Source organism: Hominenteromicrobium sp., assembly GCF_046974225.1.
Classification (GTDB): Bacteria; Bacillota; Clostridia; order Oscillospirales; family Acutalibacteraceae; genus Hominenteromicrobium; species Hominenteromicrobium mulieris.
In genome coordinates, this window is record NZ_JBKWAE010000013.1 from 1 (window position 1) to 56854 (window position 56854).

Here is a 56854-nt window from a genome sequence, read left to right on the forward strand (position 1 = left end):
CCTGCAAAAAACAGGCTGCTGGCTTTATTTTGTTTCAAGGCTGTATCCGACATCACGGATACAGCGCAGACGGATACTGGAATCTTTTCCTAAATTCAACTTGCGCCGAATTGACTGCACATGATGGCTGACAAGCTTCCGAGCCTCGCCATAGTCTGGCTCCTTCCAGATTTTTTCGTAAATCTGGTCATGTGTCAGCACTTGGTTTATGTTCTGAAAAAGGTACAGGAGAATCTCATACTCGGTTTTCGTGAGAGGGATCTCCCGCCCTTTGCAGAATACCCGGCGCTGGTTTTCCCTGATTTCCAAAGCAGAGGTACTCTGTTGTGACCTAAACTCCATCAGCTCTATACGAGAAGCGGATTGGGCCAGCCCCTGAACTTTGAGAAACGCATCCTCATCTCCATCCTCAAAGATCAAAAGCATGATTTTCACTTGACCTCTTCGCCCTGCCTTTCAATAGAACGCCTTAGTTTTTCAAAGGCTTCTGGACTGATTCCATGCTCCATCCGGCAGGCGTCCGCTTCCGCAGTTTTAGGATCTACGCCTGCCGCGATGAGCCGTTCCATGAAAAAGCAGTGGCGTTCATATACTGCTGCGGCAACCTGTTCTCCTGAAGATGTCAGGGAAAGTATGCCGCTTGAATCTTTACGCAGATATTTTGCCTTGGTTAATTCTTTTACAGCGCGGCTTACAGAGGGTTTTGTTACTTCCAAATACTCCGCAACATCTACACAACGGACATCCCCTTGTTTTTGAAAAAGGATATATACAGCTTCCAGATAGTCCTCCATGGATGATGTTAGACGCAGTCGGCACACCTCCCTTATCTATTAAAAGTAAAAGAGATAATCTATGAAAAATTACTTTAATTTAATTGCTGCAACGTCAACATGATTTGGAATACTGTTGAATGTGTAGGACTCTATCACCTCATTATTGAACACCGCATATTCGTTTCTGTAGTTCAACGGAATCACAACGCTGCTTTCATTTGCGGAATTAAGGGCAGTGGTAAAGATATTCTGAACAGTATCCGGATCATCTGTCTTGTAAAGGCCGGCAATCAGTTCTTTCGCTTCCTCTTCGCTCATTGTGGCAAGTGCTTTGGCGATCTGAGGATCAGTCGAATAAATTCCACTGGCATCTGTATAATCAGTAGAAGGATACATATTGGCGACAAATGTGTACGGATCATAGGGGAACCAATAGCTCATATACGCGGTGATTTCGTAGTTCCCTTCTGTAAACACCTGTTGCATAAATGCCATCAGGTCAATAGGATTCGTCGTGATTTCAATGCCAAGCTTTTTCATCGAATCCTGGAAGAAAAGCACTACCTTGTCATACACACCCGTGGAGGGATAAGTAATCGTAAAGGAAAGCTTTTTACCATCCTTTTCTCGGATGCCATCGCCATCCGTATCAGTCCAGCCGGACTTGTCCATCAGTTCAATGGCCGCATCCATATCATAGCTCGGAGTTGTCACATCTACCTCGCAATAGGGCATATCCGCAGGCATAACTGAATCTGCTTCCGTTCTCAAGCCCGAATAAATATTTTGAGCGATAGACTCTTTATCAATAGCCATCTGGATCGCTTTTCTGATATTGATATCATCCAATGGAGCCACTTCGTCGTTAAGCGCAATAAACTCTGTGACAAAATCAAAATCGGAAATTACGCCCGTAATGCCTTCCGTGCTGGACAGTTCCTGATAGGAAGCAGCATCCAATGTGTCAGAACCGATAATGAAGTCCACTTCTCCAGCCCTCATTGCAGCGACCTTGGATTCCGGAATAACTTTTACTGTGAAGGAATCTACATCCGGTTCTTCGCCCCAATAATTGGGATTGCGTACAAAAGTGTATTCCGTTGCAGTATCATTCACGCTCTCAAACATATAGGGACCTGTACCCGGCGTATGATTCATCAGATATTCTGAGTTCAAAGAACCGTCCTCATTGAAGGCGGATGCTGAAAGAATCCCTCTCGGCATTACCATGGACAAATCGTTGAGAACATTGTAATAAGGACGAGTCAAATGAAAGGAAACCGTGTATTCATCATCTACTGTGATCTCGGATGTCAACATATCAAGCTGCCCGTAATTGGAACTGGTTCCTATGACAGACTTCATATTGTCGAAATAGAGTTTCACAGCCTCCGCATTGAAGGGTGTTCCATCATTGAACTTTACATCTTCACGCAGATGGAAAGTATAGGTGAGTCCATCATCGGAATTTGTCCAGTCTGTAGCAAGGCAGGGCTGGTACTCTCCGTCCTGATATTTGACCAAAGGCTCATAAAAGTTGTTCATATAATATGTAGCCTCATAGGACTGTACCGCAGGGGCAAAGCCCATCGAAAAGTTTGCGCTTTGCGCAATAGAGATCGTTTGAGATGCGTTCTTGTCTGTTTGGCCATTACTGGAGGATGAGGGATCTGTATTGCTGCAACCAGCAAGAAGCGTCAACCCCATTACACAAGCCAAAAGAAGGGATAAAAGTTTTTTCATGTTTGTGCTCCTTTACATGTTTTTTATTGCAAAGCCTGCCTTTTTGAAAGGGCGGCCTTTACAAGCTCATTAGAATATGGTTCATGAAAATCCGAAAAGCTTTGCGGTTTGTAAACTGTCTCGATTATTTTCCCGAAACGCATCACATGAATGGTATCTGCCATATACATCGCAATGTCTAAATCGTGGGTAATAATCAAATAACTCAATCTCAACTCGTCCCGCAAATTCCGTAACAGATGCAAAATTTGCTTTCTTAATGTAACATCAAGCCCACTAAAAGATTCATCGAAAATAATGTGCTGTGGTTCTGTTGCCAAAGCACGCGCTACACAGAGCCTCTTTTGCTGACCACCAGAAAGTTCATCAGGGCGACGATTCAATATATCTCCCCCTAAATTAACCATGTCCAGCAATTCTTCGACTCTCTTTTTTCTGTCCTCTTTTCCCATATCCAATAAAAGATGGAGAGGTTCATCCAAAATTTGTAATACGTTTTGGTGAGGATCAAGAGAACTGGCTGCATCCTGCATGACAAGCTGCACTTTGCCTCGCATCTTTTGAAGCGTTTTTCTTTTGACGCCTGTCACTGTTAAATTATCTAAAGTAACTTTTCCGGCATCGGGGAGCTCGATATAGGACAAAATTCTGGCAAGTGTGCTTTTTCCACTTCCGCTTTCGCCTACGATGGCCGTGATACTGTTGTCGGCAAGCTCGATAGATACGCCTGACAGGGCTTCCAACAGGTCTTTTTTTCTACCCGGTATTTGATATTTCTTTATAATTCCTTCTGCCTTTAGCATAGCGCCTCCTGAAACAGTATACTTGCTTCCATCAATTGTTTTGTGTAATCATGCCGTGGTGTGGAGAGCACCTCATGGGTTCTACCCTGTTCAATGATTTCTCCCGATTTCATCACCGCAACACGGTCGCACAGTCTCGCTACTACACCAAAATCATGTGTGATAACCAGCATCGATACCCCTGATGTTTTTATTTTTTCCAGTTCATTTAAAATCAAATATTCACTGGCCGCATCTACGGCAGTGGTAATTTCGTCTGCAATAATCAGTTTCGAAGCCTGCTGCATAGTGAGAGCAATCATCACTCTCTGCAGCATGCCGCCCGAAAGCTCATCCGGATAACTGTTAAAAATTTTTTCCGCATCCGGCAAGTTCACACTGGCCAACGTATTCGTAAGTTCTCTACAAAAGTTGTGCCGTTCTTCTCTGGTATTGAATCGAAACCCCATTTCAAGTTGTTTTCCCAGCTTCACCATGGGAGCAAATGCAGTCATGGGATTCTGCGGTATCATACTGATCTGTTTTCCTCGATAGTCAGCCAGTTCTTTTGCATTCATGGAAAAGACATCTCTGCCATTCCAGCGAATTTCCCCTCTGATTTGAAAAGCACGAGAATTTAACAGCCGCATAATACACTTGCTGGTCATGCTTTTCCCGCTTCCGCTTTCTCCGATCAGCCCGAAGGTTTCTCCCTCGCCTACGGAAAAGCTGATGGAGTGAAGCAATTCCTCTTTTGTCAGTTTTGAGCGAACTGTTAAACAGTTGATATCAAGCATTTCTAACCCTCCCGTGGTGCGTAAATATCCCGCAAAGCCTCACCGAACAAATTAAATCCACCGGCTGTAAACAGGATACAAAGCCCCGGATAGACCAGAAGCTGCGGCTGACTGAAAATCAGTTGTTTGGCATTCACGAACATGGCGCCCCACTCTGCTGTTCCCGCCTCCAAGCCCAGCCCCAGAAAGGCGTAACTGGAAATCATAATGATAATGGAGGACAGTCCTGTACTGAATATCACCAAAAGATGTGGAAGGACATTTGGAATAATATGCCGGAATATAATCCGCAGTTCTGAACAGCCTGACATCCGGCAGGTGATAACATAAGGTTTTTGTTTTTCTCTGAGAACGTAGGTACGAACCACTCGTGCATTCCATACCCACATGGCAATTACAATGGATAGAATGATACTGAACACTTTTGATTCAAATAATCCCACCAGAGTAATGGCCACAAGAAAGGGTGGAAATGCCATAAAGATGTTAGAAACAACATCAAAAATCCGGTCAAGTACACCGCCCAGATAAGCGCAGACAGTAGCTACGACCGTACTGACAAGTGCCAAAATGATAAGCGAGGGCAGAGCGATAGACATAGATGACCGCGCGCCATAGAGCAATCGTGAAAATACGCAGCGCCCCATTTCATCTGTTCCAAGAGGATATTCTGAATCAGGTGCAGACAAAGCATGCGCGACGTTTAGCTCTGATGGATCATGCGGTGCTATAAAGGGCGCAAATGCCACAACAAAAAATACAATTAACATCATGGCCAACCCAAGCAGTGCCTGCGGTTTATGTAAAATTTTACGAATCATAAACCTTCTCCTTTGCTTTTCCGTGTGGGTTTAAAGCGATATTGACCAGATCCGCTATAAAATTAACCAGAACAAAAATGGCGGCTGTTAACAAAACACATGCGTTGATTGTAATAGTGTCCCGTGCATTTAACGCTGTTACCAACATAGAACCTATTCCCGGAATAGAAAAAACTGATTCCACCATTGCGCTGCCTGCTATCATAAACCCAAAACTTTGGGCGAGCATTGTTACCAAAGGGGGCAGTGCAAACCGGCTTACCATAAAAGCGATTCTGCGTTCCGAAACCCCACGTGAACGGGCATATAAAACGAAATCCTGACTATATCCCTCCAAAAGTGAAGAACGAAACACACGAATATTACCTGCCGCAACCGGGATTGCCAGAGCCAAAGCCGGAAGAATAAAATCTTTCATGCTGTCTGCCCCCATAATGCTGAAGATCGGAATCTGAACAGAAAAGGCCAGCAGGAGCATAAAACCAATCCAGTAATTGGGCAGAGACATGGAAACGATCCCAAACAAGTAAACTGTTTTATCGAATAATCCACCTTTTTTACTGGCAGATAGCACACCCAGAGGAATACTAAATATGGCTGCAAACAACAACGCCAATGATGCCATTGTGATGGTTGGCCCTAATGAGGCTGTCAGTTCTTCGATGATAGGGCGGCCTGTATTGTAGGAATTTCCAAAATCTCCATGTAACGCGTTCCACAGCCAAGAACCATATTGCTGGATCAGAGGTTTGTCAAGGCCCAATTCTTCCCGTACTAATTCAACCTGTTCTGGAGTGGGTCTTGAATACCGGCGCACAGCCAAAGCCTCAGCCGCATCTACAGGGGATAAATTTGTGTAGATGAAAGTCAAAATCGTGACGCCAAACAGCACAAGGAGAAATAAAGATAAGCGCGTCAATATTTTTTTGCTCATACTCCAACTCCCAAGGCTCCTTCTCCAGCAATACTCCAGCTTTCGGCTTTCTTCCTGCTTTGGACAAAATCCGCATAGATTCCATCCTGCTTTATCAAATCCTCATGTCTGCCGCGCTGTATGATACGGCCAGCCTCCAGAACAAGAATCTGATCCGCATGTTGAACGGTTTTGAGCCTGTGGGCAATCATAATAATCGTTTTATTATGCGTCAACGCTTCAATCGCTTCTTGAAGTTCAGCTTCATTTTCCGGGTCAACGTTGGCGGTAGCCTCATCCAAAATGATGATCGGGGAATCTTTCAACATGGCGCGTGCGATGGATAGGCGTTGACGCTCTCCACCGGAAATAGTAGCTCCACCTTCTCCGATCACCGTGTCGTAACCATCCGGAAGGGCAGAAATAAAGTCATGGCACCGGGCTGCCTTGGCAACCGCCACAACCTCTTCGTGAGTGGCACCGGGTTTTCCAAATTTAATATTGTTTTCAATCGTATCATTAAAGAGGTAGACCGTTTGAAATACCATACTAAAGTTTGCCATCAAGCTGTCCAACTGGTATTCCCTGATATCTGTCCCGCCCAATTTAACTGTTCCACTGTCCACATCCCAGAAACGAGCCATTAAACTGGTAAGAGTTGTTTTTCCTGATCCGGAGGGGCCAACGATTGCAGTGGTAGTCCCTTCCGGTATGGAAAAGCTGACATCATGGATAATTTCCCGTTCTCCATAAGAAAAACTGACATGTTCAAATGTAATATCCCTATTTTTCGTTTCTTGTTTTGTACCTTGTTCATCCATGCGGGGAGCATGATCAATCTGTTCCACTCTGTCAATGGAAGCGTCAATCATCGGAAGCATAAAGAACATTTCTCCGGCTGACTCAAGCTCGCTGTAAACAAGAAAAGCGGAAATCGCCATCATCAAGCAGGTAAATAAAGTCATAGCTCCACTTAAATATAGCCAGATAGAAAGAAGCACAGCCGCTACCGCAGCAATTCGCAACACAATTTGCTCCAGAACATTGTATGGGATACGCTTGCGCTCCAGCTTAAAGTTTTGATACTCCGTTTCCTCTATGGTTTTATTTAATGTTTGATTCGCCGCCTTATCGCCATGAAACGCACGAACAACGCTCATTCCCTGAATATATTCAAGAACGGAATCTACCAATTTGGTTTGTGCCTGCAAACGTCCGGGAGAAAGCTGACGGGATTTTTTCAGCAATTGTGAATTAACAAATAAAAACAACAGTACTCCTAATAAGAAAATCAACCCTATACGCCAATCAAAAAACAGAATCGCAATAGAAAATACAACAGTACGGATGATCCCCACCATCGTTCGGGCAATGACGGCAAACGACATACTCTCCAAATCTTCCATTGTAGAAGTTGCTGCAGCCGTAAGGCTTCCCAAGCTTTGACTATTGAAATAGCCCATCGGCATGTACTTCATACGTTCACCGATCCTGATTCTTTTTTCCTCACACATATGGTAATTGGCCTGTCCTTCACTGTTGTGGGCCAGATACCAGAAAACCGCAGCGCCTGTTACACTGACCAGCATGACGCCCAGTGCGGCCAATGCTGTTTCGCCTGTAACATTTTGTTCTACCAAGGCTCGCAGCACAACCAGCAAAGCAATAAACTGGATAGCTTCAAAAATACTGCGAAGCAGTTCATAACCCATTCCCTTATACCACGTCTTTTTCTGTTTTCCAGCAAAAGCAAAAAAACGTTTATATGCGTTAAACATTCTCAGCGCCTCCTTTCATACCGGCAGAGTCTTTTGCCTGTATATGCGCTTTCCACATATCTGTATAAAGCGGACAATTTTTCAGAAGTTCTTCATGAGTTCCAGTTGCGGCGATTTTTCCGTTTTCTACTACTGCAATCTGCTCAGACTGGATAATAGTCGATAACCTATGTGCAATAACAATCAAGGTCTTTCCTTTAGTAAGCCGGTTCACCGCATCCTGTATAACCGCTTCATTTTCCGGGTCAGTATAGGAAGTCGCTTCGTCGAGGATAACGACGGGTGCGTTTTTCATCATAGCTCTGGCAATGGCAATCCTCTGGCGTTCTCCACCGGACAAATGGCTTCCGGCTCCTCCCACAAGGGTTTCGTAACCGTGTTCGAGGCCCATAATAAACTCATGACAGCCTGCAGCTTTGGCGATTTCCTCCACTTCTTGGTCTGATGCGTTGGGATTACCCATACGAATGTTTTCTCGTACAGACACATTAAATAGAAAATTGTCTTGGGATACATATCCAATTAAATCCATTACTTGATCTGCGGGAATTTTTTTAATGTCAACCCCACCAATCGTAATTGTTCCTTCATCAATATCCCAATAAGAAGCAATCAATTTTGCGATGGTAGATTTACCGGAACCAGAAGGACCAACCAAAGCGGTTGTAGTTCCCTGTTCAATTTTTAAGTTTATACCCTTTAAGACTTGAGTATCCTTATATGCGAATTTCACATCGGTTAAAGTAATATCCAATCCGTTTAAGTTTTTATGTTGGAGTGGACGATCTAAATCCGGTTCTGATAAAATAGAACTGATTTCTCCAACGATGGTACTGATTTTGGAAAAGTCATCGGTTAAAAAGATTGCAGATACCAACGGGCCTACAATACCCAGCGATAAAATCATAATAGTGATGAAGGCAGCTGTGGTAAGGCTTCCGTTCATATAGAAAATACATCCAATGGGGAGTACCCCAATCAAAACAGCTGGCCAGATGGTCATCATAAGGGCTGAATACCCTTGTGTAGATTTCATCCAGTCAAGAATCAATTCTGCATTTTTATGAACAGCCTGCGTAAATTTCCCATAGGACACCGCGCTCTGGTTAAACGCTTTAATGACTTCAATCCCGTTGATGTATTCTACTGTGGTAGCACTCATGTGTTTACCTGCTTGTACGACTGCCCCGTATTTTTTAGGATATTCTTTCATTTGTGCCATATAGCACAGGATACCAATCGGAATAGTAATCAGAGAAACGAGAGCCATGCGCCAGTCTAAAACAAACAAGTAGATAATGACTGCGACAGGAACCAAAAGGTTAGAAGTCATTTCGGGAATGATATGCGCCAATGGAACCTCCATCTGTTCTACTCGCTCTACCATAGAACTTTTCAGTTTTCCCGATGGCGTATCGGTTAGATACCCCATAGAAACCTTTGTCAACTTCGAGGCAATCCTTCGCCGTATTTCAGATAAAACTGCAAACGTTGCTTCGTGCGAAGCTTTTGTCGAAAACCCATGAAATACAGACTTCATGATGAAAGCGACCAAAGCAACAGAACACCACAATAGGTATATAGAAAAATCCTGTTCTCCTACAATAAGCAAATTAATCATCTTTGCGACTGCAAAGTATGGTACAATACCACTGGCCACCCCCAACACAGATAAAACCACGGAGCAAAGGAATCCACCCTTATGCGGACGGATGAAATCCATGATCCCAATAGATGAAGTTTGCTTCATAAAAAATCCTCCTTTCGTTAGCTGTAGCTAACCATTGCGTCTAAAAAAAGCCGATAACTTGTAAGATTCCTGTCTTACAAATTATCGGCTCTGCGTCTTAGCGTCTGGCTCTAACGATACTATTTTATTTTCTTGAACATCTATGATATGTTCATGTCCACACTTAGGGCAAAACAACGGAAAACGCTTTAATACTGTATCTCTGTTTACCTTCGTTCTCGTTTTATTGCCGCAGACAGGACAATGAACCCAGCCGGATGAATCAATCCACCCACTCAAAAGCATCACCCCGCATTTTCTTCAAAAATCGTCTTCCATCCGGCATTATAAAACCTTCTCATTCTTTGGATATGCTCGACAGCCTGATCTTGGGGCATATCATGAATAACCACTTCAAATAGTCCGGCATAAAAAGCACTGGACAGAAGGTGCGCCAGTTCCGGCGTAAGCCGTCCGGAGGAAAGCGCGTCATTTCCTGTCTGTTCAATAAACTGCATGGTACAGGAAATATCCAATTCAATAATCCGATGGATAAATTCCTGATATGTGCTATTCTCTCCACTGGTAAGAATCAGCTTAAACTCGTCGAAATGATCGTAGATATATGCAATTACCTTAGAAAAGCCGTCGTTTCCAAAGGTCATAACCTTTTCTTTCTGCTCATCTGATGAAAGTATTTTAAAGCGATGGAGTTCCCCTTCGAGTAAATTACAAAATTCATCAGCCGTTGGCCCTACTAAAGCGCAATACAGACTTTTCTTATCAGGATATCGGATATAGATAGCGCCTTTGCTGGAGCCTGCTTTTTCCGCAATCACCTGCAGCGAAGCGTTCTCATATCCACTCTTTAAGAACTCTTTTTTAGCTGATTCAAGCAATTTTTCAGTAACGCCCTCCACACGTTTTGCCATTCCATCAACTCCAAACTCGAATTTATAGGTTGATTTTGTAAACAGATTAAAACCTTCGGTTTCAATCCAACGGTTTTAATATACTGCTTTTTTTGAAAACTGTCAAGTTAATTGTCTCACAAAGTTAGTTTCTTCTAACCTCGAAAAATAATGCAATTTGCACATATAGAAAGAGCCGAATAAAATTAGTTTACTCGGCTCTTTACAGCATAACAGATTCTATTTTTTCTATTTTGCAAACTCCTGCATAATCAAGTTGAGAATTTCCTGCTGACCCGTAGATAATCCCCCGGCCTTCGGCTTAGTGCTTTGTTTCAATTCTTTTACCAGCCGACGAACCAAATCGCGCTGCTCATCCGTCATATCCGTTAAAAGCACCTGATCCTTTTTATCAAACCCAACCAAGTAGTCTAACGAAACATCGTAAATCCTTGCCATAGTGGTGAGGACATCCAGCGTGGGGATTTTGATATTGTTTTCATAGTTGCTGATTACCGATCCGGCCCGGCCTACCCGACGCCCAAGTTCCTCCTGAGAAATACCATGCTTTTCCCGCAGCATCCGCAAATGATTTCCAAAATCAAACATCCCTATCACCTCGCTCTGTCCTGTGATTTCGTGTATAGCTATATTTTACTCCGTTGACCTTCGCGTCTGGCTAAGTGTATAATAAAAGTATTTAGCGAATCGCTAAGATTATGAGCGAATATTTTTCCGATTTGCGATGAAAAGGGAGCCGAGAAGCCCATAAGAAAGGTTTTTTGGCATAAAACCGCCCGAAAGAAATAGGGCGGGCTGTTCGTAAAGAGGGAGTGGAGTAACTGTGGTGAGAGGACTCACGCCCCTTTATTTTCCCTGTAATGGCAACACAGAAAAAGGCGCTTTCCCAACCTTTTATGATGAAATCACCCTGCCGAATGTTGTAAAATATACTTGTTATCAAGCTGACGATTTCAAAAGGTCAGATCGGGCTACATTCCCCATTATTGTGGCAGCGTATGCCCAAAACCCTTTATACAAGAGAAATCCATATCCAGAATTCATGCACTGAAAGGAGTATCCAAATGCCAAAAGTAATGATCATTGAATGCAGTGATGAAGAAGCCGACCGTTTGGTTGAGCAGATCAAGAGCATTATTGCCGAACCCCAATACCAGCCATTTCGAGGGCCGGGAAAGGTTTATGAATTCGGCTCATTGCGGATTGACCAGCCCAAGCGGGAAGTAACCCTCCATGGTAATGCTGTAAAACTAAACCATCGGGAATTCGAAATCCTCGGCTTATTTGCTTCCCATCCGAATCAGGCCCTTTCTGCGTCTTTTCTCCACAATGCCGTTTGGCTTCATCCAGATTCGGAGCATGGAGAGGAAGAAGCTGCCGCCTATGTGCGAAGCCTGCAGGAAAAACTCGGCCTGAATAAATCGAACCCCACCTGCCGGATCGTTGAAGGTACCTGTGCAGAGAAAAAAGGCTGTTGTTTTACCTTTTTGGTTGATTAAATAAATATTCTTGTTCTTTTGTCATGTAATGTAGATAAAAGCACTACGAAATATGCAAATGAAAGGAGAATCGAATCAGAAAAGTAGTTTTTCTCTTTTATACTGTCCCCATCTAAATTTATATGGGGAAATATGGAAATAAAACAACGTCCGCTTTCCCCATGCAGAGGGGATGGCGACAATGCGGCGAAAACCACCGCACACAGAAAGGGCTGCAGCTTCATACGAAGCTGCAGCCCTTTTTCGTTCGACATTATCTCATTTTAATTTACCATTAAATGCCAATTTCGAGGAAACAGCCTCGCTATGCGCATTCGCCTGCGGGCGGGTGCGCTTTTTTCATGTTTTTAGAAAGAGGTCATGGCTAAGAACTCATAGCGGCAGGCCGCCGCCCCGACAATCTGAATTTTTCAAAATTTCAGATTGATCGGAGGAAACAGCCATGGCTTACAACAAAGCCAGAGCCGAAAAACAGTGGCTCAAATGGAAAGAAGCAGAAGAAAGAAAACTCAGAGAACTCGGCGTGGATGAGGACACCATCCAACGCCTGCATACATACGATTGGGCGCAGTTCAATAAGGAACGGCAGTACCTGCAGCGACAGGTAGAATGGTCACATTATGTGGACTGGGTTTCAGCACAGGATCTGGAACTGCCCGTCGAGGATACCGAAGCCCTGCTGGACAGCATCGAGGATATGGAGCTTTTTTCTTTGCTACACAATATGGACAAGCTCACCCTCGAAATCCTCTTCATGAAGATGGACGGATACGGCAGCAAGGAAATCTCAGAGAAAACCGGCCTGTCAGTAAACGCCATTGATCTGCGGATTTTCAAACTCAAGAAAAAATTAAAAAATTTTTTATAAGCGGAAAGATTCCGGCCTTTTTCCTGGGCTATAGGGCGAACGGGGAAAAAGAAACGTTCGCCTTGCAGCTTGAAAAGTAAATACCAGCCATGCGGGTACGTTCCCGCCTGAGCGAGCGACTAAAAGTTTGTTATGCACAAACTTCGGAAAAAGCGCCATGACGAGCCGCACGCAAGCTGCCTCCCTTTTCAGGGATGGCGGCTTGTGTTGTTGGCTTTGAGCGATGCATTTTGACCGGAAAGAGGGGGTAGTTTCCCTTTTCGCCACGACCTTGGGCGGGGTATTATGATACGCGCTATCGTTTTGCCCACACGTCAGATGGGCTGGCCGACCTTGGGTTGTAATCAGCAAGACCTTCGGGGAGCCAGTGAACGGCTTGTCAACTGCAAGCCTGCCCGCATGGTTCCCAAGGTTGCCGGGGGGCGAGCAGCAAATACGGCACATCAAATTCAACCCTTTTATTTTTATTCAGATTGCCGTTGACGGCGAATCCGTGCGGCGCAGGTTTTCTGCGCCGCATCAGTTTGCCGCCAACGCACAAGAGCAAATTGCTCTAAGGAGAATGTGCCGAAATGAACAAGAGCCTGAAAGAGCAGGCCCATGGAGAGATCGAACGGATCTTCCGAATCCTTCTCCCTCAAAACGGGCTGGCAGTTCGGGAAGAACAGATTACCCTCTGCCACGCCATGCTGGATACCCTGCTCAAAAACAATATCGCTTTATGCGACGCGGGAGTCGGGATTGGCAAGACCTACGCCTACCTGACCGCCTGCATTTTACTGAAGAAGTTTGCCCCGCACGGGCCTGCCGGTTCCCAGCCAGTAGTGGTCTCCACCTCCAGCGTTGCCCTGCAGGACGCCATCATCGGGGAGTACATCCCATTTTTGTCCCGGATTTTTCTGGAGAACCGCATTATTCAAAAACCCATCCGGGCGATGGTGCGAAAAGGCAAGGAACGCTTTGTCTGCGATGTCCGTCTTTCTCATCGGTTGGAAGCCGTGAAACATAAGAAAAAGAATGCGGAGCAGATGAAAGCCCTGCTCTCCCTTCGCACCTATTATGATTTAGACGCCGTAACCGGCCTCAGTGGATTTGACAGGCGGCAGGTATGCGTCCCCAAGGTTTGTGAGAAAAGCTGTTCGCTGCGAAATGCCTGCCGGTACCATCAATACCTGAAGGAAGCCCGAAGCGCGGAGATTTTCGTCCAGATCTGCAACCACAACTATCTGCTGGCCGACGCTGCCCACCGTTTGCAGGAAATGCGGCCCCTTCTCAATGATTACCGGGCTTTGGTGATCGACGAGGCCCACAAGCTGCCGGACGCAGCACGCCAGATGTACGGGCAGAGTTTGTCTGCGGAGGATTTCCGTGAACTCTGCGACCTGCTGGCAAAAGAAAAATATATCCTTGCTTCCCAGCGTCTGCGGGAAAAGTTCCGCGCTCTCATGGGGGCCATGTGCCGGGGCGAACTGCTGGAAGAAGCCCAGCGCACCGCCTTTATTTTAACGCCGGATCGGGAAGCGGCCCTTCGAGATTGTCTTTCCCTCCTTCGGCAGCTTCAAAAACAGCTTGCCCCGCACCTCCCACGGTGGCTTCTTTACCGGCTGGGAACAACAGAGCAGGCCCTCGGCCTGTTTTTTACCGGGGACCGAAAATACATCCTCTACATCCAGTACGACAGGGACGGAAGCCCCAGCCTCTGCGCCGCCAGCCGGGAACTGCCGGAGCAGCTGCGCCGGGCGCTGTGGCTGAAGGACGTCCCCGCCATCCTGACCTCCGGCACCCTCATGGCTGGCGGCAGCTTTGAACGCACAAAAAAGGTCATGGGGCTGTCCTTAAATCAGCGGCTGGAGGATTTTATTGCGGTTTCGCCCTTCAATTATGAGGAAAACTGCCTTCTTTACATCCCAAATGATCTTCCCAAAACACAGATGGGCAGTGAACAGGAAGCTAAGTGTCTGGCAGAGCAGATCTGCCGTTTAGTGGAAGCCACGCATGGCCACACTCTGGTGCTTTTTACTTCCTATTCCCTCATGGGCGCTGTTTACAATCAGGTAAAAGACCGGCTGTCTTTTCCCTTGATGGAAGTATGGCGGCACTCGCAGGACGTCATCCACCAGTTCAAACAGGCCAGCAACGCTGTGCTGTTCGCGGCGGGCTCTTGTTGGGAAGGTGTGGACTTTCCCGGCGATATGGTGTCGTCGCTCATACTTGTGCGGCTGCCGTTCCCTGTTCCCGATCCATTGAGCGAAGCGGAACGGGAGCAGTACCCAACGCTGCAGGATTATATCAAAACCGTAGTAATCCCCGATATGCAGGTAAAGCTGCGGCAGGGCTTCGGGCGGGCCATCCGCACCGAAACCGACACCTGCGTGGTGAGCATTTTGGACTATCGGGCAGCCCCCGGAGAACGGTATCACAAGGCTGTGCTGGAAACCCTGCCGAACCTTCGGCTCACCAGAAAAATCGAAGATGTCGAGGAATTCATCCGGGCAAAGAAAGGCCCGGATTATTTTATGCCATAAAGGAGATTGACATAGATGAACAGAAAAACAGAAACGGCGGGATTTCCCTACGCAGACCGCCCCATGTGGTTATACAGCCGCAGCAGCGATAAAAGGATGTTCGTCCTGATTCAGCAGATGCGGAATCTCTTAGAGGAAGCCAATCATCGGGAATATACCGTTGTAGGTACTTCTCAGGATATGGGTACCGGCAGAAGCATGGCCCGCATGGGCCTGAAGCAGATGATGCGGAGTGTGCAGGGCGGCTTCGTCCGCGCTGTGCTTGTGCGGGATTTATCCCGCCTGAGCCACGATCCCGCCATCCTGATTCAAATACTGGAATTTTTGCAGGATCACGACGCGGTACTGATCACCACCGAGAGCGACCTGCGGTATGAGCTTTACGTCAAGGGACTGGAAAACCGCTTTTTCCAGAGGGCAGCCAAAAAGGGCCTCCATTTGCCATGGTGAAGGGGGCTGAATTTATGCGTGTTACTTACAATCCAGAAGCGCCCTCACCTCTCATAGTCAATGAAATTAAATATTATATGGCGCTTTCGGCCTTGAAAAAGATGCTGGCCGATAGCGTCATAACCTCTGAAAATTACAAGAAAGCGACTGTTGCTATTGCCGAAAGATACCGGGTTTTGCGATACGATATTTAGTGGTTATCGTGATAGCTTTGTACCAGCCGTTGTGGTAATGTTGTTGCTGCGGGGTGGTCACAATAGATGCCGCCCAAGAAAGCGCAGAAAGGGCGGTGCGGAGAATGCCACAGGTGCAGATCATAGAACCTACGATAAGACCACAGAAACAGAAAATCCGGGTTTGTGCCTATGCCCGTGTGAGCAGCAACTCCGATGATCAATTGAACTCCTTTTCCGCGCAGGTCGAATATTTCACCCAACTAATACAAGCCCACAGCGATTGGGAATTCATTGACATCTATGCTGACGAGGGCATAACCGGTACCAGAGCCGACAAGCGCGACGATTTCCAACGGATGATGCGGGACTGCAGAGCTGGGAGGATTGACCGCATACTGGTTAAATCCATTTCCCGATTCGGAAGAAACAGCGCCGACTGCATTGAAGCCGTTCGGGAACTGAAAATGTTGGGAATAGCTGTTGCGTTTGAAAAAGAAGGCATTGATACAGGCCGCATGACCAATGAAATGTACTTTTCCATGTACAGTGCATTCTCACAAGAAGAATCCACTTCCATTGCGAAGAATATGCGTAAAGGCGCAGTCATGCGGATGAAAAATGGAACCTACCGTCTATCCCAAGCGCCTTATGGCTACCGCTTAGATGAAAAAGGCGGTTTTCTGATTTGCCCGGAAGAAGCGAAGGTTGTCCGAAAGATATTTGGGGACTTTCTCTCAGGGAAAAGCATTCGAGAAATCGCCAATGAACTTGCACAGGCCCAAGTGCCAAAGCTGAAAGGGAACCCCGTGTGGAGTGCCACCGGGGTTTCTTATATTTTAACCAACGAACGCTATATGGGAGATGAATTGTTCCAGAAACGCTTCACCACTGACGCATTTCCTTTTAAGAAAGTAAAGAACCGTGGCGAGAAAAGCCAATTTTATGCGGAGAATACCCATGAAGCTATCGTCAGCCCCAATGTATTTCGTCTGGCGCAGGAACTTCTAAAAAAGAAAAATCAACTCCATGGACGGAAAAAGGAAATCCAGACCTATACTTTCTCCAAAATGCTGGAGTGCGGCGAGTGTGGAAGCACATTCTGCAGGCGGGTAACCAAAGCCGGAACTGTAGTATGGGCCTGTTATCGGCATTTCCGTGACAAAAAATTGTGCGCCATAGAAAATGTGCAGGAGTCCGAAGTGGAATCCGCATTCGTTACCTTATATAACAAGCTGGGGAGAAATCGCTCAGAGATTTTAACCCCATTCATTACGCAGGTGGAAAAACTGCGTGATAAAAATTTCATGTCCCATCCGGGGGCCATGCAGTTGAACAAAGAAATAGCGGATCTGTTGGAGCAGAATCATGCGCTGGCTACTTTGAGAGCAAAAGAGTGCATTGATTCTGCTTTTTATATGAGTGAAACCAATACCAATAACACCAAGCTGGAAAATTTGCGGAAGGAGCTCCAGCGATACCGTGACTTAAACGACTACCATGAAATACTCAATGGAAGCTACCTGCTTCTAAAAATTTTTGAAGAGCAGGAAAGTATCTCAGAGTTTGAGCCTGTAGCTTTCCGCAATATGGTTATTAAAGTGAGGATTTTTTCAGACACCATCTGTTTCCGGTTAATCAACGGGATGGAATTGGCTGAAAGAAGATAGGAGTTGTACCAATGAAAAAGAAAAGATACCTGCCCTTCGGATATCAAATGGAAAAGGGAGAAATCATCCCGCACCCTGACGAGGGACCTTTGGTACAGGCTATCTTTTCAAAATACCTTGAAAGGACCGCCCTTTCAACACTCGCCAAATATGCCTCCTTGTCGGGCATTCCTTATCGGGAAGGAGCCGGGCAGTGGAATAAAGCCATGGTTTGCCGGATTTTGGACAATTCCAAGTATGCAGGCGATGAAGGATTCCCGCCGCTGATTTCAAAGGAACAGTTGGAAGAAGCAGCTTTCCTCAGAGCAGCCAAGGCAAAGCAATATGGCGGCAGCCTGCCTGTGGAAATGAAAAAAATCCGCCAGCAGATCTGCTGCGGAAACTGTGGGCAAATCCTCAAGCGAGTCAATATGCGGACAGGATACATCTTGTGGGAATGCCCAAAATGCGGGATAAGCACAGACTACATACCAGACGAACTATTGCTGCAAAGCGTGACTGCCCTATTAAACCGGGCAATTAAAAACCGGGAAAAGCTGAAACCGGAAGAAAGGCATTGTGAATGCTTATCCATCGAAGTCCTCCGGTTGAACAATGAAATTGACCGGCAGATGACCAATCCCCGCGCTAATGCGGATCAACTGCTCCAGCTTATCATGGATTGTGCCAAAGCGAAATACGAAGTCAGCGAAAGCGGTGCTTCGGAGCAGATGACTCAGCTTATACAGGAACGGCTGGCCGATCAACCCCTGATTTCCGATTTCGACTACGACCTGTTTAGCAGCATAACAGAGAAAATCCTTATTCAGCCAAATGCTTCCGTTCACCTTCAACTGCGAAACGGAAAAATGATATAGCCTACCGGAAAGGAGCGTTTATATGGAGCCACAAGCCCCCATCAGGCAGAAAATCATCCGGGAGATTAAACCCTCCCCAGTGCTGCAGGCCCGAACCCGCAATCACAAGCTAAGGGTAGCGGCTTACTGCCGAGTCAGTACAGAGCAGGAAGAACAGCAGACCAGTATCGAAAACCAAATCACCTATTACGATGATTTGATTCGTTCAAATCCTGAGTGGGAATATGCTGGCGTTTTTTCAGACGATGGCATCAGCGGAACCAGAGATGAGAACCGCCCCGGTTTTATGGAAATGATAAAGCAGTGCAAAAAAGGGAAAATCGACATGATACTGGCAAAGTCGCTATCCAGATTTTCCCGAAATACCCTGCAATGCATTTCGTACATACGAATGCTCAAGGATCGGGGCATTATCATCCGGTTTGAAAAAGAAGGACTGGACACCTCCCGTGTAACAAGCGAAATATTCTTCACATGGACCAGTGCTTTCGCCCAAGGCGAAAGCGAATCTCTGAGCAACAATGTTAAATGGGGCAAACGAAAAGGGTACAGTCAAGGAAATTTCGCCTTTCCCTATAAGAATATGCTGGGCTATAAAAAAGGAGAGGACGGAGAGCCGGAGATTGTGCCGGAAGAAGCAGAACATATCAAAATGATTTTTAACCTGTTCTTGCTGGGCCGCAGCCTGCGTCAGATCAAGGAAGCCTTGGAACGGCGAAACATACTGACGCCGCGGGGGAATCCAGAATGGGGATTGTCCAGTATTGAACATATCCTGCGAAATGAAAAATATATGGGCGATGTACTGCTGCAAAAGAGTTACACCGTAGACTTCCTGACTAAGAAAAAGAAGAAAAACAACGGGGAGCTCACCCAATATTACATCACTGACAACCATCCGGCGATTATCTCTCGTGAGGATTTCCTAAATGTCCAGCTTGAACTGACCAGAAGGAACAGCAAAAAGAAGGTTTCCCAAAAGAAAACCAAGAGTGCGCTGGGCAAATACTGCAGCAAGTATGCACTTTCCGAAAGGCTGGTTTGCGGGGAATGCGGTTCCATGTATCGCCGGACCACATGGGTAAAAAAGGGCAAGAAGAAAGTAGTCTGGCGCTGCATCAGTCGATTGGAATTCGGAACAAAATACTGCCAGCATTCACCAACCATATCGGAAGAAGCCTTGCATCAGGCAATCCTCCAATGTATTCAAAAAGTGGTCGAGGACAAAGAAGATATCCTGAAAAATCTGCGTGATGTTCAAGAAAACATTATCCTGTTTTCCGGGAATCAAATCACACCGCAATCACTGGAAAAGCAAATAGACAAGTTGCAGCAGGAAATGTCGGCCTTAGTTAAAATTATCGCGCAGGGTGGCGATAGCGAATTCTATGCCGCCAAGTTACGGCAGCTTTCTGAACAGAAAATGGGCCTTACCAGCCAACTGCAGGAAATCCAGAAAAAGAAGATGGCAGATCAGGCACAGGAATACCAGTACCAACAAGCCTTGCTTTATATCAACAATGAGGAAAACTTGAACCTTACTGAATTTAACGATGACTTTATCCGAAGAATTATTGAACAGATAACAGTTCTCTCTGCCACCCAAATCAGAATACGGTTTGTCGGCGGATATGAGCAGGACGCAAACCTGCCATTGAAAAAATAGGTTGCCTGCAAAAAAATAGCACCGATGTCCTCAATACGGGGGCATCGGTGCTATTTTTTTGTGGGTAACTGTTTGGCCCATAACCCTCTTAACATACCATAACATCTCCTGAAATTTTTTTGTCGAAAAGACTGGACAGGACTTGGGATGTATGCTATAATAATTATACAGAAATTTTGTTGCAGAGTTTACCACGATTCCGGTTAAGCCAAGCGCAAAATTTTGGGCAAAAAAATTTATTTTTTAAGTTTTTTGCCGTTTCTCAGTTGAATACAAGGGGGGATCTAAAGTGTCCACCCCTTCCAGAAAAAAGGACTTTGCATTTTGCAAAGTCCTTTTTCAATGAAACGAATCCCTTCGGTATGTGAAATTGCCCTGCGGGCAGTGAAATGCGCTGCGTCTCCAAATCACCCATGGTTCTGCGCCATCACGCCGACCAACGCGTGCGGCACATAGGGCTCTTCAAGGTATGCAATCTCATCAGCGGTGAGCCTCAATTCAACGGCGTTCACAAGCCCCGTGATGTGCGAAAGATTCGTTGCGCCGCAGATGGGCGACGCAACCTTCGTCAGCAGCCACGCGAGCGCGATCTCCGTCATGGTACAGCCGCGCTTCTCGGCCAGCTCCGCCACACGGTCAATGATCACACCGTCGGTCTCGGCGGTCTTGTCGTACTTAAATTTCGCGTAATTGTCTTCCTCAAGGCGCTTGGAGCTCTCACCAGGATGCCTCGAGAGCCGCCCTGCGGCGAGTGCACTGTATGGCGTCATCGCAATGTTCTCCGCCTTGCAGAATGGCGCCATTTCGCGCTCCTCCTCGCGGAAAATGAGATTATAATGCCCTTGAACGGACACAAACTCCGCCATGCCGTGCATACGGGCGTAGTAATTCGCCTGCGCCAGCTGCCACGCATAGCAGTTCGAGATGCCGATGGCGCGGACCTTGCCGGCCTTCACCGCGTCGTTCAGCCCCTCCATAATCTCCTCAATGGGCGTGCGATAATCCCACATGTGGCAGATGTACAGATCAACGTAGTCCATACCGAGACGCTTCAGGCTTGCATCGAGGCAGTTTTTCACGTGCTGCTGCCCCGTCACGTCGTTTGCAATCTCCTCGTCGGTGCGCGGCTCAAATTTCGTCGCCAGCACCACGTCCTCGCGGCGGGCAAAATCGCGCAGCACACGGCCGACAAACATCTCGCTCGTGCCGCCTTGGTAGCTCATCGCCGTGTCAAAAAAGTTGATGCCGTTCTCGAGCGCCGCTTTGATGATCTCGTTGGAGCTTTCCTCATCCAGCGTCCAGCGGTGCTGCCCCGCGGCCGCTTCGCCAAAGCCCATGCAGCCAAGGCAAATGCGCGAAACATTCAGGTCAGAGTTGCCGAGTTTTACGTATTCCATGTGTCTTCCCCTTTTCTATAAAAATTCGTGATTTCTTGCTTTCAGTATACTAAACCATCAAAAGAATGTCCAATACTTATTTTTTATCCTTCTCCATGCCGGAAATGTATTTCTTCGCAAAATCGAGGAACGCGTTCGTCAGCGGTGAGAGCACACGGTTCTTTTTCCAAACGAGCACCGTCGCGGCGCGGATCGGCGGCTGCAGCGGCACGAATTTCAGGCCGTTATGCTGCAGGTCGAGCTTCAGCGTGAACAGCACGCCGTTTTCGCGGCGAATGACCGAGGCCATGTTGTATTGCAAATCGCCGTGCGCGATAATGTTGAGCCGGTCCGCGCTGTCGCCGAACCAGTTCACAATCTCACTGCGGATCTGGTCCCGGCGCGAAAACACCGCCGGGTACGGCACAATGTCCTGTGGCGTCAAATACGGCTTCTGCGCCAGCGGCGAATCCGACCGCACCAGCGCGTTCCACGTTTCCGGCACCGGGAAGTGCAGAAAATCATACTTGCTGATTTCCACCGGCTCCAACAGCAAGCCGATGTCCAACGTGCCACGTTCAATGCGCTCCTTAATGTTATCGGAGTTGCCGCTATAAATGCTGTACGTCACGTTCGGGTGCTCGGCGCGAAACGCCGCCAGAATGCCGGAAAGATGGCAGGAGCCGTGGTACTCGCCGCTGCCGATGGAAATTTCACCGGTCAGCATTGCCTCCTGCTTTAATTCCCGCTTCGTCATTTCGGAAAGCGTCACGATTTCCTCTGCGCGGCGGCGGAATAACATACCCTCCTCCGTCAACGTGACGCTGTGGTTGTTGCGGCTGAACAGCTTCACGCCAAGCTCCTGCTCCAGCCCCATCAGCTGGCGGGAAAGTGTGGGCTGTGTGATATGTAAAAGCTGCGCCGCCTTCGTGATGTTCTCCTCACGCACAACAGCCAGAAAATACTGCAAGACTCGTATATCCATAGATCTGAAAGCAGCCTCCTAAACCTCGGGCGGCAAACGCGCACCCTTTATATTTCGTATTATAGCACGCCTGTCATGCCCATTTCAATACAGCGCATTGTTCAAGTTGTGCAGACAAATCTTGTGCAACTTCAATAAAGTTTTGCGCCTTATGTAAATCTTCTGTTCAGTTTTAAAATCAAATCTTACAAATCTCTTTATAAATGCAAAAAAGCTGCAAAAGCCCTTGTAAATCCAGAAAAGTTGCGCTAAAATAGTAATCCGCGCTGGGGTATTTCTTATTTATATGAGCGTGCTCATGTACGCATATACGCACATGATTTGGATTTTTATGATTTCGTAATTTTTTGAAACGGTTTTACCGGATCACGGTATGCGGCCGCGGTCCACAGGAGGTGCATTTATCTGCAAGTATTCAGAGCACTGAAAAAGGGATTTTTAGAGCTTACCCCAAACGAAAAGGTCTTGCTTGTTTTAACGGCTTCCATTTTCCTCACCGTCTATGCCGAGATGCTGGCGCTGCTTTTATTGCCGTTTTACATTGCCGCCACGAAGCAGAGCTTCGTTTTCTTCCGCCGTAAACAGGATTTATTTTTTCTTTCGGCTTTCTGGGTGCTCTCCCTGCTCGTCACGATTTTCTCAGGCGGCACCGTAACGGATATTCTGCTCGGCGCTTTTATGGTGTTCGCATTCATCGCCGTCATTTTCGTCAGCTATACGATGACCCAGCGCGCGTTCCGCCTCATTTTATCTTTCGTCTGCCTCATGAGCCCCTATTGCCTCCTTATCGCGCTCGTTCAGCGCGCGCTCGGCATGGAGTGGGTTTACGGTGCGCGGTATAACTCCATCTTTACAAACCCCAATTACTATGCGTTTTACATTTCGCTCGTCGTGCTCTTCTGCATCTACAACATCGTAAAAAGCGAAGACACGCCGCTGCGCGGTTTATACGCTGCCCTGATTCCGTTGAATCTTATCGCGCTCGAGCTCACCGAGTGCCGCACCACTTTCATGGTGCTGCTCATCGTCTGCCCTGTCATGCTGTGGTTCTGTGGCAAGAAGAAGTGGCTTTCCGTGTACCTTTTCACCATGCTCGGCATTTTGCTCACACTCGTTCTGTTCGGTGAATCGCTCGATTTCCTCCCGCGCATCGATCTCATCCGGCACGATTTTGCAAAACGCATGAGCATCTGGTCGGGCGCCATTGGCAGTATTATGGACGCCCCGTGGTTCGGCCGCGGCTACAATACATACGCACGCATCCATGACCTTTACGGCTCATATAGCATCGCAAAGCATTCGCACAACCTGCTTTTGGAGCTCCTCATGGACTTCGGATTTGTGGGTACGGCGGTCTTACTCGGTTACTTTGCCATCAATGTCGGCAAGATTATCCGCCTGCACCGCAGCCACAAGTGCCACCAGCGCTACGCCCTCACGGTCTCCGTCATCGTTTGCGTTCTGCTGCACGGGCTTTTGGATATCTCCATGCTGTGGCCGCAAACCGGTCTGCTCGTCATTTACATCGTCGGCTTCAGCACCGAGTACGACAAGCAGCACATCTTCGGCACAGACCGCCGCCACGAGATTTTTGCGCTGCACGCAAGATCCATTCAGGCAAAAGAACCCATCTTGTAAAAAATTCTGTTATCCTTTACAAAAAGGCTGCCGAAATTTCGGCGGTCTTTTTCTTTTGTGTCTCTTTTCGGATAACGCGATTTTTGTTATAATAAAAGAGTTTTGGACAATACCGCATGAATTCCCCGCGGTACTGCCCCCTCAATTTTTCAGCAAAGGAAGATCTATTTTATGGGCGGTTTTTTCGGCGCAGCATCGCAGACTGACTGCGTTTTCGACCTTTTTTTCGGCATTGATTACCACTCCCACCTCGGCACACGCCGCGCGGGCATGGCGGTTTACAGCCCGGAGACCGGCTTTGACAAGGCCATTCACAACATTGAAAACGCTCCGTTCCGCACGAAGTTTACAACGGAATCGCAATCTATGCACGGCACGCTCGGCATCGGCTGCATCTCCGATTATGAAGCACAGCCGATTTTAGTGCGTTCGCATCACGGCACCTTCGCCATTACGACCATCGGCAAGATCAATAACGCCAATGAGATCGTAGAGGACATCATCGGGCGCGGCACGCATTTCTTTGAGATGCAAAACGGCGAAGTGAACCCCACAGAGCTCGTCGCCGCCATCATCGACCAGAAAGAGAATTTCATCGACGGTATTCGCTACGCGCAGGAGGTCGTCGACGGTTCTTTGAGTATGCTCGTCCTGACGCCGCGCGGCATTTACGCGGCACGCGATAAACTCGGCCGCACCCCCGTCGTGCTCGGCCAAAAGGAAGACGGCTACTGCGCAAGCTTTGAAAGCTTCGCGTATTTAAACCTCGGCTACCACGACCTGCGCGAGCTCGGCCCGGGCGAAGTTGTCGTGTTTGACGCCGACCATGTGCAAACGCTCGTCGCCCCCGGCAAAAAAATGAAGATCTGCACGTTCCTGTGGGTCTACTACGGCTACCCGTCCTCCAGCTACGAGGGCATCTCCGTCGAGAGCATGCGCTATAACTGCGGCCGCGCGCTCGCCCGCCGCGATAACGTCCACCCCGATATTGTCGCCGGCGTACCGGATTCCGGCATCGCGCACGCCATCGGCTATGCCAACGAGTCCGGCGTACCGTTCTCCCGCCCGTTCATCAAATACACGCCCACATGGCCGCGCTCCTTCATGCCGACGCACCAGAGCAAGCGCGACCTCATCGCCAAAATGAAACTCATCCCGGTGCACGACCTCATTGAGGGCAAGAGCCTCCTGCTCATCGATGACTCCATCGTGCGCGGCACACAGCTGCGCGAAACGACCGAGTTCCTCTACGCAAGCGGCGCAAAAGAAGTGCACATTCGACCCGCCTGCCCGCCGCTGCTCTTCGGCTGCAAATACTTAAACTTCTCCCGCTCCACGTCCGAAATGGAGCTCATCACCCGCCGCGTCATTAAAGAGCTTGAGGGCTGCGACCCCGACCGCGCCACACTTGAAGAATACGCCGACCCGGACAGCGAGAAGTACCGGAAGATGGTGGAGAAGATCGGCGAAAAGCTGCACTTCACCACCCTTCACTACCACCGCCTCGACGATATGATGGAGTCCGTCGGCATCGACGCAGACTGCCTTTGCACCTACTGCTGGAACGGCAAAGAGTAATGTAAAAAGCATGGCAAAAGTATTTTTGATCTGCGGCAAAATCTGCAGCGGCAAGGGCTTTTATACCCGGCAGCTCAAGGAAAAAGAACACGCTGTGGTGCTCTCCTGCGATGAGATTGAAAACGACCTCTTCCACCATGACCTCGGCGACCGCCGCGATGCGATCAGCGCGGACATCAAAGCATATCTCCACAAAAAAGCCGTGGACATCGCCCGCGCGGGCTGCAATGTCATTTTAGATTGGGGCTTCTGGAGCCGCGAAGAGTGCACAGATGTTTCTGCCTACTACAAAAATGCCGACATCGACTTCGAGTGGCACTACATCGACATTTCCGATGCAGACTGGGCAAAAAACATTGAAGCGCGCAACGCTGCCGTTGCCGCCGGTGAAACGACCGACTACGCCGTAGACGGCGGCCTGCTGCAAAAAATTCTCACGCTTTTTGAGACCCCCATACCCGATGAGATCGACGTGTGGTTTACAAACCGCAGATAATTTTGCACAGTACAAAAGGACGACAGTTAAGCGCAACTGCCGTCCTTTTTCTATGCTCTGATTGTTTTTACACTTCGCCGTTAAACAGCTTTTCCGCGTAGCGCACACTGCCCATCGCATCTTTGGAGTAGAAATCCGCGCCAATCTCCTTAGCGTACTCGGGATTCAGCACCGCGCCGCCCACCATGACCTTGCAGTCATGCGCTTTGCGCAGCTGGCGGATCGTCTCCGCCATGCTCTCCACCGTCGTCGTCATCAGGGCAGAAAGCCCCACAAGGCGCACATTTTTCTCGATAGCCGTCTGCACAATGATCTCCGGCGGCACGTCCTTACCGAGGTCGAGTACGTCAAAGCCGTAGTTTTCAAGCAGCACCTTCACAATGTTCTTGCCGATATCGTGAATGTCGCCCTTCACGGTCGCAAGGATGATGGTACCCTTCTTTTCCTCCTGAATGCCCTTTTTCGCAAGGTTCTGCTTGATGCGCTCAAACGCTTCCTTCGCTGCGTCTGCGCTCATGAGAAGCTGCGGCAGGAACACCGTATTTTTCTCAAAGCCCTGCCCCACTTCGTCGAGCGCCGGGATAAGCTCACCGTTGATGATTTCCAGCGGCGGCGTCGTTTTCAGCATCTCGTCCGTCAGCTGTCCCGCCTGCTCGCGCAGGCCTTTCACAATGGCGCGGTGCAGCGAAACGCTTTCGGCAGACCCGCCTGCGCTCTGCTGCGCGGCGCCCGTGCGCACGTCCGGCGCCGCCGTGGTGTTCGCATACGCTTCGATATACGCCTTGCAGCCCACGTCTATGCCCATCAGCGCGCAGAACGAGCGGTACGCCTTCATCAGCTCGTCGCTCAACGGATTGATGATGCCGGAGCTTAATCCGCGCTGCATCGCCATCGCAAAGAACGTCGAGGTCACCAGCTCGCGACGCGGCAGACCGAACGAAATATTGGAAACGCCGAGCACCGTGTGCACGCCGAGCTTGTGGCGGATCGTGTCAAGCGCCTCGAGCGTGATAATCGCGTTATCCGCGCCCGTACTCACCGTCATCGCAAGCGTGTCAATAATCACGTCGCTGCGGTCGATGCCGTAGCTTTCCGCCGTTTTCAAAATCTTCTCCGCAATCGCCACACGCTCCGCAGCAGAAGCCGGGATGCCCTTTTCGTCGAGCGTCAAAGCAACCACCGCAGCACCGTACTTTTTCACAAGCGGCAGTACCGTGTGCAGCGATTCCTCTTTGCCGTTCACGGAGTTCACCAGCGGCTTGCCGTTATAAATACGCAGCGCGCGCTCCATGGCCTCCACGTTCGAGGTATCGATCTGCAAAGGCGTGTTCGTCACGCTCTGCAAGTTGATGATGGCCCTTTCCATCACCGCGGGCTCGTCAAGCTCCGGCAGACCCACGTTCACGTCCAGAATGTCCGCACCGTGTTCCGTCTGCGCAATGCCTTCACGGCACAGATATTCCAAATCGCCTTCGCGCAAAGCCTGCTTTAAGCGCGGCTTGCCCGTCGGGTTGATGCGCTCGCCAATCAAAATCGGTCGCGCACCGAACGTCACCGTATGCGTGTACGAGGACACCACGGTCTTCTTTTCAATGTGACGCTCCTTCACCGGCTTGTTTTTCAGGCGTTCTGCCAGCAGTCGGATATGCTCCGGCGTCGTGCCGCAGCAGCCGCCGAGAATCGCCGCGCCTTTCTCCGCAAAGCGCTCCATGTACGCGTAAAATTCCTCCGGCCCCACGGGGTACGAGGTCTCGCCGTTCACGGAAACCGGCAGACCGGCGTTTGGGTTGATGACAATGGGCAAATTCGTCAGCGTCAGCATTTCATCGACAAAGCTTTCCATCTGCTCCGGGCCGAGGCTGCAGTTGATGCCCACCGCGTCCGCACCGAGGCTCTCCGCCAGCAGCAGCGCCGCCGGGATGTTGCTGCCCGTCAAGAGCTTTCCCGTGCTGTCAAACGTAAACGTTACAACGACTGGCAGGTCACAGTTTTCCTTTGCCGCCAGCAGCGCCGCCTTCGCTTCGTAGGCGTCGCTCATCGTCTCGATGATCACGAGGTCGGCGTTGTCCCTGCCTGCGATAATTTCCTCTTTAAAAAGCTCGTACGCGTCATCAAACGCCAAATCACCGAACGGCTTCAAAAGCTTGCCGGAGGGGCCGATGTCGAGCGCCACCGCCGCCTTGCCGCCGCTCGCCGTGTGTGCAAGCTTCAATGCCTGTGAGACGACCTCCTGCACGGTGTGGCCCGTCTTTTCCAGTTTTAAACGGTTCGCGCCGAACATGTTCGCCGTCAAAATATCGCAGCCCGCGTTCACGTAGTCGGACTGAATTTTCAAAAGCACCTCGGGGTGTGTCAGGTTCCAAAGCTCCGGCAGCTCGCCGCCCATAAGGCCGTTTGCCTGCAAAAGTGTGCCCATGCCGCCGTCCACAATGACAACAGATTTTCCGAATCGTTCTATAACAGGATGCATAAATTTTCTCCCTTTCTCTGCGCGTCAGATTTCGCGGAACTCGCAGTCGGTGTTCGCGCAGCCGCGGCACTTTACGTACGTGCACGTCGGCGCGCCCGTCACGCCGATGACCGCCGTCACGGATTTAAACGGCACCATCAGCATGGTGTCCGTCAGCGTCAGCCCAATGCGCTTTGCGCATTCCAGCCGCGCAAAGATCTCTTTTTGGTTTTCGAGCGCAAAGTCGCCGTACCCCGGCGAATAGCGCGGCTTCAAAAATAAGCCCGTTGCGGCTTCCTTTTCCGCGATCTGCGCCTGCATTTCGTCACAGTAGTCTTCAATGAGCGCATTCGCAACGGAATGCGCCACCGTGCCGCGCGCCATATTGAGCGCGGATAACCGCCGTATCATCATATCGGCCTGCAAACCCAGCGTCGCCGCAAACAAATACGCCGCCTTGCAGCCGCGTAAATGGCGTGAAAGCTTTATGCTCTCGATGCGCCAGCCGTCCAGTTCCACCGCGTTCTCAAGTGCTTTTATGTCGTATCTTTTATATACGCATTTCGGCGTGAGCGTGCGCAGCATCTCGCCACCGATCTCGCGAATCATCTCATCGGTGTCCGCGTCGGCCGGCTTCCCGCGAAAGCCAAGGTAGCGCAGCGCCTCTTTCTCATTCAGCTTCATAGCCGTCAATGATCTTTGAAAGGTTCGTCATGATGCTGCCCGCAATATCCGGGCGGTTCATCGTGTAGATATGAATATGCGTCACGTCATTCGCGATGAGGTCGATGATCTGCTCGGTCGCATACGCAATGCCCGCCTGCTTCATCGCCTCCGGGTTGTTCGCAAAACGATCGACGATCGCCTTAAAGCGCGCCGGCATAGAAGAACTCGAAAGGCTCATAATGCGCTTAATCTGCTTCGCGTTCGTCACCGGCATAATGCCCGCAATGACCGGCACGCGAATGTCGTGGCGCAGGAGCTTGAACATATAATTATAAAGAATGTTGTTGTCAAAGAACATCTGCGTCGTTAAAAACTCGCAGCCGCTTTCCACCTTGCGGCGCACGCCGTCAATGTCCGCGTCGCTGTTGTACGATTCCGGGTGTCCCTCCGGGTAACATGCGCCGCCGATGCAGAAATCCGCACCCTCGCGGCGAATGGCATTGATGAGGTCGCTCGCGTGCGGGAACGTCTGCGGCGCCGTGTCACCCTCCGGAATATCGCCGCGCAATGCCAGAATATTCTCAATGCCGCTCGCCTTAAACGCATTGATGGACGCTCTGAGGTTCTCTTCGTCCTGCCCCACACACGTCAAATGTGCCAGCGCCGTAACGCCGCTTTTCTGCACCTCTTCTGCAATGGACAGTGTGTTTTTGGAGTTGGAGCCGCCCGCGCCGTAGGTCACGCTCATAAAAGAGGGCTTATATGCCGCGATCTCATGCACCACCTGCTGTGTGTTTTCCAACGGTTTGCCCGGCTTCGGCGGGAACATCTCGCAAGAAACCGTCACCTTGTTGGTCTTCAAAATATCGGAAATTCTCATTTTTTATCACTTTCTTTATCTATTTTATATTTTCATGGATATACCGTTAAAGTATAGCATAAAAATGCAGGAAACGCAATTTGAAAATGCAGAATTTCGCTGTTTTTTCCGCTTACGGTTCCGGCCGCATCAGTGGGAACATCACCGTGTCGCGGATATTCCTCGTGCCGAGCAAAACCTGCAAAACGCGGTCAATGCCCATGCCCCAGCCGGAAATGGGCGGCATGCCGTATTCCATCGCCGTCAAATAGTCGTCATCCATCACCATAGCTTCCTCATCGCCGTCCGCGTGGCTCTGCGCCTGAATTTGCAGTCTGCGACGCTGCTCATTGGGGTCCACAAGCTCCGAGTACGCGTTGATGATCTCCGCGCCGTTGATGACAAGCTGAAAGCGGTCCGTAATCTCCGGATCATCATCATTCGCGCGCGCCAGCGGCGACAAGTCCGTCGGATGCGCAATGAGAAACGTCGGCGCGATCATCTTCGGGCGGCTCACCTTCTTGTATAATAAATCGATGAGGTTTCCGCGCCCAAGCTTCTTCGGGTCGTCGGTGGAGTTTAATTCAATGTGCCGGCTTTCAATTTCCTGCAATAAAGCCTCCGCCGTCTTAAACTCGTCAATGTCAATGCCGCAGTCCTTTAAAATGAGCTCGCGGAACGTCACCACCGCCCATTCCGCGCCGAAATCGATCTCGGTGCCGTTAATGGAGATGACCGCGCTGCCCCGAATCTTCGTGATGACCGTTTGCAGCATGTCCTGCAAAAAGCGCATGTTGTCGCGGTAGTTATAGTACGCGCAGTAGCCCTCCAGCATCGTAAAATCCTGCAAATGCGTCGTGTCCATGCCCTCATTCCGAAAGCACCGCGCAAACTCAAACACCTTCGTAAACCCACCCACAATGGCACGCTTCAAATACGTCTCCGGCGCAATGCGCAGATAAACGTCCATGTCAAGCGCATTGTGGTGCGCAACAAACGGCCGCGCCGTCGCGCCGGACGGATGATCGATGAGCACCGGCGTTTCAATTTCGATGTAGCCGTTGTCCTCCAAATACCGCCGAATCTCCCGCACAAGCTGCGACTTGAAAAGGAACCGCCTGCGCGTTTCCCCGTTCATGCACAAATCGAGGTACCGCCTGCGCCAACAAAGCTCTGTGTCCTGAATACTGTGGAACTTCTCCGGCAGCGGACGGAACGCCTTGCCTAAAAACGTGATGCACTTCGCGCGCAGCGTCTTTTCGCCCACCTTTGTCGTGAACATCTCGCCCTCCGCGCCCATAAAGTCGCCTACGTCAAAGCCCCTCTTGAAAAAGTCATACGTGTCCTCGCCCACTTCGTCGCGCATCACGGCAATTTGCAGCTTGCCCTCCATATCGGAGAGCGTCACAAACGAGAGCTTCCCCATGCGTCGAATGGCTGTCACACGCCCTGCAACGCACACGTCCTGCACCCCGTCCGGCAGCTTTGCCGCCTCGCACAGCTCATGCGTTTGCGCATAGCGCTCCGGGTACGGGTTCACGTGCTCCCGTACATAATGAAACTTTGCCTTTCTTGCTTCCAATAACGTGTTTTCGCTCATTTTCTACACCCTTTCGTGCTGTTATTTTCATCGGGCGGGAAATTTAGAGCGTAAAAAATCCCGTTCACTTTTGAACAGAACCAGTAAAACAGGACAATAGACAAAATCCCCCCTGATGTAGGATAATAAGTACATCAGGGGGGATTCATTATGAGCAAACGAAGATACACCAATATGCAGGTTCTACTACCGACCATAGAAAAGATGTTAGAATCAGGGAAGAACCACAGGGAAATCGAAGCGGAACTTGGCTTGGAGGGAGACCGTCCGGTTCACAATCTGCTGAAGCGGCAACGCAAAAAAGCCGCCAAGGGTGCGCCGAAGTTTCGTGGCAGGAAGCCTGCAAAGACGCTGCAGGAATATAAGTATGAGAATAAGCGGCTCAAGATGGAAGTGAAATTACTGCAGGATTTTCTGCAGTCCACAGAAAGGAAGTGAGGCCAAAGGCAAAGTACGCCGTCATTCACCGTCACCGGGGAGAATACCCAATATCTGTTATGTGCAAATTCTTCGGGGTATCCAGAAGTGGTTACTACTGCTTTAAAAAGCGTCTGGGAGAGACGGATCGCGATGCTGTTGTGGCAAAGGAAATCGAGGAATGTCAGCGCAGGACAGATAAGACCTATGGCTATCGACGTGTATGGAAGTGGTTAAAAGGCAGAAATATTCAAAGAGATCCGAAGACTGTGCTCAGAATCATGAAAAAATATGGATTATTGTCTGAGGTTCGCCGACGCCGCCAATGGGTAAATCTTGGTCAGCAGGTACACAAATACGAAAATCTGTTGAACAGACAGTTCCGGGCGGTCAGGCCAAACGAGAAATGGGTCACGGACATTTCTTACATCCACACAAAAGAAGGCATTTTATATCTGTCCATGATCCGAGATCTGTATGACAACAGTATTGTGGCCTACAAGACTGCAAGTCGGCAGACTGTGAATCTTGTTCTGGACACGATTCGTCTGGCAATGAAGAAAGAGAAAGTCGCTGCGGAGTTGCAGCTCCACAGCGACCAAGGCTTTCAATACACATCGCAAGCATACTTCAAGCTAACACAATCTTACGGCATAACGCCGTCCATGTCAAGGAAAGGAAATCCTTATGACAATGCCATGGCAGAAAATTTCTTCTCCATTCTGAAAACAGAGTGCATCTACCGCCACAAGCCAAAGACGTTCCAAGAAGCAAACGAACTGATCGACAGGTATATTTACTTCTATAACCACGAACGCATCCAAACAAAAACGGGAGTGGCACCGCTGTCGCTGCGCCACTCCGCTTAAAACTCAATATCCTACATGGGGGCTTTTAGTGCTGTCCGCATAATCTGGTGCGGTTCAGTTTCCAAGGACGGGATACAATAACCCGTGGTACCACCTTAGTTTGCCCGCGCCTCACGACGCACGCCTTTGCAAGTACAGACTTCGCCGCAGGAAAAGTACGGAAAACATCGATACTCCTGTGCTGTAACGGGCACGCCCGGCATAGTCTCAGCGCAAAAACGCAGTCGGTATGCAGCTCCAAGGCTTTGTTCGGTGATCCGTTCCTGCACCCCATCGCAGCTTACGGGGCTCTCTGTGCCATTCCCGGATCCCTACTGTCACTCTTCATCGCTTGTTAAAACGGAGTATAGCACACGGTTTTCAAAAAGTAAAGAGAAAATTTTCATCCCCGCGCATTTTCCTCGCTTTGCACGTTGTGCGGGCTTGTTTTCGCGCCTGCCTTGTGCTAAAATAAATGAGAAAAGTCGCGGAACAGCCGCGGCGGTTGTATTGATCTCATTTTCTCTTGGGAGGGCTTATTATGTCAGAACCTTTACGCGCCATGATGATCGGCGCACACCCGGACGATGTCGATATCTGCACCTGCGGCATCACAAAGCGCTTGGTTTCAAAGGGCTGCATTGTCCGCTTTGTCTCCATGACGACCGGCAACGCAGGCCACCAGACCATGCGCGGCGAAGAACTCATCAAAACGCGCGTGGCAGAAGCACAAAAAAGCGCTGCCTACCTCGGCGCCACCTATGAAATTCTGCCGTTCGACGACGGCCGCCTGACCCCGTCGCTCGAAGCGCGCGAAACGCTCATGCGCACCATCCGCAGTTTTAAGCCGGACGTCATCTTCACGAACCGCGCGTGCGATTATCACCCCGACCACCGCGCTACGGGCCAGCTCGTTCAGGACTGCTCGTATCTCATGGGCGTGCCCGCCATTTGCCCGGATACCCCCGTGCTGCGCAAAACGCCGACCATTCTTTACTGGGCAGACGGCTTCACCGACCCGAAACCGTTCCGCTCCGATTTCGCCCGTCCGGCGGATGACGACCGCGAAACGCTGTTTCACGTCGAGTGCTGCCACGCCTCCCAGTTCCTCGATTGGCTTCCGTGGGCAGATGACCACGTGGATCTCGCCGGTAAAACGCACGAGGAGCGCGTAGAGTACCTGCGCAGTACGTTCAACTGGGACCGCGGCGACGTGGACGAAGACGTGCTCGCGTGCCTCACCCGCCAGTACGGCGCAGAATTTGCAAAAAACGTTCGCTTTGCCGAAAGCTGGCAGGTGAGCGAATACGGCGCGCCTGTTTCCGATGCGCTCAAAGAGCTGCTCATCGGTCTCGACTGAGCCGAATATTTCCGCGGTTCACCCCGCAAATCAAAGACCAAAGGATAGAAAAATGAAAATTTTAGCCATTGAAAGCTCCTGCGATGAGACCGCCGCAGCCGTTGTAGAAAACGGCCGCCGCGTGCTTTCCAGCGTCGTCGCAACGCAGGTAGAAGAACACAAGTTATACGGCGGTGTCGTGCCGGAGATCGCCTCGCGCCGCCACAGCGAAGCTATCGTAGGCGTCGTGCGTGAAGCACTCGAGCGCGCCGAGCTCACCGTAGACGACCTCGATGCCATCGGCGTCACCTACGCGCCGGGGCTCATCGGTGCGCTGCTCGTCGGCGTAAATTTCGCGAAAGGCCTCTCTCTTTCTGCAAATTTACCGCTCATCCCGGTGCACCACCTGCGCAGCCACATCGCGTCAAACTACATCACGAACCCGGAACTCGAGCCTCCGTTCCTGTGCCTTGTCGTCTCCGGCGGCCACACGCACATCATCGAAGTGACGGACTACACAAAGCTCCGCATCCTCGGAAAAACGCGTGACGATGCCGCGGGCGAAGCGTTCGATAAGGCTGCGCGCGCCATGGGCATGCCCTATCCCGGCGGCATCGCCATGGATAAACTCGCTGAGACCGGCAACGACAAAGCGTTCAAGCTCCCGCGCCCGACCGTAGACGGCGCCCCGCTCGATTTCAGCTTCTCCGGCCTCAAGACCGCCGTCATCAACATTCTGCATAATGCCGAGCAAAAGGGCCAGACCGTCAACATCGCCGATCTTTCCGCCTCTTACCGCAAGGCCGTTGTCGATTGCCTCGTGCGCAACTTTCTGCACGCCGCAGACGAGACCGGCCATAAAAAGCTCGTCATCGCGGGTGGCGTCTCCGCAAACGCGCTCCTGCGCCGCCGCCTCACGGAAGAATGCAAGCGTACCGGCCGCACGCTCTATATGCCCGACCTCTCTCTCACCGGCGACAACGCCGCCATGGTCGGCGCACAGGCCTACTACGAATATCTCGCCGGCCATACCGCCGGCATGAAGCTGAACGCCTGCGCCCAGCGCTCCATCGACTTAGGCTGAGTTTTCAAATTTCACAACACCCAAAAACGACCCGCAAACGGAATTTTTTCTCCGTCTCGGGTCGTTTCTTTATGCCTGTTTGGTTTTACTCCCGCGACACCACAAACCAGTGCTGGTTTTCCTGCAGCTTTTCCTCTGCGCGCTTCAAAAGCGCTTTCGCGTCGATAAGGTAGCACGTCGCGTCGCCGATCTTCCCTGTGACGATCTCATTCCTCAAAGGGTCCAGAATCTCCTTCACGCGGCGGTACGTCGTCTCCCAGCCCTTAAAATCGTGGCCGTACATGTACTTTTCCTCGCCGTTCACAACGTAGCGGATCTTCTCCTTCGTCAAGACGTAGTCCGTGCCGAAACGCTCCTCCACGCCGTGCATAAACGTGCAGCAGTCAAGCACCTCGCCGATGAACAGCAGCCGTCCGCCGATCTCCGGCAGCTTCATAAACGGCGAGTTCTTCCCCACCGGGGTGATGTCCTCCCCATGCAATGCTGTCAGCTCCGCCGCACGCTTGCCGCGCGCACAAACGGAGTGCGTCGGGTGCACGCTGCGCACCACGCCCGGCATTTTCCAGAACGTGCGCGGCAAAAGCCCGATGCACGGCACGGTCTTGTCTGCCTCAAACACCGGGTGCTCCGACGTGACGTTCTCATACGTCAGCGCGGGCAGCAAAAGCGTGCCGTCGTCGCCAAGCGCCGCCTGCAACGTGTCGAGCACCGTCTCCGGCGTCTCCTTTGTCCCCAACGCCTTCATCGATGCGTGCACCAAAATCGTCTCACCCTCTTTAATCCCCAGCGCTTTCATATCCGCCAAAAGCTTCTTCGCATCATTCATTTGAGTTTTCCTCCCCATAAAACAATACCCAAGCAGCGCTTATTCAGGCTTTTTTATTTCACCGAATCAATCGTTCCGCCGCCCAAAACGCGGTCGCCGTCGTACAGCACGACGGACTGCCCGCAGGTGATGGCGCGCTGCGGCTCGTCAAAGACGACCTTCAGGCTGTCCGGTCCTGTCTGCGTCACGGTCGCCCACTGCTCGGGCTGGCGGTAGCGCACCTTCGCTTTAATGTGCATCGGCTCCTTGATTTCCGCGACGGAAATCAAATTAATGCCGCTCGCTGTGAGCTCCTTTTTGAAAAGCTCGCTTTCCGGGCTTAGTGTCACGGTGTTCTTCTCAATATCCACCGATTTCACATACAGCGGTGCCGGCAGCGCGAGCCCCAGACCCTTGCGCTGGCCGATCGTGTAGCGGATCACGCCGCGGTGCTGCCCCAGCACGTTGCCATCTGTGTCCACAAAATCCCCGGGCGGGTACGTTTTGCCCGTGTACTGCTCGATGAAATCAGCATATGAGCCGTTCTGCACAAAGCAGATGTCCTGACTGTCGTGCTTTCTCGCATTGATGAAATTGTGCGCCTCCGCAAGCGCGCGCACTTCACATTTCTCCATGCCGCCGAGCGGGAACTGCACGTGCTTTAGCTGCTCCTGCGTCAGCGACCACAGCACATAGCTCTGGTCTTTATTGTGGTCAACGGCCTTTTTCAGGAGATACCGCCCCGTATTTTCGTCAAAATCGATTTGCGCGTAATGCCCCGTGACAACATAATCATAATTCAGCTCAACCATGCGCTGAAACAGCTTATCAAACTTCAAATAGCGGTTGCAATCGATGCACGGGTTCGGCGTCACACCCGTTTCATAAGCGTGCACAAACTTGTCGATAACATCCGTTTTGAAGCGGTCGGCAAAATTAAACACATAGTACGGCATGTCAAGCGCATACGCCACACTGCGCGCGTCCTCTACATCATCAAGCGAACAGCAGGTATGCTCGCGGCGCAGACCAACGTCCTCATTCTGGTACAGCTTCATGGTCGCGCCCATGCAGGTGTAGCCCTTTTCTTTCATAAGCAGCGCCGCCACACTGGAATCCACGCCGCCGCTCATGGCTATGATCGCTTTTTTACACATAGTTTCGGTAAAACCCTTTCGTTATCGTTTCACATCGCCGCGCGCGGTGACGATCTCATAGCCCGCCGACTTCACGCGCTGCTCCAGACACCCGCGGCACTGCGCGGCCTCTTCCCCTGTACAGATCTTGTTCTCGTACAGCTCATAAAGCTTTCGCACGCGCACCGGCGAAAGGTTCGGCATCACAACGTTTCCGCCCGCCTTCAGTCCCAGCTCGCGCCCTTGCGGGTGAATGGTGCCAAGCGCCGTCGTAGACGGCAAAAGCGCATACGGAAACAACAAACGCAATATTGAGAGAAGCCGCAGTGTCAGCTCGAGCGAGCCGCTCTTTTCGTTTGCAAACGGCGTCTGCGCGTGCGTGATATACGGCCCGATGCCGATCATGTCCGGCTGCAACTTCTGCAAAAAGCGCAGGTCAGAAATAAGATTCTCCGTCGTCTGATACGGCGAACCCACCATAAAGCCGGAACCTACCTGGTACCCGATGTCCTTTAGATCAAAAAGACATGCTTGCCGGTGTAAAGCGCTCAATTCATTCGGGTGCAGCTTGCTGTAATGCTCGGGATCGGCCGTCTCGTGACGCAAAAGATAGCGGTTTGCGCCCGCATCAAAATACTTCTGGTAGCTTTCTCGGCTCTTTTCGCCGATGGAAAGCGTAATGGCGCAGTCCGGGTGCTGCGCATGGATGGCCGCGACAATCTCGCAGATGAGGTCATCTGTGTAGAACGGGTCCTCGCCGCCCTGCAAAACGAACGTGCGAAAGCCGAGGTCGTACCCCTCCGCGCAGCAGGAGAGAATCTCCTCTTTCGTCAAACGGTAACGCGTCGCGTTTCGGTTATCCCGACGGATGCCACAATAGTAACAGTTATTTTTGCAGTAATTCGTAAACTCAATGAGTCCGCGCACGTACACATCCGTGCCGTAGTGCGCGCGACGCACCTCATCCGCGGCCTTTTGCAGCGCCGCATCATAGGCGTCAGTCTCCAAAATCGTCTTAAATTCCGCATCGCTGAGGTTACGCTGCTCGCGCAGACGGTCGACCAAAGCGTTAATTTCATTTGCGGTCATGAAATTCCGCCTTTCTTTATTCGGTGTCGCTCACTCCGCCTGCAGCTTTTCCAGCGTGCGCATCGCAAGGATCGTGCCGGAAATGAGGTCGTCGAGCGTCCGGCCCAGCATATCTGCACCGCGCTGAATGACCTCACGGGAACAGCCCGCGGCAAAGTTGAGCGCCTTGTATTTTTTCTTTACGGATTTAAGCTCCAAGTCGAGCGTGCTTTTCGACGGACCAACGCATCACGCCCTCCACGGTCTCGCCGTGCTTCAAATGGAACGGCTCTTTGTTGTACTCCGTGAGCAGTGCCCACGCTTCTTCCCTTGTGATTTCCTTTGCCATTTTGCATCCCTCCGCAAAAGAAGTAAAAGCATACGGTTTTACTATGCTTTGATTTTACACACGAAGCGTCGCTTTGTCAAGGAAATTAAGCGAAGTTGCGCCATACGCCGAAAATGAGCGCCGAGAGGAACCACGCCGCCCACAGCGCAATGGAAAAGCGCTTAAAAAGCAGCGGCGGTTTGCTCTTTGCATACCGCACCGCTTCCAAAACGCCCCAAAGGAGCGCAAACGGCAAAAAGAACAGCATAAAGGGGTTCAGCGCCCACGCACCGGCAAAGTCCAATTGCAAAAGCGCTGCGATCATCCGTGTCGTTCCGCAGGAAGGACACAGCACGCCGAAAACCTTGCGGACGAGGCACGGCGGACGAAGAATATACAAAACGACAAGCACAGCCGCAGCACCGAAAACCGCTGCCAAGGCCCGCTTAATCCGTTTTTGTCTCTCCCCGCTCATATCTCGCTCTCCTTTTAAACTTAACATTTCTATTGTACTGCAAAAGCAGAATACCGTCAAGCGCTGCAAGTTTGTTTATCTTTTGCACACTTTATGTAAAAAGTGTTTGCATTTTCGAAAAAACTTCTTGCAATTTCTGTGTTTTGTGATATAATCAAACTTGTAGTAAACTTTAATGTGTTGTACGAAACGGCACAACTATTCTCGGGAGGAATTCAAAATGAACACTGGTTATCTTGGCGATACGACCCCGAAGCTCGGTTTCGGCCTCATGCGTCTGCCGATGATCGGCGACGAGATCGATATGGAGCAAGTGAAAGCCATGGTCGATACTTTCATGGCAAAAGGCTTTACGTATTTTGACACCGCATACGTATACATCAACGGTAAAAGTGAAGTCGCAGCGCGCGAAGCCATTGTGAAGCGCTACCCGCGTGACAGCTTCACGCTCGCTACAAAGCTACCCCTTTGGGACAACATAGAGACGGAAGCCGACATGCAGCGCATTTTCGATGAATCTATGGAACGCGCAGGTGTCGAGTATTTCGATTACTACCTGCTGCACTCCATGGACAAAGCGAAGTTCGAGAAAGCCGACCGCATCGGCGCGTGGGACTTCCTTTTCAAGATGAAAGCACAGGGCAAAATCAAGCACTGCGGATTCTCGTTCCACGACAGCGCGGAAGTGCTCGACGAAGCGCTCACCAAGCACCCGGAAGTCGAATTCGTCCAACTCCAGCTCAACTACATCGACTGGGAAAACGATAACGTGCAGTCCAGAAAGTGCTACGAGGTCGCCGTCAAGCACAATAAACCCATCATCGTTATGGAGCCGGTCAAGGGCGGTTCCCTCGCAAGCATGAACAACGAAATTCAGGGCATCATGAAGGCACAGAATCCTGATCTTTCCATCCCGTCTTGGGCTGTCCGTTTCTGCGCAGGTCTCGATAACATCCTCACCGTGCTCTCCGGTATGAGCACCAAAGCGCAGCTTGACGATAACGTTTCCTACATGGAGCACTTTGAGCCGCTCAGTGACAAGGAGCACGAGGTGCTGAAAACCGTCGTCGAAAAACTCAACGCCATTCCCACCATTCCATGTACCGGCTGCCGGTACTGCGTAGACGACTGTCCCATGCAGATCCACATCCCGGACATTTTCCGTGCCGTAAACCACCAGAAGCAGTTCGGCTCCGAGGATAATGTCGATCGCAGCGGCTACGAATCCGCAACACGCGAAGGCGGCAAGGCAAGCGAATGTCTCCATTGCGGTTCCTGCGAAGCGCACTGCCCGCAGCACATCCACATCATCGAAGAGCTCGAAGATGCCGCAAAGCTGTTTGAAAGCTGAGTAAAAACCACGACATAAAATCGACCGGGAAGCACAGCGCGTGTTTCCCGGTCTTTTTCCGTTTATTTTTCCTGCACGGCAATGATGACCTTCATCGTCGTCTCGCGGTTCGCGTCAATGTATTTATACGCGTCAAGGTACTGCGCAAACGGGAAAATTTTCGAGATAAGCGGCTTTAACTGCACTTTACCCGCTTCCACCAGCTCTATCGCGCCCACGTAGTCCTCGTGGCGGTACATCATCGTGCTCTTAATATCAAGCTCGTGGTCGTTCGCCACGGCCAGATCAACAGTCGCCATGTCGGCAAACACTGCCACAAGCACAATCACGCTACCCTTGCGCGCATACTGAATGGCCTGCCCCATCGTCATGTTGTTGCCCGCGCAGTCATAAATGACGTCCGCCTTGTCCGGGCCAAACGCTTCAACGAGCGCCTCGCCAAAGTTCTTCTCCTTCGTGTTCACGCAAACGTCCACGCCGCATTCCTTGGCTTTCTCCAAACGGTAGTCGCTCACGTCTGTAATCATCACCTTCGCCGCGCCAAGGCCTTTTGCCGCCTGCGCCACAAGGTTGCCGATCGGCCCCGCACCGAGCACCGCAATGTTCATGCCGGTCACGTCGCCCATCTGCCGCACGGCGTGCACCGCCACTGCAAGCGGCTCCAGCATCGCGCCCTCTTCAAAGCTCATGCTTTTAGGGATTGGTGTCACTTTCTTTGCGTCCACCGCAAAAAATTCGGAAGCCGTGCCCGTCGTCTGGAAGCCCATGACTTTCAGTTCCTCGCACAGGTTGTACTTGCCGTGCCGACACGGATAGCACTTGCCGCAGTACACCTGCGGCTCAATCGTCACTTTCTGCCCGACGGTAAGCCCTTCGACATTCGCACCGCACTTTACAATTTCACCCGAGACCTCATGTCCCTGCGTCACGGGGTATTTCGTGAAAGGATGCTTGCCGTGGTACACGTGGATGTCCGATCCGCAAACGCCGATGTCCATAATTTTCACCAGCACCTGCCCGTCCCCGATTTCCGGCACGGGAATTTCCCGGAAAATGATCTTGCCCGGCTCTGTCATAACTTGCTGAAGCATACGCTTTCCTCCCAACTACTTTAGTAATTTTCGTATCTGCACTTCCGTCGCCGGAAGCAGTTTTTTAAGGTGTGCAATCATTTTTTCTTCGGAGTCCTTCGGTTCGCTCTTATACGCAGACGTCACATAATCGTACCCGAATAAATGCTCCGGCGTCGTGTACTGCGCCACCGCCCAGCCGTAGGGCCTGCCGTTTTTATCCTTCAGGCGGATAAAATCCGAAACGCACAAATACGTCTGCATTTGCAGCCGCGTGATGCACGTTTCAAAGCCCGTGTTGCCGCCTTTGCGGTAATCGAGCTTCTTTTTGAGGAATTTTGAAAGAATTTCGCCCTCCGCATTGACTGTATTATACAGCTCCTCGTCCTTGTGGAACACCAGTCCGTCATCACAGCGCGCGTCAAAATCATAGCCGTCACGGCGGAAATTTACAAGCTCCGGCAGCCATTCCCGGCTGACAAACCCCGCTTTTTTCCGGAAAAACTTGCCGTACGCGCAGCGCTTCGTCTGCGCCGCCGGGCCTTTCCACTCCCAAGGTCCGTCGCGGTCTTCAGCGAACCAATACGCCGGCGCGCACATCTCCTCCACCGAAAAGCCCGGAATGTCATTCGGAAAAAACGGCAGAAAACCGTAGTATTCCACCGCCTGCAAAAGGTCTTCCATACTCTCCAATTTCCGTTTCATTTTCCACGCCCTCTTTTCTTTATATCGCTTCCAGTATAGCGTGTTTTCACCACAAAATCAAGATATGCTGTTTAATTTTAGGCGCATATAAACAAAAATAGTCTGCATTTTCTGCAAGCTATCGTTGTGGTTTTATTCGGAAAGGGATGCGATTAGCCGTTCCTTATATCCAAAACGAGCTTCACAATTATAACGACCATGCCCACACCGCCCATCGCAATGCCGATATCGGTCTGTTTCAGCGTCGGCGCGTCTGGATCTCTGAACGTGCATCACGGGTCTTGTACAAGCAAGGGACCGTGCTTTGGCATCAGGAAGCCAAAGCTTCAGGCACAATTTATGCCCTCAAGGCAGTTTAACTTAACATGAAATTGAGAAGTATGTATCGTTTGTTTGGTGGAAAATTTCACTGCGCAGCGATATACTGAATGCAGAAAGGAAGTGGAGCTTATGCTCGCCGATAATCTCATTTTGCTGCGCGGCCTTAAGGGGCTGACGCAGGAGCAGGCGGCGGAAATCGCCGGGGTGACGCGGCAGTCCTACTCCAAGTGGGAGCAGGGCGAAACCGTGCCGGACATTGAAAAATGCGACCACCTTGCAAGGCACTACGGCGTGACGCTGGACGCGCTTTTGCACGACCAAAACCGAGTGGGCCACACGGCTCTCGCCCCTGCCCCTGCGGGCAAGCACCTTTGGGGTGCGGTGACACTCAGCACGCGCGGGCAGATCGTTATTCCGAAGGCAGCGCGGGAAATGTTTGACTTAAAGGAAGGCGACCGGCTGATCGTGCTCGGTGACAAGGGTGAAGGCATTGCCCTTGTGAAGGCAGAAGACTTTGAGCGAAAAATGCAGAAAGCGCTCGAGATAAGCCAACACCCTGCCGAGCCGTAAGGTTTGCTTCCGCAAAATTGTTACACATTCAGAGAGGAGAAAAATTCTATGAATTGCCCGAAATGCGGAAAAGCGATGCGCGAGGGATACTTGTTTACAAGCAAGGACGGCGCGTTCAGCTTTGCGAACACCGTGCCCGGCGTATTTGAAAACGCCAAAAACGCCGACGGCTTTGTGGAGATCACGCCGTTAAAGCCAAGCCACCGCGTGCGGATACAGGCGAATATCTGCGAAGACTGCCGCACGATAGTTTTTGACTATTGAGCTTAAATAAAGAGCCCGAAAAAGGAAATTTGAAAAAGACGGAATACGAGAGAAACTAAAAACAGCGAGGTGCTGTGGGTATCCCCATGCACTTCGCTGTTTTGTTTGATTTTCAGCCGGGATCAGCCCATATTGGAGAAGCGTTCCACAGCTTTTGTGAAGTTTTCGATGGTTTTATCTGCGTCGCCGTGCTCGATGCTGTCGCGCACGCCGTGCTTGATGTGCCCCTCTAATACGGCCTTGCCGCAGCCGTGCAAAGCGGATTTTGCGGGAAATGGCTTACGGCTTTAAAAGCGGGATAGACGCTCTGCACGTTTCGATCAATTCGCGGTCGGCGAGCGCAGGAATCGCGCCTTTTTTCGTCGCGCAGACGGAGCCTGCGGCGTTTGCAAAATCGGCCGCATCGCGCAGCTCGGCTTCGTTGATCTCGGAAACGGGCTTGCCGGTCTCCATGAGCTTTGTGAGGAACGCGCCGAAGAAGCTGTCGCCGGAGCCGGTGGTATCGACGACTTTTGTATCGTAGGTGTTGAGCGTTAAGGTTGTTTTCGGGGTGCAGACGACGCAGCCCTTTGCGCCGCGCGTGATGACCGCCGCCTGCACGCCGAGCTTAAAGAACTCCCTTGCGCCCGCTTCGATCTCGGTGCAGCCGGTGAGCATTTCAAGCTCCTCATCGGACGCTTTGACGACATCGGCAAGCGGCAGCAGACTCTTCATGGCGTGGATGCCGGCTTCGGCATTTGGCCACAGCGGTGCGCGCCAGTTCGGGTCGTAGGCGGTGATAGCACCGTGCTCGCGGGCGTAGGAAACAATCTGCGGCACAGCCGTGCGGCCCGGCTCTGCAGTAAGCAGGAGCGAGCCGAAGCACAGTACCTTGGCGTTTGCGAGTGCATCCTTATTGACCTCATCGAACGTGATTTGCGTATCGGCGCCGGGGTTACGGTAAAAGCTGAAATCGCGGTCTCCGGATTCGGACAGCTGCACAAACGCGAGCGACGTTGCGGTATCGTTTGAGAAATGGAGGTTTTCGACATCGACATTTTGCTTAACGAGCGTATCACGCAGGAACGTGCCGAACATGTCCTGCCCCACCTTGCCGATGAAGCCTGCGGATACACCGAGGCGCGCCGCCTGCACGGCGACGTTTGCTGGTGCGCCACCGGGGTTCTGCTCAAAAATCGGGATGCCGGCCGGCGTTTTGCCTGTGGGGGTAAAATCGATCAGAAGTTCACCGAGTGCGTAAAAATCTGCCATGAAAAACAGCTCCTTAATTACAGAATATTTTCATCAATGCACTTTAAGACAAATTCGCTGAACAGGGAGTTTGACCATGCGAACCACGGGCGCGTGAACTTAGAGGGGTCGTCCTTATGGAAACCCTCGTGCATGAAGCCCTTGCCGTCATCGGTCGTTTTTAACATGTGGAGAAGCGCTTTGCATTCCTCCGGGTCACGGCTTGTGAGTCCCTGCATGGAAAGTGCGATATGCCAGATGTACTCCGGCGGGGTGTGCGGGCTGCCGACACCCTTGGCCGCGGTGCCCTCGTAATAATACGGGTTTTCTTTGCTCAAAACAAAGGCACGGGTGTTTTTATAAATTTCGTCGTCGGCGCTGCAGTAGCCGAGGTACGGGATGGACATGAGGCTCGGGACGTTGGCGTCATCCATGAAGACGTAGTTGCCAAGGCCGTCGGTCTCATAGGCGTACATTTTGCCGAACTTCGGGTGCTCGACGACGCCGTATTTTTCGATGCCGTCTCGGATCTCGGACGCGAGCTTTTCGGCACGGGCGGCGACTTCCTCGTCCTTATAGATCTCACGCATGATCTCCGCGGTGTAGCCGAGGGTTACGACGGCGAACATGTTGGACGGGATGAGATAGCCGTAGACGCAGGCGTCATCGCTGGGACGGAAGCCCGACCAGGTCATGCCCGTAACGGCGACCGGCGCGCCGTGGCCGTCGTGCGTAAGGGTATCGGTGGGCGGGCAGTTGATGCGGCGGAAATAGTACGGGGACTTGCTGTGATTCTGCTCGACAGTGAAAAGGTCGAGGATGCGCAGGGTGCTCTTTTTGTACTGGTCGTTAAACTGGCCTGTGCGGCCGGTCTCTTTCCAGAGAAGGTACGCGAGCTGCACCGGGTAGCAGAGCGAATCGATCTCATACTTGCGCTCCCAGACCCACGGGGTCTCGAAATCGGTATCGTCGGATTCGCCGCTGGCGGTCTGACCGAGCGTTTCCGCAGCGTATTTCGGCCAGCACATGCCGTTCGCTTCCTGATTGAACGCGTTTGCGTAGGGGTCGATATCAATGCACTTGAACTGGCGGTTCACGAGGCCCTCAATGCAATCGGCAACCTCTGCGTCGTGCTTTGCGACAGGCAGATAGTGGCGAACCTGCGCGGTGGAATCACGCAGCCACATGGCGGGGATATCGCCGGTGATGACGAAGGTATCTTTTTCGCCGATGGTTTTGACGGTGGTATCCATGGTGTTGGGGTAGCAATTTTTAAAGAGCTCCGAGAGCTTCGCGTCGTTTGCGAGCTTTTCCTCGCAGATGCGCTTGACTTCCAAATCAATGGCTTTCATGGGATGATTCCTTTCGGGTGTGAAATATAAATAGTAGTTGTCGGTAAGCGAGGGTTAAAAGTCTTTGTTCAAACTTTCTTCGAGAAAGTTTGTCCGTTTCCAAAGGTGAAACCTTTGGTCGTCGTCCGCAGACGACGAAATCTTTTTGCGTTCATAAAATCAGGACGGGAGGGCGGAACTTCCAGTGGACGTTCCGCCCGTGGGAGACCCAATTAGGGGGTCTCCCGAAAAGGCGAAGCCTTTTAGAAAAGGTCGATCAAAGACTTTATTCGTTCGCGATTACGGAAAATCGGTGATTAAAGGCTCTGCAAAAACTCCGCTGCGAGGTCGAACCACTTGCCGACGTGCGGCAGGAGCTGGGCATCGCTGTTCGAGGTGACTTCGTTGCAAAGCGACAGGCCGTGGCCGCCCTCCGGGAACATGTGGAACTCCGTTTTGATGCCGTTTTTCTGCAAGGCGCTGACGAGCATCAGGGCGTTTTCGACCGGGACGCAGTCATCCGGCTGGGTGTGCCAGACGAACGTGGGCGGGGTATCTTTCGTGACGAAGTTTTCGAGCGACTGATTCGCTTTTTCGAGCTCGTACTGCTCACCGAGAAGGTTCTTGATGGAATCGTGGTGGGCGAACGGGCCGGACGTGATGACCGGATAGGAGAGGATCTGGCCGTTCGGGCGCAGAAGCTCGGACGGGCAGTTCATAGCCTCCGCAACGAACGGGCGGTTCCAGAAATTGCCGTAGCTTGCGGCTAAATGGCCGCCGGCGGAAAAACCGATGGTGAAAACCTTTTCGGGGTCACAGCCGTACTTTACGCCTTCTTCGCGGACGTATTTCACGGCAGTGGCGACTTCCAGAAGGGCAGTCGGAAAGCGCGCCGGGGCAACGGAATAGCGCACGACAACGGCGTTCATGCCGATGGCATTGAAGCGCATGGCGATGGGCTCGGCTTCACGGTCGGACGTAAAGGCGTACGCGCCGCCCGGGCAGACGATGACGGTGGGACGCTTTTCGATGGGAACCTCTTTTGAAAGATCCAGAAAATACGTATACATGGCTGCGTAATCCGCAGAGCCCGGCACGTGCAGTTTGATTTTTTCATGTATCATAAAGACAACTCCTTTGGCCGCAAAATTGCAGGATAAACCATACTGTCTTTAGTATATCAGCTGTTGACGGGCGGTGCAAGGCGATTTTGTGAAAATTTGGGTATGATCACGCTTTTTAGAATAATGTTGGGTAAAAAAGAAAGCCGCTGCCCGGTTTGGGTGCGGCTCTCGGCTAAACGAACTTACTTCGTTTTCTTTGCGGTTTTGGTGGTTTTTGCGGCTGCCTTTGTGGTTTTGGCGGCGGGCTTGGCTTCGGCTTTAACTTCTGCCTTGACTTCCGACTTTGCTTCGGCTTTCACCTCTGCCTTAGCTTTCTCTTTTGCAGCCGGCTTTGCGGTTTTTGCGGCGCACTTTGCCGGGGCTTTCTTTTCCTTTTCGACCTCGGTGAGCACCCAGTTCTGGTTATCGCCCTTCACGAACTCCCAAAGCTGTGCCGGTGCGCCGTCTGCATCGCTGATGTCCTTGATGTCGATGACCTTGCCGGACGCGACATGCGTGATGCGGCGGCAGCCCTTGACGGTAGTGGTCAGCTTCCAGAGCTGGGAAGCGTTGCCCTGTGCCTCTGCGAGAACAAGTGCGGTGCCGTTTTCTGCCTCACCCGGAACGGTGAGCGCGAGACCGCTGACCTTATGGACGAGCTGCACGGACGTGCCTTCTGCCGGGACGGCACACCAGACCTGCGTTTCGCCGCCGTTTGCGGTCATCTGCACGGCAGAGCCGCCGCAGGAAGCGAGAACCTTACCGCTTCTATGGTTTGTGATAACGTATTTCTTTTCTGTCTTTTCTGCCATGAATGATCTCTCCTTTATGAATAAACCTATGCTTTTCGCATATCATTTTCTGATTTTCTATGTACGATAATTAAGTATAATCATAAATTCCTGCAAAGTCAAATCGGCCGCAAGGGCTTTTATCTGCGGGTTTTACAATGAGAATTTTGCTGTTTACAGCAGATTTTGACGGGTTTTTATCTCTCTATCGTGAAAAGTGTCAAAAATTCGGATAGATTTCAGGATAGACTTGAAAATTGAATTGACTTTTTCCATAAAATGTTAATTTGTTTTTTGCGGATATTCTACAAGCAAAAGGAAAGAATTCACAAAATCGTAAGAGAAATTTACGTTTTATATCCTTGCATTCGGGTGGTGTATCGTGTATTCTTATATCTAGATAAGAAAAAGGAGATCGTAACGGGATGGATAGCTTAGACCGTAGACAGGGGCTTTCTTCGGAGCAGGTAGCGCAGCGCGTGCGCGACGGGCTTTCAAACGCCGACGAGGGCATTAAGACCAAAACCGAAAAGCAGATCATTTTAGAAAACACGTTCACATTTTTTAACATTTTGAACTTTGTACTGGCGCTGTTCGTTTTGCTGGTGGGTTCGTTTAAGAACCTTTTATTTTTGGGCGTTATCTTTTCTAATATTATTATCGGTTCGTTTCAGGGCATAAGAGCGAAACGGACGATTGACAAGCTCTCCCTCATTTCCGCACCGAAGGCTTCTGTGCTGCGCGACGGAAAACTGCGGACGATACCCGTGAGCGGGATTGTGATGAACGATGTGCTGCATCTTTCGACCGGGCAGCAGATCTGCGCCGACGCCATCGTTTTGGAGGGCGAAGCGGAAGTGAATGAATCGCTCATCACGGGCGAAAGCGATCCGGTCTTGAAGCGCGCAGGTGACGGGCTGCTTTCCGGCAGCTTCATCGTTTCCGGCAGCTGTTACGCCGAAGTGGAGCACGTAGGCCGCGAAAACTACGCAAACCGCATCGCAAACGGCGCGAAGTATGTGAAGCGCACGAACTCCGAAATTCTCCATTCCCTCGATTTCATTGTAAAGACGCTCGGCTTTACGCTGGTGCCGATTGGCATTTTGCTTTTCTGCAAGCAGTTTTTTTTGCTGCATGACACGATCCGCGAAGCTGTTGTGAGCACGGTCGCCGCGATCCTCGGCATGATCCCGGAGGGGCTCATTTTGCTGACAAGCGTGGTGTTCGCCGTGAGCGTACTGCGGCTTTCACGCTACAAGACGTTGGTGCAGGACCTGTACTGCACCGAATCGTTGGCACGCGTAGATGTGCTATGCTTAGACAAAACAGGTACAATCACCGAAGGCACGATGCAGGTGGACGAGCTGCACCCGCTGACGGGCTACACCGAAGAGGACATGACGGCTCCGCTGAAGGCGCTTGTGCAGGTTTTGACGGACGACAACCCGACGTACAACGCGGTGAAAGCATACTTTCCCGGCGGATCGGAGTGGAAAGCTGCGGCGACGGTGCCGTTCTCCTCTGCGAGAAAGTGGAGCGGCGCGTATTTCGGCGAGCGCGGCACGTATGTGATGGGCGCAGGCGAATTCATTTTGGGCGAACGCTTCGGTGCGCTGCGTGAACACACGGAGGAATATGCGGCGCGCGGCGAACGCGTTTTGCTGCTGGCGCACTCTGCCAAGCCTTTCCTTGAAAACAAAGTGCTGCCGGACGACATTGAGCCGGTGGGCTTCATTTTAATCAGTGATAAGATCCGCACGGAAGCACCGCAAACGCTGCGCTATTTTGCAGAGCAGGGCGTGACGCTGAAGGTCATCTCCGGCGACAACGCCGTGACGGTCTCTAACATTGCACAGAAGGCCGGTCTGCCCCACGCGGAAAACTACTGCGATGCGACGACACTGCACACCGACGAGGAGATTGCGGGGGCAATTGAGCAATACAGTGTGTTTGGCCGCGTGACGCCGCAGCAGAAACTGAAATTTGTGCAGGCGTTAAAAGACCACGGCCACACGGTGGCGATGACGGGCGACGGTGTGAATGACGTTCTGGCGCTGAAAGAGGCCGATTGCAGCATTGCGATGGCTTCCGGCAGCGACGCGGCGCGCACGGTCTCGAACCTCGTTTTGCTCGACTCCAACTTTGCTTCCATGCCGCAGGTGGTGAAGGAAGGCAGGCGCTCCATCAACAATTTGCAACGCTCTGCATCGCTGTTTTTGCAGAAGACGATCTATTCGACGGTGCTGGGTGTGCTGTTCATTTTTCTTTCTGCTTCCTACCCGTTTGAGCCGATTCAGCTGACGTTTATCAGTTCGATTACGATCGGTATTCCGTCGTTTATACTGGCGCTGGAGCCGAACAACGAGCGTATAAGCGGCAGCTTTTTGGCGAATGTTTTGAAGAAATCGTTCCCCTCTGCCCTGACGATGATTCTTGGCGTTTTGTTTTTGACGCTGTTTAAGGGGCCGCTGAATTTGACGAACCCGCAGGTCTCGACACTTTCGGTCATTGTGGCGTTTGCCGTTGGGTTTATGCTGATGTTCAAGCTTTGCCTGCCGTTCAACGCGCTGCGCGGGGCGCTGTTCGGCACGATGGTGGCGGCGTTCTTTGTGGGATACATCGGCTGCATGGACCTGGTTTCCATGGTGCCGCTGACCGCCCCGATGCTGTTTATTTTGATCCCGCTGCTCATTGTGTCGGTCGTCTTTATGGTGCAGACAAACCATTTTATGGAGCATTTTGCAGAGCGCCACACGCGGCGTTTGCTGCAAAGCAGGTTCTTCCAGAATCACCGCAGAAAGCGGCGTGAGGCGGCGCACAAAGACCGCCACGCCGCCTCACGCCGCACAGAGCAGCCAAGCAGAGTGCGAAACGGTAAAAGAGCTTAATTTAGTCGAGATAATATGAAAATACCCCGGCAGGCGGTTTGGATGGCTTGCCGGGGTGTTCTTATGCGCTTGTTAATTTTACAGGATGCAGTATTTTGCCATGTAGTCTTCCATGGCGGGGAGGATATTGTTGTATTTTTCGGACTGCTTTAAGTACTCGTGGATGTCCTCGACGGTGACGATAGCGTGGACCTTGATGCCGAACTCCTCGTTGACCTCCATGATGGCGGTTTTGCCGGGAACCTTGCCTACCTCGCAGCGGTTGACGGAGATGAACATATCGTTGACTTTCACATTGCCGCAGCCATAGAGGATCGGCATGGTCTCGCGCACGGCGGTGCCGGCGGTGATGACGTCTTCGATGATAATAATTTTATCGCCGTCCTTCGGCTTGTAGCCGACGAGGCTGCCGCCTTCGCCGTGGTCTTTCTCTTCCTTGCGGTTGAAGAAGTAGGGCTTCGAGATGCCATACTCGTTATAGAGAGACGCGGCGGCGGCTGTGGCAAGCGGAATACCCTTGTACGCCGGGCCGAACATGGCGGAGAAATCTTCGCCGACGGTCTCCTTGATGAGCGATGCGTAGAACTTGCCGAGCTTTGCGATCTGCTCGCCGGTCTTATAGTTGCCGGTATTGACGAAGTACGGCGTATTGCGGCCGCTCTTCGTGACGAAGGAGCCGAAACGCAGCACGTCTGCGGACATCATGAACTCGATAAACGCCTTTTTGCTTTCTGTCAGCATAAAAACCATCCTTTATTTCCGTCATGGGTCGGAATTTATTTTTATCAGTATAGCATAGATTTGTGTTTTCGTCAAAATTTTTTACGCGAACTTACGCTGCCGGAGAAAGGCCGTTTTCCGCCGACCACGTATAGACAGAATACGTATTGCCGTCCGTTGTAACGGCGACGGTGCCGTCTGTATCGGTGCGCAGGATCTTGCAGTTGCGTTCGGAAAGGCTTTCGAGCGTTTCGTGGTGCGGGTGACCGTATTTATTATCCTGCCCGCAGGATATGACGGCGACGGCGGGGTTCACGGCGCGGAGAAAATCCATGGAGGACGATGTGGATGAGCCGTGGTGGCCGCACTTTAAGACGTTTGAAGTGATGTCCGTTTCGCGTGCTAAGATATTCTCTTCAACTTCGGTTTCGGCGTCGCCGGTGAGCATAAAGGAGATATTGCCGTAGGTGAAGCGCAGAACAGCGGAATAGTTGTTGAGGTTATCGAATATCTCGTCCTTTTCCGGGGATAGGACGGCAAAATTGGCGTTTTCGGGCGCGGAGATTTTTGTATCGGTGGAGATCTGCTCGGTTTGGACGTTTTTGTCGAGCAGGGCATCGAGCATATTTTCGTATGTAGCGGTGGTGGGCGTTTGGTCGTCGGGCAAAAGGGGCATGTAGAACGTGCCGATGGTGTAATCCTCGATAATCTGCTTCATGGAGCCGATATGGTCCGCGTGCGGGTGCGTGGCGACAACGGCATCGAGCGATGTGACGCCGAGCGCCTGAAGGTCGCTTTCGATAGTCTCTCCCGCTTCGCGGGTGCCGGCATCAATGAGCATGTTGTAATCGGTGCCGATTTGAATTAAAATGCTATCCCCCTGCCCGACATCTAAAAAGTAGACGGCGCAGTCGGCGGCGTCGGTGCTTTGAGTGGGCTGTGCGGGGGCGCTTGAGTCTGTGTTCGGTGCACCGGTGAGGTACGTTTCAAGCTCCGGGAAATAATAGACAAGCACCGCCGCGAGCACAAGGACGACGCTGATGACGGCGGAAAGCGTTTTTTTGTTCCGGGGTTGGCGGCGACGGACTGCGCCGGTTCTTTTTTGTGGCATGAGTCTCTCCTTTTTGTTTACATAATTTGTTTTACGTGATACAAAAAAGCTGCCGCAGTTTTTACTTGCAGCAGCTTACTTTGCAAATCCTACTCTTTACTTACCTTGCGTTTCGTCCTTGTAAAGGTTAAAGCGGAACAGCTTGGATTCATCCGCTTCATTATCGCAGACCACAAAGGCTTCTGCGATCTTTCCGCCTTCGATCAGAGACGTAAGACCGATGAGCTGACACAGCTTGCTTTTCAGGTTCAGCTTATCACCGTCGCGCGTCATCAGATACACATTGCCCTCGCAGCTATCCAGTACAGACAGGAAGCCCGGAACATCGATGTCGTGAAGTTCGATCATCTTGGACATCAGTCATCTCTCCTTTGATATGAGATTTAGTCTCATTATGGTTTGCCGATAGGGTTCTATGTGGAAAACCATAATATCCTATGATGGCTTTATTCTATCACAACAGCAGAGAATACACAAGGGCTAAACGGAAAAAAGGTGTGTTGCATTCAGGTTAAATTTTCAGTGAATTTGTTAAACATTGAGAAAGTTTATGAATCTTTCCAATCATTCGCCGGAGGCACCGTAGTTCGCGAGCACGCGGGCGCTGGGATCGTTGACATCGCAGCCCTCCCACGCTTTGTTCGGCATCCAGAAGTCCTTGACCATTTCCGCTTGACCGGGATAGTATTTTTCAAAAATTTCACGGTAGAGAAGGGATTCTTTCGTAAACGGCGTTGCGAACGGATATTTTGCGGCGCGGAGCTTCATTTCGTCATCGGTATACTTTGTTTCGGCGTAGGCCTTGAGGTAATCGACCATAGAGTGACCGACGGCATCGGAGAACGCGGCTTTTTCGCGGTATAAAATCGGCAGCGGGAGGTAATCGCCCTCGAACGCGTGGCGCAGGAGGTATTTGCCTTTTTTGTACTTGTTGAGCTTCATCTCAGGATCAACGGACATGACGTATTTGACGAAATCGAGGTCGCCGAACGGAACGCGGGCTTCGAGCGAGTTGGCGGAGATGCAGCGATCGGCGCGGAGCACATCGTACATATGAAGCTCCCGCACGCGCTTTTGGGCTTCCGTTTGGAACGCAGCGGCGCTGGGGGCGAAATCTGTATATTTGTAGCCGAAGAGCTCATCGGAAATTTCACCGGTGAGCAGCACGCGGACATCGGTCTGCTCGTGAATGGCTTTGCAGACGAGGTACATGCCCATGCTGGCGCGGATGGTGGTGATGTCATACGTGCCAAGCAGCGCAATGACGGTTTCGAGATTTTCGATAACATCGTCCTTTGTGATGATGACCTCGGTGTGGTCGCTGTGAATGTAATCGGCAACTTCGCGGGCGTATTTTAAATCGATGGCGTCTTCACTCATGCCAATGGCGAACGTGCGAATGGGCTTCTTTAAAAGCTTTGCCGCGACGGAGCAGACGAGGGAGCTATCGAGCCCACCACTGAGAAGAAAACCGAGCGGGGCATCGGCATCGAGCCGCTTTTCGATGCCGGCAACGAGCTTATCATGGATGTTTTTACAGACAGTCTCGAGGTCATCGCGGCAAACTTCTTCGACTTCGGCGATGTCGCAGTAGCAGGTAAATTTGCCGTCCTTATAGTAGTGGCCCGGCGGGAACGGCATAACGCGATGGCACAGGCCGACGAGGTTTTTCGGCTCGCTGGCAAACACAATGTGGCCGCTTTCGCTGTACCCGTAGTAGAGCGGGCGGATGCCGATAGGGTCGCGCGCAGCGATGAAGCTATCAGTCTCGGCATCGTAAATAATCAGGGCAAACTCGGCGTCGAGCTTCTTGAACATCTCGGTGCCCTCTTCTTTGTAGAGAGGGAGTAAAATTTCGCAGTCAGAGTCACTTTTGAAGGTGTAGCCTTTTCTCCGGAGCTCCTCTTTAACGGAACGGAAGCCGTAGAGCTCGCCGTTGCAGACGACGGCGGAACCGTCCAGCTCAAACGGCTGCATGCCTTCTTCTGTGAGGCCCATGATGGCGAGGCGGTGGAAAAAGAGCCAACCTGCGGGCGTTTCCAGTGTGCGGGACATATCCGGCCCGCGGGAAACGGTTTTATCAAAGCCCTTTCGTAAATCTTCCAAACGAATGTCTTTTGCTGTGTAACCCATAATCGAACACATATCGGTTCCCTCCAAATAAAATAATTTCAGTCCAAACGCAAATAAAAAAACAGCCGTTTGTCCCAATTTCTTAGGACGAATAGCTGTTGTATCCGCGGTGCCACCTAAATTATCTTATAAAGAAGATCACCTTTACTGTCTCTAACAAGACAGGCACGGCTTAACGCGCCGCCACACGTCGCACCTACTGAGATATACGCATCTTTTCGGCTTGAGGCTCCGAAGTGTTATTCGCCGGTGTGCTTACGCGGGGTTCACACTCTCCCCCGCTCACTGTGCAAAGCGGTCTGCCGGGTACTTCTCTTCATCTGTGCCCTTGAATTATTATGCTAAGTTTATACCACCAATATTTCATTTTGTCAACACTTTTTTGAAAAAATTTTTGATTTTACATGAAATTTGCAATTTTTCGGTTTACAGCTTGCAGTTTGTAGACGATTTTAGCCATACTAAAACGTATTTGTCAAAAATCAAAAAGCTCTTTTCATTTTACGGGAGTTGTATTATAATAAGCTTGGATAAAATGCAAAATGAAACAGGAGGTCTTTTCCATGTTTGCCTATAAAACTTTGAAAAGCGGCACTGACATTCGCGGTGTTGCAAGTGAAGGCGGCGGCGCGCCAATTAACCTGACCGATGAGGTCGTGGAGCGCATTGCAGCCGGTTTTCTCGTTTGGTGCGAAAAGCACCTGGACAAGTGCGCCGAGGGGCTGAAAATTGCCGTCGGCCATGACTCCCGCATTTCCGCAGACCGTATTGCGGCGGCGCTGTTCCGCGCGTTTACGACGTACGGTGCTTCGGTTTACGACTGCGGCCTTGCCTCTACCCCGTCGATGTTCATGGCGGTTTTGGAGCTGCCGTGCGACTGCTCGGTGCAGATTACGGCGAGCCACCATCCGTTCTTCCGCAACGGACTGAAGTTCTTCACGCCTGCGGGCGGCCTTGACAGCCCGGATATTTCCGAGATTTTGGAATATGCACAGAACGGCGCTGCGCCGAAGGAGACCGACAACGGCACGCTGGTGCCGGTGGACTATATGTCGAAATATGCAGATAATCTGCGCGAGATGATCCGCAAGGGCGTGAACGCGGAAGATTATGCGCATCCGCTTGCGGGCTTTAAGATCGTTGTGGACGCCGGCAACGGCGCGGGCGGTTTTTACGCAAACGACGTGCTGAAGCCGCTTGGTGCGGACATTACGGGCAGCCAGTTTTTGGAGCCGGACGGCCGCTTCCCGAACCACATTCCAAACCCGGAGAACGAGGAGGCCATGGCGAGCGTTTGCGCGGCGACCGTGAAGGCCGGTGCGGACCTTGGCGTAATTTTTGACACAGACGTAGACCGCGGCGGCGCTGTGGACAGCCGCGGCGAAGAGATCAACCGCAACCGTCTTGTGGCGATTGCTTCCGCCATTGCGCTGGAGGGCAACCCGGGCGGCACCATTGTGACGGACTCCATTACGTCTGACGGACTCAAGACCTACATTGAGCAGACGCTCGGCGGCAAGCATCACCGCTTTAAGCGCGGTTACAAGAATGTCATCAACGAAGCGGTACGCCTGAATAACGAGGGTGTGAACTGCCCGCTGGCGATTGAGACGAGCGGCCATGCGGCGCTGCGCGAGAACTACTTCCTTGACGACGGTGCCTATCTGGTGACGAAGATCATCATTAAGGCGGCACAGCTGCGCCGCGAGGGCAAATCGCTCGATAGTCTCATCGCCGATCTGAAGGAAGCCAAGGAAGAAAAAGAGTTGCGCTTCCCCATTACCGCGGAGGATTTCCGCCCCTATGGTGAGAGCACCATTGCGGCGCTTGAAAGCTACGCGAAAGCGCACAACTGGAACATTGCGCCGGACAACCGCGAAGGCATCCGCATTTCGTTCCCGGAAAACGACGGCGACGGCTGGTTCCTGCTGCGCATGAGCGTACACGACCCCATTCTACCGCTGAATATCGAAAGCAATTCCGTCGGCGGTGTACGCGTGCTGGCTGAGAAGTTGCTGAAGTTCTTTGACGAAGTGAAGCCGGAGAATGTGGACTATGCGGCGCTGAAGGGATTTTTGGAAAAGTAAGCTGAAATTAAATATTTAAATAAAAAGAACTCCCGACTGCTGCGGTTCATCAT

The 56854-nt window shown here is 51.2% G+C and carries 52 protein-coding genes and 2 pseudogenes; 20 read left to right on the plus strand and 34 right to left on the minus strand.

Going from position 1 to position 56854, the window contains the following annotated elements:
- Window positions 1-24: 24 nt before the first annotated feature.
- The 12 genes from ACLTX1_RS09800 to ACLTX1_RS09855 all read right to left on the minus strand — a co-directional run bounded on the left by ACLTX1_RS09800 (window position 25) and on the right by ACLTX1_RS09855 (window position 10859).
- Window positions 25-426 carry a winged helix-turn-helix domain-containing protein gene (locus tag ACLTX1_RS09800; RefSeq protein ID WP_343284465.1) on the minus strand — a complete coding sequence of 134 codons (402 nt, stop codon included), beginning with the start codon at window positions 424-426 and terminating at the stop codon, window positions 25-27.
- Window positions 427-431: 5 nt separating this feature from the next.
- Window positions 432-812 (minus strand): iron dependent repressor, metal binding and dimerization domain protein, encoded by a 381-nt coding sequence (locus tag ACLTX1_RS09805; protein WP_148485995.1) that lies wholly within the window; start codon window positions 810-812, stop codon window positions 432-434.
- A 51-nt stretch (window positions 813-863) separates the two neighbouring features.
- Complete coding sequence (locus ACLTX1_RS09810) at window positions 864-2519, minus strand: ABC transporter substrate-binding protein (RefSeq protein WP_343284180.1); 1656 nt, start codon at window positions 2517-2519, stop codon at window positions 864-866.
- Between the two features lie 23 nt (window positions 2520-2542).
- Complete coding sequence (locus tag ACLTX1_RS09815; protein ID WP_148485933.1) at window positions 2543-3322, minus strand: ABC transporter ATP-binding protein; 780 nt, start codon at window positions 3320-3322, stop codon at window positions 2543-2545.
- A complete protein-coding gene (locus ACLTX1_RS09820) occupies window positions 3316-4098 on the minus strand; it encodes an ABC transporter ATP-binding protein (RefSeq protein WP_148485934.1) in 783 nt (260 codons plus the stop codon). Before ACLTX1_RS09820 ends, ACLTX1_RS09815 begins: the two co-directional genes overlap by 7 nt.
- A gap of 2 nt (window positions 4099-4100) precedes the next feature.
- Window positions 4101-4919, minus strand: a complete 819-nt coding sequence (locus ACLTX1_RS09825; protein WP_148485935.1) for an ABC transporter permease — start codon at window positions 4917-4919, stop codon at window positions 4101-4103.
- Entirely contained in the window at window positions 4909-5853 is a 945-nt protein-coding gene (locus ACLTX1_RS09830) for an ABC transporter permease (protein ID WP_395590056.1), read from the minus strand. Before ACLTX1_RS09830 ends, ACLTX1_RS09825 begins: the two co-directional genes overlap by 11 nt.
- A complete protein-coding gene (locus ACLTX1_RS09835) occupies window positions 5850-7610 on the minus strand; it encodes an ABC transporter ATP-binding protein (RefSeq protein ID WP_148485937.1) in 1761 nt (586 codons plus the stop codon). Before ACLTX1_RS09835 ends, ACLTX1_RS09830 begins: the two co-directional genes overlap by 4 nt.
- Window positions 7603-9360 carry an ABC transporter ATP-binding protein gene (locus ACLTX1_RS09840; protein ID WP_412330868.1) on the minus strand — a complete coding sequence of 586 codons (1758 nt, stop codon included), beginning with the start codon at window positions 9358-9360 and terminating at the stop codon, window positions 7603-7605. The genes ACLTX1_RS09835 and ACLTX1_RS09840 overlap by 8 nt, the downstream gene beginning before the upstream one ends.
- 81 nt (window positions 9361-9441) lie before the next feature.
- Window positions 9442-9645 (minus strand): cysteine-rich KTR domain-containing protein, encoded by a 204-nt coding sequence (locus ACLTX1_RS09845; RefSeq protein WP_148485996.1) that lies wholly within the window; start codon window positions 9643-9645, stop codon window positions 9442-9444.
- Window positions 9645-10271: a TetR/AcrR family transcriptional regulator gene (locus ACLTX1_RS09850; protein ID WP_148485939.1), complete on the minus strand. Its 627-nt coding sequence runs from the start codon at window positions 10269-10271 to the stop codon at window positions 9645-9647. The genes ACLTX1_RS09845 and ACLTX1_RS09850 overlap by 1 nt, the downstream gene beginning before the upstream one ends.
- A 228-nt stretch (window positions 10272-10499) precedes the next feature.
- On the minus strand, window positions 10500-10859 hold the full coding sequence (locus ACLTX1_RS09855; protein WP_148485940.1) for a helix-turn-helix domain-containing protein: 360 nt from the start codon (window positions 10857-10859) through the stop codon (window positions 10500-10502).
- Window positions 10860-11335: 476 nt separating this feature from the next.
- Between ACLTX1_RS09855 and ACLTX1_RS09860 the strand changes: the two genes are divergently transcribed.
- The 8 genes from ACLTX1_RS09860 to ACLTX1_RS09895 all read left to right on the plus strand — a co-directional run bounded on the left by ACLTX1_RS09860 (window position 11336) and on the right by ACLTX1_RS09895 (window position 19979).
- On the plus strand, window positions 11336-11770 hold the full coding sequence (locus ACLTX1_RS09860; protein WP_412330869.1) for a winged helix-turn-helix domain-containing protein: 435 nt from the start codon (window positions 11336-11338) through the stop codon (window positions 11768-11770).
- A gap of 442 nt (window positions 11771-12212) precedes the next feature.
- Window positions 12213-12638 (plus strand): sigma factor-like helix-turn-helix DNA-binding protein, encoded by a 426-nt coding sequence (locus tag ACLTX1_RS09865; protein ID WP_148485942.1) that lies wholly within the window; start codon window positions 12213-12215, stop codon window positions 12636-12638.
- A gap of 572 nt (window positions 12639-13210) precedes the next feature.
- Window positions 13211-15163 carry an ATP-dependent DNA helicase gene (locus ACLTX1_RS09870; protein WP_412330870.1) on the plus strand — a complete coding sequence of 651 codons (1953 nt, stop codon included), beginning with the start codon at window positions 13211-13213 and terminating at the stop codon, window positions 15161-15163.
- Window positions 15164-15178: 15 nt separating this feature from the next.
- Window positions 15179-15613 (plus strand): recombinase family protein, encoded by a 435-nt coding sequence (locus tag ACLTX1_RS09875; RefSeq protein ID WP_412330871.1) that lies wholly within the window; start codon window positions 15179-15181, stop codon window positions 15611-15613.
- Window positions 15607-15807: an SHOCT domain-containing protein gene (locus tag ACLTX1_RS09880; RefSeq protein WP_412330872.1), complete on the plus strand. Its 201-nt coding sequence runs from the start codon at window positions 15607-15609 to the stop codon at window positions 15805-15807. The genes ACLTX1_RS09875 and ACLTX1_RS09880 overlap by 7 nt, the downstream gene beginning before the upstream one ends.
- Before the next feature lie 104 nt (window positions 15808-15911).
- Window positions 15912-17456, plus strand: a complete 1545-nt coding sequence (locus ACLTX1_RS09885) for a recombinase family protein (protein WP_148485946.1) — start codon at window positions 15912-15914, stop codon at window positions 17454-17456.
- A gap of 11 nt (window positions 17457-17467) precedes the next feature.
- On the plus strand, window positions 17468-18313 hold the full coding sequence (locus ACLTX1_RS09890; RefSeq protein ID WP_148485947.1) for a recombinase family protein: 846 nt from the start codon (window positions 17468-17470) through the stop codon (window positions 18311-18313).
- 22 nt (window positions 18314-18335) lie between these two features.
- Window positions 18336-19979, plus strand: coding sequence for a recombinase family protein (locus ACLTX1_RS09895; protein WP_148485948.1), 1644 nt, complete (start codon window positions 18336-18338; stop codon window positions 19977-19979).
- 407 nt (window positions 19980-20386) lie between these two features.
- Here the strand turns inward: ACLTX1_RS09895 and ACLTX1_RS09900 are convergent, their stop codons facing one another.
- Window positions 20387-21376 (minus strand): aldo/keto reductase, encoded by a 990-nt coding sequence (locus tag ACLTX1_RS09900; protein WP_395506511.1) that lies wholly within the window; start codon window positions 21374-21376, stop codon window positions 20387-20389.
- 76 nt (window positions 21377-21452) lie between these two features.
- Window positions 21453-22340, minus strand: a complete 888-nt coding sequence (locus ACLTX1_RS09905) for a LysR family transcriptional regulator (protein ID WP_176819939.1) — start codon at window positions 22338-22340, stop codon at window positions 21453-21455.
- 465 nt (window positions 22341-22805) lie between these two features.
- Between ACLTX1_RS09905 and ACLTX1_RS09910 the strand changes: the two genes are divergently transcribed.
- The 3 genes from ACLTX1_RS09910 (at window position 22806) to ACLTX1_RS09920 (ending at window position 26052) form a co-directional block, all read left to right on the plus strand.
- Window positions 22806-23978 (plus strand): O-antigen ligase family protein, encoded by a 1173-nt coding sequence (locus tag ACLTX1_RS09910; RefSeq protein WP_308448084.1) that lies wholly within the window; start codon window positions 22806-22808, stop codon window positions 23976-23978.
- Window positions 23979-24149: 171 nt separating this feature from the next.
- A complete protein-coding gene (locus tag ACLTX1_RS09915; protein WP_308448083.1) occupies window positions 24150-25556 on the plus strand; it encodes an amidophosphoribosyltransferase in 1407 nt (468 codons plus the stop codon).
- 10 nt (window positions 25557-25566) lie between these two features.
- On the plus strand, window positions 25567-26052 hold the full coding sequence (locus ACLTX1_RS09920) for an ATP-binding protein (RefSeq protein ID WP_308448082.1): 486 nt from the start codon (window positions 25567-25569) through the stop codon (window positions 26050-26052).
- A 67-nt stretch (window positions 26053-26119) separates the two neighbouring features.
- On the opposite strand, the gene ACLTX1_RS09925 is transcribed toward ACLTX1_RS09920, so the two are convergent.
- The 4 genes from ACLTX1_RS09925 to lysS all read right to left on the minus strand — a co-directional run bounded on the left by ACLTX1_RS09925 (window position 26120) and on the right by lysS (window position 31626).
- Window positions 26120-28522 (minus strand): homocysteine S-methyltransferase family protein, encoded by a 2403-nt coding sequence (locus ACLTX1_RS09925; protein ID WP_412330873.1) that lies wholly within the window; start codon window positions 28520-28522, stop codon window positions 26120-26122.
- A gap of 24 nt (window positions 28523-28546) precedes the next feature.
- Window positions 28547-29185, minus strand: coding sequence for a vitamin B12 dependent-methionine synthase activation domain-containing protein (locus ACLTX1_RS09930; RefSeq protein ID WP_412330874.1), 639 nt, complete (start codon window positions 29183-29185; stop codon window positions 28547-28549).
- Window positions 29172-30047 carry a methylenetetrahydrofolate reductase gene (locus ACLTX1_RS09935; protein WP_395590029.1) on the minus strand — a complete coding sequence of 292 codons (876 nt, stop codon included), beginning with the start codon at window positions 30045-30047 and terminating at the stop codon, window positions 29172-29174. The genes ACLTX1_RS09930 and ACLTX1_RS09935 overlap by 14 nt, the downstream gene beginning before the upstream one ends.
- A 112-nt stretch (window positions 30048-30159) precedes the next feature.
- Window positions 30160-31626 carry a lysine--tRNA ligase gene (lysS, locus tag ACLTX1_RS09940; protein WP_308448078.1) on the minus strand — a complete coding sequence of 489 codons (1467 nt, stop codon included), beginning with the start codon at window positions 31624-31626 and terminating at the stop codon, window positions 30160-30162.
- 150 nt (window positions 31627-31776) lie between these two features.
- Between lysS and ACLTX1_RS09945 the strand changes: the two genes are divergently transcribed.
- From ACLTX1_RS09945 to tsaD, 4 genes are all read left to right on the plus strand, one after another.
- Window positions 31777-32064: an imidazolonepropionase gene (locus ACLTX1_RS09945; RefSeq protein WP_395507467.1), complete on the plus strand. Its 288-nt coding sequence runs from the start codon at window positions 31777-31779 to the stop codon at window positions 32062-32064.
- Complete coding sequence (locus ACLTX1_RS09950) at window positions 32061-32912, plus strand: IS3 family transposase (RefSeq protein WP_395507468.1); 852 nt, start codon at window positions 32061-32063, stop codon at window positions 32910-32912. The genes ACLTX1_RS09945 and ACLTX1_RS09950 overlap by 4 nt, the downstream gene beginning before the upstream one ends.
- Before the next feature lie 520 nt (window positions 32913-33432).
- Entirely contained in the window at window positions 33433-34251 is an 819-nt protein-coding gene (locus ACLTX1_RS09955) for a PIG-L deacetylase family protein (RefSeq protein WP_412330875.1), read from the plus strand.
- Between the two features lie 52 nt (window positions 34252-34303).
- On the plus strand, window positions 34304-35314 hold the full coding sequence (gene tsaD, locus ACLTX1_RS09960; RefSeq protein WP_308449723.1) for a tRNA (adenosine(37)-N6)-threonylcarbamoyltransferase complex transferase subunit TsaD: 1011 nt from the start codon (window positions 34304-34306) through the stop codon (window positions 35312-35314).
- Window positions 35315-35399: 85 nt separating this feature from the next.
- Here the strand turns inward: tsaD and ACLTX1_RS09965 are convergent, their stop codons facing one another.
- From ACLTX1_RS09965 to ACLTX1_RS09985, 5 genes and pseudogenes are all read right to left on the minus strand, one after another.
- Complete coding sequence (locus ACLTX1_RS09965) at window positions 35400-36140, minus strand: AAC(3) family N-acetyltransferase (RefSeq protein WP_412330876.1); 741 nt, start codon at window positions 36138-36140, stop codon at window positions 35400-35402.
- A gap of 53 nt (window positions 36141-36193) precedes the next feature.
- Window positions 36194-37276 carry a tRNA 2-thiouridine(34) synthase MnmA gene (gene mnmA / locus ACLTX1_RS09970; RefSeq protein WP_316687202.1) on the minus strand — a complete coding sequence of 361 codons (1083 nt, stop codon included), beginning with the start codon at window positions 37274-37276 and terminating at the stop codon, window positions 36194-36196.
- 21 nt (window positions 37277-37297) lie between these two features.
- The gene (gene hydE, locus ACLTX1_RS09975; protein ID WP_412330877.1) at window positions 37298-38344 is read right to left on the minus strand and encodes a [FeFe] hydrogenase H-cluster radical SAM maturase HydE; all 1047 of its coding nucleotides are present in this window, start codon (window positions 38342-38344) and stop codon (window positions 37298-37300) included.
- Between the two features lie 30 nt (window positions 38345-38374).
- A pseudogene (locus tag ACLTX1_RS09980) lies at window positions 38375-38672 on the minus strand (hypothetical protein).
- Between the two features lie 85 nt (window positions 38673-38757).
- A complete protein-coding gene (locus tag ACLTX1_RS09985; RefSeq protein WP_412330878.1) occupies window positions 38758-39126 on the minus strand; it encodes a DUF2752 domain-containing protein in 369 nt (122 codons plus the stop codon).
- A gap of 220 nt (window positions 39127-39346) precedes the next feature.
- Here ACLTX1_RS09985 and ACLTX1_RS09990 point away from each other — a divergent pair, with 220 nt between their 5' ends.
- Window positions 39347-40477 (plus strand): aldo/keto reductase, encoded by a 1131-nt coding sequence (locus tag ACLTX1_RS09990; protein ID WP_308449717.1) that lies wholly within the window; start codon window positions 39347-39349, stop codon window positions 40475-40477.
- Window positions 40478-40539: 62 nt separating this feature from the next.
- Here ACLTX1_RS09990 and ACLTX1_RS09995 read toward each other — a convergent pair whose 3' ends face one another.
- The gene (locus ACLTX1_RS09995) at window positions 40540-41568 is read right to left on the minus strand and encodes a zinc-dependent alcohol dehydrogenase (RefSeq protein WP_308449716.1); all 1029 of its coding nucleotides are present in this window, start codon (window positions 41566-41568) and stop codon (window positions 40540-40542) included.
- 15 nt (window positions 41569-41583) lie between these two features.
- Window positions 41584-42252: a hypothetical protein gene (locus ACLTX1_RS10000; RefSeq protein ID WP_308449715.1), complete on the minus strand. Its 669-nt coding sequence runs from the start codon at window positions 42250-42252 to the stop codon at window positions 41584-41586.
- A 450-nt stretch (window positions 42253-42702) separates the two neighbouring features.
- Here ACLTX1_RS10000 and ACLTX1_RS10005 point away from each other — a divergent pair, with 450 nt between their 5' ends.
- Entirely contained in the window at window positions 42703-43143 is a 441-nt protein-coding gene (locus ACLTX1_RS10005) for a helix-turn-helix domain-containing protein (RefSeq protein WP_308449714.1), read from the plus strand.
- 48 nt (window positions 43144-43191) lie between these two features.
- A complete protein-coding gene (locus ACLTX1_RS10010) occupies window positions 43192-43407 on the plus strand; it encodes a PF20097 family protein (RefSeq protein ID WP_308449713.1) in 216 nt (71 codons plus the stop codon).
- 122 nt (window positions 43408-43529) lie between these two features.
- Here the strand turns inward: ACLTX1_RS10010 and ACLTX1_RS10015 are convergent.
- The 5 genes and pseudogenes from ACLTX1_RS10015 to ACLTX1_RS10035 form a co-directional block, all read right to left on the minus strand.
- Window positions 43530-43676, minus strand: a pseudogene (locus ACLTX1_RS10015) (metal-sensing transcriptional repressor); the annotation flags it as partial.
- A gap of 10 nt (window positions 43677-43686) precedes the next feature.
- Entirely contained in the window at window positions 43687-44658 is a 972-nt protein-coding gene (locus ACLTX1_RS10020) for a carbohydrate kinase (RefSeq protein WP_308449712.1), read from the minus strand.
- A 17-nt stretch (window positions 44659-44675) separates the two neighbouring features.
- Complete coding sequence (locus ACLTX1_RS10025; protein WP_308449711.1) at window positions 44676-45989, minus strand: glycoside hydrolase family 125 protein; 1314 nt, start codon at window positions 45987-45989, stop codon at window positions 44676-44678.
- A 296-nt stretch (window positions 45990-46285) separates the two neighbouring features.
- On the minus strand, window positions 46286-47092 hold the full coding sequence (locus tag ACLTX1_RS10030; RefSeq protein WP_308449710.1) for an alpha/beta hydrolase: 807 nt from the start codon (window positions 47090-47092) through the stop codon (window positions 46286-46288).
- Window positions 47093-47274: 182 nt separating this feature from the next.
- Window positions 47275-47883 (minus strand): RICIN domain-containing protein, encoded by a 609-nt coding sequence (locus tag ACLTX1_RS10035; protein ID WP_308449709.1) that lies wholly within the window; start codon window positions 47881-47883, stop codon window positions 47275-47277.
- Window positions 47884-48287: 404 nt separating this feature from the next.
- Here ACLTX1_RS10035 and ACLTX1_RS10040 point away from each other — a divergent pair, with 404 nt between their 5' ends.
- Complete coding sequence (locus tag ACLTX1_RS10040; protein WP_412330879.1) at window positions 48288-50750, plus strand: HAD-IC family P-type ATPase; 2463 nt, start codon at window positions 48288-48290, stop codon at window positions 50748-50750.
- 78 nt (window positions 50751-50828) lie between these two features.
- On the opposite strand, the gene pyrE is transcribed toward ACLTX1_RS10040, so the two are convergent.
- From pyrE to asnB, 4 genes are all read right to left on the minus strand, one after another.
- Window positions 50829-51488, minus strand: a complete 660-nt coding sequence (gene pyrE, locus ACLTX1_RS10045) for an orotate phosphoribosyltransferase (RefSeq protein ID WP_373367785.1) — start codon at window positions 51486-51488, stop codon at window positions 50829-50831.
- Between the two features lie 94 nt (window positions 51489-51582).
- Window positions 51583-52581: a ComEC/Rec2 family competence protein gene (locus ACLTX1_RS10050; RefSeq protein WP_412330880.1), complete on the minus strand. Its 999-nt coding sequence runs from the start codon at window positions 52579-52581 to the stop codon at window positions 51583-51585.
- A gap of 96 nt (window positions 52582-52677) precedes the next feature.
- Entirely contained in the window at window positions 52678-52938 is a 261-nt protein-coding gene (locus ACLTX1_RS10055; protein WP_176819914.1) for a hypothetical protein, read from the minus strand.
- Window positions 52939-53145: 207 nt separating this feature from the next.
- Window positions 53146-54726: an asparagine synthase B gene (asnB, locus tag ACLTX1_RS10060; RefSeq protein WP_308449705.1), complete on the minus strand. Its 1581-nt coding sequence runs from the start codon at window positions 54724-54726 to the stop codon at window positions 53146-53148.
- Window positions 54727-55277: 551 nt separating this feature from the next.
- On the opposite strand from asnB, the gene ACLTX1_RS10065 reads away from it, so the two are divergent.
- Complete coding sequence (locus tag ACLTX1_RS10065; protein WP_308449704.1) at window positions 55278-56801, plus strand: phosphomannomutase/phosphoglucomutase; 1524 nt, start codon at window positions 55278-55280, stop codon at window positions 56799-56801.
- Window positions 56802-56854: the final 53 nt, after the last annotated feature.

Excerpts from the sequence above, each read along its gene's own strand:
- ACLTX1_RS09955 (WP_412330875.1), top strand. The coding sequence starts at position 33,433 with ATGTCAGAACCTTTACGCGCCATGATGATCGGCGCACACCCGGACGAT.
- tsaD (WP_308449723.1), top strand. The coding sequence starts at position 34,304 with ATGAAAATTTTAGCCATTGAAAGCTCCTGCGATGAGACCGCCGCAGCC.
- ACLTX1_RS09920 (WP_308448082.1), top strand. The coding sequence starts at position 25,567 with ATGGCAAAAGTATTTTTGATCTGCGGCAAAATCTGCAGCGGCAAGGGC.
- asnB (WP_308449705.1), bottom strand. The coding sequence starts at position 54,726 with ATGTGTTCGATTATGGGTTACACAGCAAAAGACATTCGTTTGGAAGAT.
- ACLTX1_RS09930 (WP_412330874.1), bottom strand. The coding sequence starts at position 29,185 with ATGAAGCTGAATGAGAAAGAGGCGCTGCGCTACCTTGGCTTTCGCGGG.
- ACLTX1_RS10050 (WP_412330880.1), bottom strand. The coding sequence starts at position 52,581 with ATGCCACAAAAAAGAACCGGCGCAGTCCGTCGCCGCCAACCCCGGAAC.
- mnmA (WP_316687202.1), bottom strand. The coding sequence starts at position 37,276 with ATGTGTAAAAAAGCGATCATAGCCATGAGCGGCGGCGTGGATTCCAGT.
- ACLTX1_RS10000 (WP_308449715.1), bottom strand. The coding sequence starts at position 42,252 with ATGAAACGGAAATTGGAGAGTATGGAAGACCTTTTGCAGGCGGTGGAA.
- ACLTX1_RS10010 (WP_308449713.1), top strand. The coding sequence starts at position 43,192 with ATGAATTGCCCGAAATGCGGAAAAGCGATGCGCGAGGGATACTTGTTT.
- ACLTX1_RS09830 (WP_395590056.1), bottom strand. The coding sequence starts at position 5,853 with ATGAGCAAAAAAATATTGACGCGCTTATCTTTATTTCTCCTTGTGCTG.
- ACLTX1_RS09905 (WP_176819939.1), bottom strand. The coding sequence starts at position 22,340 with ATGGATATACGAGTCTTGCAGTATTTTCTGGCTGTTGTGCGTGAGGAG.
- ACLTX1_RS10065 (WP_308449704.1), top strand. The coding sequence starts at position 55,278 with ATGTTTGCCTATAAAACTTTGAAAAGCGGCACTGACATTCGCGGTGTT.
- ACLTX1_RS09915 (WP_308448083.1), top strand. The coding sequence starts at position 24,150 with ATGGGCGGTTTTTTCGGCGCAGCATCGCAGACTGACTGCGTTTTCGAC.
- ACLTX1_RS10035 (WP_308449709.1), bottom strand. The coding sequence starts at position 47,883 with ATGGCAGAAAAGACAGAAAAGAAATACGTTATCACAAACCATAGAAGC.
- lysS (WP_308448078.1), bottom strand. The coding sequence starts at position 31,626 with ATGAGCGAAAACACGTTATTGGAAGCAAGAAAGGCAAAGTTTCATTAT.
- ACLTX1_RS10025 (WP_308449711.1), bottom strand. The coding sequence starts at position 45,989 with ATGAAAGCCATTGATTTGGAAGTCAAGCGCATCTGCGAGGAAAAGCTC.
- ACLTX1_RS10055 (WP_176819914.1), bottom strand. The coding sequence starts at position 52,938 with ATGTCCAAGATGATCGAACTTCACGACATCGATGTTCCGGGCTTCCTG.
- ACLTX1_RS09995 (WP_308449716.1), bottom strand. The coding sequence starts at position 41,568 with ATGCTTCAGCAAGTTATGACAGAGCCGGGCAAGATCATTTTCCGGGAA.
- ACLTX1_RS09880 (WP_412330872.1), top strand. The coding sequence starts at position 15,607 with ATGGTGAAGGGGGCTGAATTTATGCGTGTTACTTACAATCCAGAAGCG.
- ACLTX1_RS09860 (WP_412330869.1), top strand. The coding sequence starts at position 11,336 with ATGCCAAAAGTAATGATCATTGAATGCAGTGATGAAGAAGCCGACCGT.
- ACLTX1_RS09855 (WP_148485940.1), bottom strand. The coding sequence starts at position 10,859 with ATGTTTGATTTTGGAAATCATTTGCGGATGCTGCGGGAAAAGCATGGT.
- ACLTX1_RS09870 (WP_412330870.1), top strand. The coding sequence starts at position 13,211 with ATGAACAAGAGCCTGAAAGAGCAGGCCCATGGAGAGATCGAACGGATC.
- ACLTX1_RS09965 (WP_412330876.1), bottom strand. The coding sequence starts at position 36,140 with ATGAATGATGCGAAGAAGCTTTTGGCGGATATGAAAGCGCTGGGGATT.
- ACLTX1_RS09865 (WP_148485942.1), top strand. The coding sequence starts at position 12,213 with ATGGCTTACAACAAAGCCAGAGCCGAAAAACAGTGGCTCAAATGGAAA.
- ACLTX1_RS09935 (WP_395590029.1), bottom strand. The coding sequence starts at position 30,047 with ATGAGAATTTCCGATATTTTGAAGACCAACAAGGTGACGGTTTCTTGC.
- ACLTX1_RS10040 (WP_412330879.1), top strand. The coding sequence starts at position 48,288 with ATGGATAGCTTAGACCGTAGACAGGGGCTTTCTTCGGAGCAGGTAGCG.
- ACLTX1_RS09945 (WP_395507467.1), top strand. The coding sequence starts at position 31,777 with ATGAGCAAACGAAGATACACCAATATGCAGGTTCTACTACCGACCATA.
- ACLTX1_RS09885 (WP_148485946.1), top strand. The coding sequence starts at position 15,912 with ATGCCACAGGTGCAGATCATAGAACCTACGATAAGACCACAGAAACAG.
- ACLTX1_RS09825 (WP_148485935.1), bottom strand. The coding sequence starts at position 4,919 with ATGATTCGTAAAATTTTACATAAACCGCAGGCACTGCTTGGGTTGGCC.
- hydE (WP_412330877.1), bottom strand. The coding sequence starts at position 38,344 with ATGACCGCAAATGAAATTAACGCTTTGGTCGACCGTCTGCGCGAGCAG.
- ACLTX1_RS09895 (WP_148485948.1), top strand. The coding sequence starts at position 18,336 with ATGGAGCCACAAGCCCCCATCAGGCAGAAAATCATCCGGGAGATTAAA.
- ACLTX1_RS10005 (WP_308449714.1), top strand. The coding sequence starts at position 42,703 with ATGCTCGCCGATAATCTCATTTTGCTGCGCGGCCTTAAGGGGCTGACG.
- ACLTX1_RS10030 (WP_308449710.1), bottom strand. The coding sequence starts at position 47,092 with ATGATACATGAAAAAATCAAACTGCACGTGCCGGGCTCTGCGGATTAC.
- ACLTX1_RS09990 (WP_308449717.1), top strand. The coding sequence starts at position 39,347 with ATGAACACTGGTTATCTTGGCGATACGACCCCGAAGCTCGGTTTCGGC.
- ACLTX1_RS09800 (WP_343284465.1), bottom strand. The coding sequence starts at position 426 with ATGCTTTTGATCTTTGAGGATGGAGATGAGGATGCGTTTCTCAAAGTT.
- ACLTX1_RS09850 (WP_148485939.1), bottom strand. The coding sequence starts at position 10,271 with ATGGCAAAACGTGTGGAGGGCGTTACTGAAAAATTGCTTGAATCAGCT.
- ACLTX1_RS09900 (WP_395506511.1), bottom strand. The coding sequence starts at position 21,376 with ATGGAATACGTAAAACTCGGCAACTCTGACCTGAATGTTTCGCGCATT.
- ACLTX1_RS09820 (WP_148485934.1), bottom strand. The coding sequence starts at position 4,098 with ATGCTTGATATCAACTGTTTAACAGTTCGCTCAAAACTGACAAAAGAG.
- ACLTX1_RS09840 (WP_412330868.1), bottom strand. The coding sequence starts at position 9,360 with ATGAAGCAAACTTCATCTATTGGGATCATGGATTTCATCCGTCCGCAT.
- ACLTX1_RS09985 (WP_412330878.1), bottom strand. The coding sequence starts at position 39,126 with ATGAGCGGGGAGAGACAAAAACGGATTAAGCGGGCCTTGGCAGCGGTT.
- ACLTX1_RS09810 (WP_343284180.1), bottom strand. The coding sequence starts at position 2,519 with ATGAAAAAACTTTTATCCCTTCTTTTGGCTTGTGTAATGGGGTTGACG.
- ACLTX1_RS09925 (WP_412330873.1), bottom strand. The coding sequence starts at position 28,522 with ATGCATCCTGTTATAGAACGATTCGGAAAATCTGTTGTCATTGTGGAC.
- ACLTX1_RS09835 (WP_148485937.1), bottom strand. The coding sequence starts at position 7,610 with ATGTTTAACGCATATAAACGTTTTTTTGCTTTTGCTGGAAAACAGAAA.
- ACLTX1_RS10020 (WP_308449712.1), bottom strand. The coding sequence starts at position 44,658 with ATGGCAGATTTTTACGCACTCGGTGAACTTCTGATCGATTTTACCCCC.
- ACLTX1_RS09815 (WP_148485933.1), bottom strand. The coding sequence starts at position 3,322 with ATGCTAAAGGCAGAAGGAATTATAAAGAAATATCAAATACCGGGTAGA.
- ACLTX1_RS09875 (WP_412330871.1), top strand. The coding sequence starts at position 15,179 with ATGAACAGAAAAACAGAAACGGCGGGATTTCCCTACGCAGACCGCCCC.
- ACLTX1_RS09845 (WP_148485996.1), bottom strand. The coding sequence starts at position 9,645 with ATGCTTTTGAGTGGGTGGATTGATTCATCCGGCTGGGTTCATTGTCCT.
- ACLTX1_RS09890 (WP_148485947.1), top strand. The coding sequence starts at position 17,468 with ATGAAAAAGAAAAGATACCTGCCCTTCGGATATCAAATGGAAAAGGGA.